Below are 57,671 nucleotides of genomic sequence, written 5' to 3'. Positions count from 1 at the left end.
TCCCAAAACCAAAAAGTACAGTAAAGTGGCAACTGTGAAAGGAACTTCATATACAAAAACAGGACTGACAACAGGAACCAGTTATACTTTTAAGGTTCGTGCCTATACAACAAAATCTGGAAAAACAGCCTATGGAAGTTATTCTAAATCAGTATCAGCAAAACCAGCTTTAGCAAAAGTCACTGGTGTGAAGGTAAAAAATTCATCTTCAAAAGCAGCGAAAGTCACATGGAAAAAAGTCAGTGGAGCCAGTGGATATGAAATTGTTCGAGCTACAAAATCCAATGGAAAATTTAAAAAAGTAAAGACAATTACTAAGGGAAGCACTGTGACATATACCAATAAAAAACTGATCAAAAAGAAAAAATATTATTATAAAGTCAGAGCCTACCGTAAAGTTGGAAAGAAGAAAGTATACAGTAGCTATTCCAGTAAAGTGAAAGTAACAATTAAAAAATAAAGCCAAAAGAACAAATCCATTGGTTGATATAATCAATGGATTTGTTATGTCAGGAGAATTATGAGAAATAAAATATTTGCAGGTATAATAAGTGGAATTCTAGCATGCATGATTTTTTTATATGGAATTCTTTCTTTTACAGGGCATTTGGTATCTGCCAATGAAAAAATTCTTTCCAGTGGTACTTATTCCGTTGATGGAATATTAAGAAGTGCCACATCTAATCAGGCATCTATGGGAAATGCAGCTATTGCAAAACCAATGCAGATTATTGCGGATGGAGATAAAATCTATCTGAGAATGGAGTGCAAGGCTTTGACAACCAGCCTGGGAACCGCTCAGTTTACCGGGTATCTGGGAGCTTTTCATTATTTTCCAGGTTGGAAAGGAGGAAGCAGTGGTTATGAGCTGCCGAAAAATGAAGCTCCAGTGGCAGCATCGGTGAAATCTTATTATAAAAATGTGTATGACAAGTATAATCATCCTCAAACAGGAACCGATGCAAAAGTGAAAGGAAAGCTGTATCCCCAATATATGACCATACCTGTAAAAGAAAGAGAAAGTGAAATCTGGATGCAGGTATACGTTCCAGTAATGGAAGAAATCAGTAAAGGAAGCGGTTTGCAATATGCAAGACTCCAGCTTGATTGGGATACATTAAAGCAAATCAGCACGGAAATACCAGAAGATATGAAAGAAGAGGAAGAAGATTCAACAGATAAAGATAGTCTTCAAAACAGCAGTACAGACAGCAGTAAAAACACCAGTACAAGCAGTAGTAAAAACACCAGTGACAAGCTGGATGTAAATGATTTAAAAGATGGAATATACTCTGTTTCTGGGCAGATGCTGAAAATAGACAAAGAAACCAGGTCCATGGCAAATGAGGCAGTTGGACATACCATTAAATTAGCAGTAAAAAAAGGAAAATATTATCTGACACTGGATTTTAAAGGTTTGGAGATTAATTCTCAGTTTGGATATTTAAGCAATTTAAAATATTTTATATCCGGATATTCTCTGGATCAATATGGAGCACCAAAAGGATCGGTAAAAGAAGTTAGCATAGATTCATATCAGAAAGATTCAGAAGGAAATCGTGTCAGGGATAGATTTGGAACAAATTATCCTGATAAAGTAACATTTCCATTAATAAAAGAAGCTTTGTCAGATGGATATGTTCCCCTTAAAGTATTTGTTCCAATTATGGAATCTATTTCTTCAGGAAGTGGAACCCAGCCTGTATTTTTGAAACTGGACTGGTCAACATTAAAATCTGTAACAGGTGAATCGGTATTCAAAGATACGGATAATACAAGGAAAGGTTTATCTTCTGGTGGTCTGGGAAGTTCTTCTTTAATTGCAGGAACAGGAAATTTAAAAGCACCGCTATCTTCTGAAACAATAATCGGGGATACTCAGGATATGTTGAAAAGCAGTGATAATTCACAAAGTATCATAGAAATTTCAGAATCAAATACTGTCAGTACAGAGGAAGGCGAGACACCAAATGCTGCATCGTCTGTCATCAGTATTTTAGTATCGTTGGCAGGAATGTTTTATAAAGGAAAAAGCAGAGGCGTGTTTTAATGGAGGAAGGTTATGAAACCAGGAAATATAGCACTAAAGTTTTTTACAGGAATTCTGGTAGTAATGTTGTTTACAGGTATGTGGACGGATGCTTCAGTGATTATTAAAGCAGCTGGCGGAAATGTGTATGTTATTTATCAGCTGGCAAAAACAAAAACTGTTCTGCTGACCTCACACCGATTGTCTAATGTAACTGGATCAGACTGTATTTATATGCTGTCAGAAGGGGAAATCAGAGAAACAGGAACCCATGAACAGCTAATGAAAATGCAGGGGAAATATCAGCATCTGTATAACAGCCAGCAGGCGTTAGAAAACTATGGAAAGGTGGCACATCTATGAAAAAAGAAAGGAAAGGAAGAAGAAGCACTATAAAGATCATGGCGCAATTGATCGGATTGGTTTATCCGCTTCTTCACATTATGCTGGCAGCGGTCATATTTGGTGTTGCAGGATATCTGTGTGCTATTTTTCTTACAATTTTTGCAGGACAGGTACTGGTAGACGGATTTGGTACAGAATCTGTGATCCGGTTATTTGGAATTATGGTTTTGGCAGCGGTTTTTCGTGGAATGCTTCATTACATTGAACAATACTGTAATCATTTTATTGCATTTAAATTGCTGGCAATTATCCGTCATAAAGTATTTGCTGCATTGAGAAAACTATGTCCGGCTAAATTAGATGGAAGAGATAAAGGAAATTTGATTTCTATTATTACTACTGATATTGAATTACTGGAAGTATTTTATGCCCACACGATTTCACCGATTGCAATTGCTTTGATTACATCTGTTATTATGGTCGTTTTCATTGGAAGTTATCATTTGCAGGCAGGATTGTTTGCGCTGGCAGCCTATTTTGCTGTGGGAGTTATTGTGCCTGTGTGGAACGGGAAGCGCGGGGGTATGAAAGGAATGGAATTTCGTACCCGATTTGGAGAATTAAATAGTTTTGTACTGGATTCTCTTAGAGGTTTAGATGAAACTATTCAATACGGACAGGGAAAAATCAGAGAATGTCAGATGACAGAACGTTCAGAAAAACTGACCAGTATGCAGAAGGATTTGAGCAAAATGGAAGGTGTACAAAGGTCATTGACAAATTTACTGATTTTGTTATGTTCTTTTGGAATGCTGTTTTTTACCTTATCTTTATATCAAAATGGGGAAATGAATATAGATGGAGTTCTGACCTGCACAATTGCCATGATGGGATCTTTCGGACCTGTAGTTGCATTGTCCAGTCTTTCTAATAATCTGAATCAGACTTTGGCAAGTGGAGAAAGGGTTCTTTCTCTATTGGAAGAAGAACCGGTCGTAGAGGAGATACCGGGAGAAGACAGGCAGCCCGAAGAATTTTGTGGTGCAGAAATAGAACATGTATCTTTTGCATATGAAAATGACCAGATTTTAAATGATTATTCTCTTACTATGGAACCTGGAAAAATTGTTGGTATTCATGGAGTGAGCGGTTCCGGGAAATCCACGTTGCTGAAGCTTTTAATGCGGTTCTGGGAAGCAGATAAAGGAAATGTTCTGGTATCAGGACAAAATGTAAAAGAAATTCCAACAAAAAATCTTAGGGATACCCAATCTTATGTGACGCAGGAAACCCATGTATTTCATGACTCTATTGCAAATAACATTGCAATCGGAAAGCCTAGAGCCTCCAGAGAGGAAATTATAGAGGCAGCAAAAAAGGCTTCGATTCATGATTTTATTGCATCTTTGCCAGAAGGTTACGACACAAAAGTAGGAGAACTGGGAGATACATTGTCTGGAGGAGAAAAGCAGAGAATTGGAATTGCAAGAGCATTTCTTCATGATGCACCAATGCTTTTGCTGGATGAACCAACCAGTAATCTGGATTCTTTGAATGAAGGAATTATCCTGAAATCTTTAGAAGAATCTTGTAAGGAAAAAACAGTTGTCTTAGTATCTCATCGAAAGTCAACCATGAGTATTGCAGATAAAGTTTTTCATATGTCTGCAGGACAAAAAAATAAATAATACATGAAAACAGCCGGCAATAAAAAATATCGCCGGCTGTTTTCTACTATATAGTTATTAAAAAAGGAAATTAGCATTAATAAAAATTACATACTCTGATGGAAAGTTCTGCTGATTACTTCTTCCTGTTGTTCTCTAGATAAACGATTGAAGTTTACAGCATATCCAGATACACGAATGGTCAGTGTCGGATATTTTTCTGGATGATCCATGGCATCAATTAATGTTTCTCTATTTAATACATTTACGTTTAAATGATGTGCACCCTGTACAAAATAACCATCCAGGATGGCTGTTAAGTTTTCTTCTTTCTGTTCCTGAGATTTTCCAAGAGCATCTGGAACAATAGAAAATGTATTGGATACCCCATCCTGACATACACTGCGGTAAGGAATTTTGGCAACAGAGTTTAAAGATGCCAGAGCACCGTTTTTATCACGTCCATGCATTGGATTTGCTCCTGGTGCTAAAGGCTCTCCTAATTTACGTCCATCTGGAGTTGTACCTGTCTTTTTGCCATACATAACATTAGAAGTAATGGTAAGCGCAGATAATGTATGGATTGCATTTCTGTATACCGGATGTTTCTTTAATTGGTCAGAGAATGTTGTAACAATGTCTACAGCTAAATCATCTGCACGTTCATCATCATTTCCGTACTTTGGAAATTCTCCTATGGTCTCAAAATCCACAGCAATACCATCTTCGTTGCGAATAGGTTTTACAGTTGCATATCTGATTGCAGATAATGAGTCTGCAGCAATAGATAATCCGGCAATACCATATGCCGCAATTCGTTCCATATGCGTATCATGAAGAGCAAACTGGCTTGCTTCATAGGCATATTTATCATGCATGTAGTGAATGATATTAACGGTATCTACATATAATTCAGCAACATATGCCAATACTTTTCTGTAGTTTTCCATTACTTTATCATAATCCAGAATCTCATCGGTAATCGGTTCAATTCCAGGGACAACTTCCGTACCATATCTCTCATCTTTTCCACCATTAATAGCATATAGAAGAGACTTGGCAAGGTTGCATCTGGCACCAAATAACTGTGTCTGTTTTCCTACTTTCATTGCTGATACACAACATGCAATAGCATAGTCGTCACCGTAAACAGGACGCATAACATCATCATTTTCATACTGAATAGAATCTGTATCAATTGAGACTTTAGAGCAGAAGCGTTTAAAGTTTTCCGGTAATTTTTCAGACCAGAGTACTGTCAGATTCGGTTCAGGTGCTGTTCCGAGATTATATAATGTGTGAAGGTAACGGAAAGAATTTTTAGTTACAAGAGGTTTTCCGTTGACTCCAACACCTCCAATGGATTCTGTTACCCATGTTGGATCTCCGCCAAATAACTCATTATATTCAGGTGTTCTTAAATGACGTACCAGACGAAGTTTAATGATAAACTGATCTACAAGTTCCTGAGCTTCGGCCTCAGTAATGATACCCTTTTGAAGATCTCTTTCAATATAGATATCAAGAAAAGTAGAAGTACGTCCAAGAGATGTTGCAGCACCGTTGTTTTCTTTGATTCCTGCAAGGTATCCCATATAAGTTGCCTGTATAGCTTCTTTTGCACTGGAGGCAGGTTTTGAAATATCAACCCCATAAGAAGCGGACATTTCCTTGATTGCTCCAAGAGCACGAATCTGTTCAGATACTTCTTCTCTTAAACGGATACGTTCCTCTGTCATCTGACCGTCCAGTTCAGCCAGATCTTTTTTCTTTTCTTCTACTAAATAATCAATTCCGTATAATGCCACCCGGCGGTAATCACCAATGATACGTCCACGGCCATATGCATCCGGAAGACCGGTTAATAATCCGGCATGTCTTGCCTTTCTGGTTCTTTCAGGGTAAGCATCAAATACTCCTTCATTATGAGTTTTACGATACTCATCAAAATGTTTGTCGATTTCCTGGTTTAATTTATAGCCGTACTGTTCCAGAGAACTTTTTGCCATTCTTTTTCCACCGTACATATTTACCATACGTTTTAAAGGTGCATCGGTCTGTAATCCGACAATAACCTCGTTTTCTTTATCAATATATCCGGGTTTGAAGTTTGTGATGCCGGAAATAATGTCTGTTTCTACATCAAGAATACCTTTTTTCATTTCTTCCAGAAGCAGTTTTTCGCATTTATCCCAGACCTTTTTTGTTTTTTCAGTAGGTCCGACTAAAAACGAATCATCTCCAGTGTATAAGGTATAGTTTTTCTGAATGAAATCTCTAACATTAATTTCTTTATTCCATTTTCCTTCTCTAAATCCATTCCATTGGCTAAGCATGATCATATCCTCCAAAATATTTTGATTGTAAATCCATTGTTTTTTCTTTATCCATTGCAGGAACTCCATCTAAAGAGTAAGGAATTCCCATAACTTCATATTTGTTTTTGCCAAGCAGGTGGTACGGCAGCAGTTCGACTTTCTCAACATTTGGTATGGTGCTGATATAAGTTTTAAGATTTTCCATATGCTCCTGGCTGTCTGTGATTCCAGGAACAACAACATGGCGAATCCAGATAGGTGTTTCGGATTTTTCCAGTGCTGATAAAAATTCCTGAAATCGATCCATGGTGCGTCCTGTCATTTGTTTGTAATCAGTTTCGCTGACATGTTTCAAATCAAGAAGCACCAGATCTGTATACTCAAGAATTTCATCGTAACTGCCCATTCCATAGCCTGCAGTATCAATACAGGTATGAATATTTTCCTGTTTACAAAGTTTCAGAGTTTCCAATAGAAAATCCGGCTGCATCAGAGGCTCTCCTCCTGAAAAAGTAACTCCGCCGGTGTTTTTGAAATAGGGTTTGAAACGAGATATTTTTTTTACAAGTGTCTCAGGATCAGTAATTTCACCACTGTTAAATTCCCATGTATCAGGATTGTGGCAAAACCGGCATCTTAAAGAACATCCTTGAAAAAATATAACCGTTCGAATCCCCGGTCCATCTACCAATCCCATGGATTCCATAGAATGGACTCTGCCAACTGTCATATTTGACCTCCTTATATAAAATAAAATTTTAAGAAACAATGCCTGGAAAATGTGTATGAAAGATACGTCTGATGTGACTTTAGATATTGCTGATAAAATAAAAAAGCCGCACCTCCAGGCAGGTTGCCCAGACGGTCGGCTTGTTAATGATCATACTTCATGTGGTTGATTCCACTGATTCCGTCAGTCATATGACCTTGTATTCATAAAATACTACAGGGGGATAGTCTTCGTCAACCCCTATTTTAAAAAAAGTAATGACAATTTATAGCATATCCTGTTCCATTTCATGATAAAAAATATCCAGATTTCCTACATAGTCTTTTTTCCATGGCTTATTTTTTCCGTAGTAATGGATGATCACAGCATTGTTTCTAACCCAGTCAAGAGATTTATCTGTAAGAACTCCAGTCATATGGTGGGTCAGTAAATATTTTTCTCCAAGATTATAGATGGAGGCATCCACAAGTTTGGTCTGGTTTCCATAAAGAGCCGTAAAAACATCCTGATCTGGAAGAAGAAGCCTCATTTTATTTTCTTTGATAAAAGAATGAATGTTATTCTGATTATGTTCCTGTCTTAACTTTTTAAGATTCATCAGCAGAACACCAGTGTTTATATAAGGAGTGTCCTCTTCTAAACTTAAGCGATGTTCATTTAGTTTACTGAAAAATTTCTGTACATGGGTGGTTGCCACAAAGATATGATTGTCAAAATCTATATGATACAACTGATCCAGCGGATTGATAATAATCATATCAGGATCCAGATAGAGAATTCTGTCAAGATTATCAGGAAGGAGTTCTGCAGCAAACAAACGGAAGTACATTTCAACGGGATAGCGCTTGGATGTTGGACAATCCTTTAGATAAGATTCAGGAAACGGAAGAAACGTCATCTGATATCCAGAAACAGAATGTGCAAGGATATCCTGGTTCTCCCATGTAAGGTTCTGGTAGATTATATAAAAATGGATCTGGGAAGATGGATTGGATTTTATAATAGAATGCAGCATGACAGTACAGGGACGTACATAGTTGTCGTTGAGAGTAAGCAAGATATTCATAAGTTGACCTCCTATAAATGATAAGATAATTTTAACATTTTTCTATAAAAAATTAATGAACTGGATATGAATAAAAACTAAAAAAAAGGGCATCTTCTAGTCATGAAGAAAAAAAAGATGTTTGCCGGAATGGCAGTGATAGGAATAATCCTGACCGCCGGTATTTGGAAATGGAATTATTCTCAGACAAAAATCAAAGAATGTCTAAGAGATAACATTATAAGATTTCATATCCGGGCAAAAAGTGATGATGAAAAGGATCAGAGAAATAAACTTTCTGTTCGAGATGCAGTCATTGCCTACATGAGCCCTTATATGGAAAATGTCAGAACAAAAGAAGAAGCAGTCAGAATCATTAAAGAAAACAGGAAAGGAATAGAAAAGACAGCTAATAAAGTATTAAGACAGTGTGGAGAAAAAGCTAAAGTGAATGTCTATCTGACCACGGAAGAATTTCCTAAGATCAATTATGGAAGTTATGAATTTCCGGAAGGAATCTATGATGCTCTGCGAATTGATATCGGAAAGGCGCAGGGACATAACTGGTGGTGTGTTATGTTTCCTGATTTATGTGTTACAAAGGATGATGAAATGGAAATTAACCAGAAAGCTAAAAAAAAGATGAAAAAACTTTTAGGAGAAAAGACAGTAAAATCTCTGGAAAATCATTCATATTTTCAATGGCTGTGGAAATAAAAAAGAACGATAAGAAAATCGTTCTTTTTTGTTACAGGAAAAATTGAAGCGTACCTGTCCGCTTTTCTATAATGGTTTTTTTGCTGAAATAAGAAGCAGCTGTTTTTTCTTATATACCCGGAATTTGGTCAGACCGGCCTGTTTGAAATAATCCAGAATCTCATAGGTTGAATGATATTTGTTCTTTTTAGAAGGAATAATATAAGACGGAATATTACAAATCAGTCGAATGAATTCAGGCAAGGCGAGTTCGCCGATATAAAGTCTTCCACCAGGTGCCAGAACACGGGCAGCTTCTTCGATAAATTTTTGAGGATTTTCAAACTTGTGGAAATCATCACATACAGTAATGATGCGGAACATATCATCATCAAAAGCAAGAAAATCGCTATATCCAGTGTCAATATGCAGTTCAGGATATGTATCATTGGCAATTCTTACGGAATCCTCAGATGAATCTGTACCATAGCCTTCTGCGTCACGCCATTGGGTTAATTCGTACAAAAATGTTCCATCTCCACATCCAACATCCAGGATGTTATCTCCATCTCTGACACATATTTTTTTAATCATTTCATTTCGTAAAGCTTTTTTCATAAGAGACTCCTTTCGTACGATAGTAAAGTATTACGTACAACTTTTCAAGACCCGCTCGCGAGTCATCTCACATCTAATATATTATTATAACAGAAAATCAGATATATGAGAATATCCTTAAAAGATATACCCACATGGTTAGGCTGATAGATGAAAGTGCAGTTGCCAGTACAACAATACTGGAAGTAAGCACATGGTCATTGCCCATTTCTTTTGCCATGACATAACAGCTGACAGTGGTTGGAGAACCAAGCATGATTAAAATGGCAATCAGACCTTCGTTTCGGAAGCCAAGATAAATGGCCACAGGAAGGAACAGAGCCGGGAGAATCCATAATTTCGTAATAGTTGCGACAATTGTAGGCTTTATTTTTGCCAGGGCTTTTCGCCCTTCAAATCCTGCACCGACACAAAGCAGTGCCAATGGACTTGCCATAACTGCCACATTGTTAATACATTTATCAATCATAACTGGAAAATCCACACTGAAAAATGAAAAAGGAAGTCCAGCCAAGATTCCTAAAATAATCGGATTTTTTGCAATATTAATAAAAGCGGATTTGATGGACCCGGTGCCTTCTTTGCTATTTTCTCCGCGAAATGTTAAAACGATAACCGAATAAATGTTATATAAAGGAACACTGCCGACGATCATTAAAGGTCCCATGGTGGAATGACCGTAAATATTTTCAATAAATGCAATTCCAAGAATGGCGGCACTTCCCCGGAAAGAAGCCTGTACAAAGGCTCCTATAATTGATTTATCCTTGATAAATATTTCTGCAAGAAGCCAGATGCCCCAGAACATCAGAGAAGTTACGATCATACAGTAGAGAAAATATTTTAGCTGAAAAACTTCACGGATAGGTGCTCCTGAAATATCACGAAAAACAAGTACAGGCAAAGCGATGTTAAAAACAAATTTGTTTGCAGTTGAAATAAATGAATCGTTAAACCAGCCTTTATTTTTTAAAAACCATCCCAAAAAGATCAGAAAGAAAATCGGAATGGTAGAATTTAAACTAAAAATAAAATCACTCATTTGTAAAAAACCTCCTCGGGGATTATAGCATAAAAAGATTCAGTGTTAAAGAATGGATATGCAAGAACTTGTTGGTAATGGACAAGAATAGAAAAGAGATTTTGTACAGAAAAGATAAATTTAATGTATAATATTAAAGTTGGGTTGACTTATAGAAAGTAACGTGGATATAATGACAGCATCAAAAGAAAAACACATTCAATAAACAAAGGAGTTTATACAGAGATAATCTGTGTGAACTCCTTTTTTTGTTTTCAGCAGGAAAGGATGGGAAGCGTTATGATGACATGGCAGATTATGATGGGAGCACAGTTGATTTCAATGGCTGTTTCAACAGCAGTAGTAGTGGTATTTATGTTAAAGAAAGAACCATTAGATAAAGAAGTAACAAAAGTATCAAAAAATGGTGTATCTGCAGACACAATGACTGCATAGATGAAAATGTTTACTGAACAGGGAGGACAAAAATGACATTACAACAAACATCAGTGATTTTTTTCATAGGATTTTTAATATTTGTAGGATTGGTAGCGTTTATATCCGGTAAGTTAGGAAACAGAACTACCAGCGGATCAGCAGACGTAGATTATTATCTTGGAGGAAGAAGTACTCCAACAGTAGTACTGGCATTTTCATATGTAACGTCATCTATCAGTGCAGCCTGTTTTATGGGAGACCCTGGTATTATGTCGACGGTAGGGTGGCCTTATTACTGGGTTGTAATTGCAGTAATTCCAGGATTAATCATTCCGGCGGTTTTGCTTATGCCTAAAATGAGAATGCAGGCTGAAAAACTGGGATCTCTTACAATTCCGGAATATCTTGGGGATCGTTATAAAAGTGAGACTTTAAGATTGATTATTGCAGGGGTTATTTCTGTTTTTTATATATTTCCTCTGGTTGCACAGTTTAAAGGAGCAGCGGTATTACTGGAATCCTTTACTGGCATTTCATTTAAGGCAGGCCTTGCAATTATTTCTGTAGTTATTGTATTTTATGTTATTGTAGGTGGTTTAAAATCAGTGGCATGGACAGATTTTGTGCAGGGATTGCCAATGCTGGTAATCAGTGTAGTGCTGGTTGTACTGTCTCTGAAAGCAGTTGGAGGGTTTAATGGTCTGGAAATGAAACTTGCAGAGATTAATCCGGATATGCTGAATATTGTACAGGCGGAAGCATCTGATGCACAAATGTCTTTATCTGGAGTCATCGGTAACTTTATGTTCTGGTGTGTGATTTTTATCAGTCAGCCATATTTATGTTCAAGATTTCTTGCAATTCCAGATATCAAGAGAAAGACTATCGGTACATTTTTAATTACAGCTTTGATTTTAAGTTCTGTTTATAATAGTTTTTATCTTTGTGGACTGACAGGACGTGTATTATTCCCAGATGTTCCAGCAGATTATTTAACAGTAACCATGGCGAAAGAAATGCTTCCTACATGGGCAGCAGCACTAATGATGATTGGTATTTTTGCAGCAATGATGTCAACAGCAACATCTGTTCTTCTGGTAGTAGGGCAGGCCATCGGGCGTGATTTTTATTCAAAGACTATTAATAAAAATGCAACACCGGAACAGGAAGTTCTGGTTACAAGAATTGCGGTTATTGTAATTGCAGCAATTTGTTTTGGATTTAATTTCGTAAATCCGCCTGAATTTTTAAGTGTTGTACTATACCTTGGATTAAGCGGAATAGGATCATGTATTGGTGTTCCATTATTTTCAGCAATTATTTCACAAAAATCTACAAAAGAGGGAGCCATTGTTTCAGCCATTGCAGGTCCGGTTTCTTACCTGGTATTTAACTATGGTATGGCAATAAACTACTGGTTCTCATGTTTGTTAGCGATTCTGGTGTCAGCTATCTTTATGATTGGAATTTCAACATATATCAATCATAGTCAGAAAACTCAGAATGGATATAAAGCTTGTGTGGATCCAGTAAAATAGCAAGAAAGGAGACAGGAAATGTCATATTATATGCATGAAATTACATGGCCGGAATTTGAAAAAAAGAAAGATTCGGTTGTTATATTACCAATTGGAGCAACAGAACAGCATGCTCAGCATTTGCCTCTTTGCACAGATGCAAAAATAGCAGAAAAGTTTTCTCATTATCTGGCAGAGCAGATAGATGGAATTATTATGCCAACATTATCTTATGGATATAAATCCAAACCACTAAGCGGTGGCGGTCCATTGTTCCCTGGAACCATTGACTTAAATGGAAAAACAGTGATTGATATGGTATATGATGTCTTGATGGAACTGGTGAAAGATGGATTTACAAAAATATTTATCATGAATGCACATTTTGAAAATGAAGCATTTGTAGTAGAAGCTATGGATCTGGTTAACAGGGACACAAAAGGGGCGGCAACTATTGTCGAATCTAACTGGTGGGATCCAATGCCGGAAGATGTGATAGATAAAGTTTTTGATGAAGTCCCGTTTCCAGGCTGGGCGTTTGAACATGCAGCTGTAACGGAAACTTCTCTGATGATGTATTTTGCACCGGAACTGGTACACTTCGAACGTGCAGTAGAAGCACCTCCTACGGTGGCATTACCTTATTTCCGTTATCCGCTGTATAAAGGCGATGTACCGGAAAGCGGAGCTTTGGCAAGCAGTGTTTCATCCAGTGCAGAACGAGGCAAGATTATTGTTGACAGTGTAATACCGGAACTGGTGAAAATTTGTAAAAAAGAATTTGATATTTAGATAGAAAATAATATACAATACTGAGTTTCATTGTTTTTGATGAGACTCAGTATTTTTCATAACTGGCATATATTTTTAAATCTTACCCGTGTGATTTGCTAAATATGTTCCTGTTGTAGCCATAATTCCAGCTATCAGATATTTCCACTGGAAAGCTTCTCCCAGAATAATACACGAAAATACCACTCCGAAAACAGGAATGAACGCATTAAATATAGCTACCTTACTGATAGGATGATTTGCAAGAAGAGAATTGTATACGCTGAAACTTATTGCTGAAATGAGTGTTAATGCAATGATCAGAACGATTCCAAGTACGGACAGATTCCACATTTTTGCAGGATAGATAAATATCCAGGTTCTACATTCATAAGTATTATTCCACCAAAACCCAGAATACACCCCATTGCTTTATATACCGTCATTCTGTCATCAGCAAAAATCATACATGAAAGAAGGATTAAAAAGAAACTTCCCATAGAGTCAATGATTGTATCTCTTGAGCTGGGAATATATCCTAAACCAATGTATGAAAATAGATAATGCAGGGATGTGTTAATAAGTGCAAATAATAACAGCCATCTCCAGATATTTTTATTTATACGACTCCTAGATACCAGCTTTTTTCCTGAAATAAGTAACACGAGTAATCCTGAGAAAAGGAAACGAATTCCAGCGAACAGGATCTTGCTGCCTAAATCATTGGCTTCAATTCCAAGTTCCCTATATCCAAGCTTAATAAACGGATATGCAAGTGCCCATAACAATGCACATAAAAGTGCAAGTACCGGCATCATTTTTTTATTTTTATATATTTCTGAACACATTTTTACATCCCCTTAAAAAAATACCAAATTTCAAGCTTCAATAATTATAACAAGAACACACAAGAAAGCAAGGCTCTGCTTTCCTATAAGCAGGATGGGACTTCTTCGTGTGGCTTTTGTACATTTTTACCGGTTATGTTATGATAGTCAAAGTAACCTTTTGCTTGAGAGAAGGAGAGCATTTATGAATTTTGCTTATGATATTCCGGATTCTTTCTGGAGCCTGTTTCGTTCGGTGAATCGGGAATCGTATATGGAAGCCTTATTGAAAATCAATGAGGAGTATGAATATAACAACTACTATTTAAGTAAAGAAGTCTGCCTTCAGGTTTTAAATGACTGGAATGAAGGGAAACGGATCTGGCTGAGTCCGGAAGAGTTTGAAACGGAAACAGATCTTTTAGAGACACCGCCCAACCGTATTTTAAATTGGCTGATTCGGACGGGCTGGCTGAAAAAACTAGAGGATTTCGGGACCTTGACAACTAATATTATTATTCCGGATTATGCAGCGGTTTTTCTAAATGCGTTTGAAGAACTGATTCATCCTTCCATGGATGAAACCAATATTTATATTCAGAATGTATATGCCACCTTGTTTTCATTTAAAAATGATCCAAGGATGAATCTCAGTATGCTGAAAACTGCCATGGTTAATACCAGAAGGCTTAACAAAGCGCTGCAGGATATGCTTCACAATATGGATCAGTTTTTTGACCGTCTATTAAAACAGAAGTATTATGGAGATATACTTTCCGAGCATCTGGAAGGCTATGTGGAAGAAATTGTTAAGAAGAAATATCATATTTTAAAAACCAATGATAACTTTTATTTGTATAAGATGGATATCAAAAAGTGCCTTAAAGAGATGCGGGAAGATTCGGTATGGCTTGAAAGAGTACAGGCAAAGGCAGAAGCTGAAGAAACAAATCAGGAAGATGTTCTGGATATGCTGGATACTATTGAACGAGGCTTTGATGATATTGAACACCGAATTTCCAATATGGATAAAGAACATTCCAAGTATATTCGTGCAACCGTGACAAGAATGAATTATATGCTGAATGGAGAATCAGATATGAAGGGATTGATGATTCAGCTGTTAAAACATTTGGAGGATGGTTCAAAGTCGGAAAAACGATTACAGGATGTTGGCAACCGGATGAATCTGTCAAGTTTTGAAATTCTCTCTGAGAAATCACTTTATAAACGAAGGAAACGAAAAGATTTTGCCAGCGGTATGGAGGCAGAAGAAGAAAATAAAGAACTTTCCAGAGAAGATGTATTGAAGATGAATAAGATACAGACGCGTTATACCAGGCAGGAAATTGAGGAATTTCTTGAACAGTATATGAAAGAAGATCATCTGGATGTGAAAGATATATCTATTGAGGATGATGAAGATTTTGAAAAGCTGATTCTGGCATATGATTACTGTACCAGAAGAGATAGCAAATATAAGGTGTTGGAAAGAGATGATAAACAGCTGGATAATGGAAGATACCGATATCCGGCATTGACATTTGTGAGGAGAAAAGCATGATATCATATTATGAACAGCTGATGGATGATGAGAAAGAACAAGTTACCCGGGTCATCCGCCTGTTGCAAAAACAGACTTATTTACTGGAAAGAAAATATGAAAAGCGTTCCGGAAGACTGATTTACAACAAAGATTATCGGATTGCGGGATACCATCAGGATTTTTTAAAAGAGTATTTTCAGATTGCGGGGATTGAATTGAAAGAAAATATCCATATGGGTATTTTGTATCTGCAGGGAGAAACTCTTCTTGGAGAAAAGATTCCAAAACTGGCAACATTATACCTGCTGATTTTAAAACTGATTTATGATGAACATATGGCGGAGGCTTCCACCAGTGTGAGTATTTATACAACTTTAGGAGAAATCCATCAAAAGATAGGAGAATTTCGTCTGTTAAAAGCTCTTCCATCCGTGACAGAAATGCGCCGTGCCATTGCACTGCTGAAAAAATACCAGATGATTGAACCGCTGGATGTACTGGAAGAACTGAGTGAAGAAACCCGGATGCTGATTTATCCATGTGTGAATGTGGTGCTTTTGGGAGATGATGTGAGAGAATTAGTTGATAGTTTTACCAAGGAGGATGAACGTGGATACGAAGATGGAGAAGAAACAGACGTTCAAAGAGTTATCGAAGATTTGTCTGAATAACTGGCATTATATTGACCGAAAAGTTTTGTCTTTAAATGAAGGGATTAACTTTTTTACCGGACATTCCGGAAGTGGGAAATCTACGGTCATTGATGCTCTTCAGATTGTTTTATATGCCAATACGGATGGACGTGGATTTTTTAATAAAGCGGCAGCAGATGATTCTGACCGCAGCCTGATTGAATATTTACGGGGAATGGTTGCCGTCGGGGATCAGGATCAGATTACTTATTTAAGAAATAAAAATTTCTCCAGTACTATTGTTCTGGAACTTACTCAGACGGATACGGAAGAGAAAGAATGTATTGGAGTTGTGTTTGATGTGGAAACTTCAACCAATGATATTTCCAGACTGTTTTTCTGGCACAAAGGTGGTATTCCTGAAAATCATTATCGAAGAGAAGAGAGGACCATGGCAATTTCGGAAGTACGTCAGTATCTTCAGAAAAATCGAAAACAAAATGAATATTATTTTGGTACCAGCAATGAACGATTCCGTCGTCAGTTATATGATATTTATCTGGGCGGCCTGGATATGGAAAAATTTCCGAGACTTTTCAAACGTGCCATCCCGTTTAAAATGAATATCAAATTAGAAGAATTTGTGAAAGAATATATTTGCATGGAGCAGGATATCCATATTGAAGATATGCAGGAAAGTGTCATGCAATATGGGAGAATGCGAAAGAGGATTGAAGATACTATAAAAGAGACGGCCAGACTTCAGAAAGTTCAGGATAGTTTTGAAATCTTTGAAGAGAAGAAAAAAGAGCAGGATTACTGCCAGTATCGGATTGATAAGTTTGAAACATTAAAACTCCGGGAAGAGCTTAATCTTTTACAGGAGAAAATCAAAGAAGGAAATAAGGATTTACAGGTTCAAAAAGAAAATGAACAGATTCTTCTTGAAAAACTGGAACAGCTATCCAGGGATTATGATGAACTGGTCGGACAGATCGCAGGTAGTGGTTATGAACAGATTATGACCAGAAAATCAGCCGTGGAGGAGTTGCTGGCTCCGCTGGAAAAGGATGTGACCAGATGGAACCAGACTGCCGGTGAATTGAAAAAATGGTGTGAGCTGGATATTACACCGAATCAGGCAATATGGGATATTGAAAAATTTGAAAAGTGTGAAATTACAGAAGAAGAGATTAGAAGGCTCCAAAGAACTTTATCTATGCTTCGAAAAGAAACAGAGGAAGAGCGTCAGGAAAATGCATCTGCCCTTCGTGCCATGAAAAAGCAGGAAAAAACCATTACGGAAGAGTTAAAAGAGCTTCGAAAAGGAAACAAGGCTTATCCCAAAGAAGTATCTGATGCAAAATATGAATTACAGACAAAATTAAGTGAACAGTGTGGTACTTTTGTAAAAGTGCATGTATTGGCAGATTTACTGGATATAAAATCAGAAATCTGGCATAAAGCGGTAGAGGGATATCTTGGTTCCAATAAATTGTCTTTGGTTATTGAGCCTGCCTATGTGCGAAAGGCAATGGATATTTATCAGAAGATGGATCAGAAAAAGTACTGGAGGATTTCTATTGTAGATACGGAATCCATTGAAAAAAGTCATCCAGAGGCAGAAAGAGGAGCTTTATCAGAAGAAGTAATAGCAAAAGAAACCTATGTACAGAAACTGATAGACTATCTTCTTGGTCATGTGATGAAATGTAATTCTGTTGAAGAACTTCGTCAGTGCCGCGTTGGTGTTACGCCGGATGGAATGCTTTATAAAAATTATCAGTTAAAGCATCTGGATCCAAAGCAGTATACGAGAAATTCTTATATTGGAGAAAACAGCCTGCGGCAGAGAATCCGTCAGTTGGAGGAGGAAAAAGAAAAACTTCTGGAACAGAAAGAACCTTTAGAAAAAGAAGTTTTACAGGCCGGATATGTTTTAAATCTGGAATATTTATCTCATCTGGCAGAAGAGTATCTGGAGTGGCAGACGGCTTTCCAGCGAGTGCGAGATAAGCAGGAGGAACTGGATGATTTACAAGAACAGCTGAATCAGCTAAAAGAAGGATCTCTGAGAGGGCTGGAGGAAGAAAAAGAACGAAACCGGCAACAGCAGGAAGCCAAAAAAGATGCATTGAATCAGCTGAGAGAATCTATCTGGTCTATGGAAAATGAGTTACGGGAATATGAACAGCAAAGTATTGATCAGAATGAGGCGCTGGTTCAAAAACAACAGGAATTTGTTCCAAATGGTGAATATGAACAGCGGTTCCAGAGAGAAATAGATGGTATGAAGAATCCGGATTATGAAAGACTTGGTAATCTGGCAGTCCGGAAGTTTTATGATGCCGGAACAAAAAAAGAAGAGAAATACCGGGAGCTGGTGGAAGTCCGCAGTGACTATCTGCGAGAATATCCAAATCGTACATTTTCTGCAATTGCGGAAGACAATCAGGATTATGAAAAACTGTACCAGCAGCTATCTTGTGATCATTTGGAAGAATACCGGGCTAGAGCTGCCACACAGGCAAAAACAGCGGTAGAACATTTTAAAGATGACTTTATTTATAAAATCCGAAGTGCGATTCGGGAGGCATATCAGCGTAGAGATGAATTAAACCGGATTATCAGCGGGCTGGATTTTGGAAAAGATAAATATCAGTTCCGAATTACCAGAAACAAAGGAGCAGATGGAAAATATTATAAGATGTTTATGGATGATTCTTTAAACATTGATCCGTTCATGCTAAATTCCTCTATGGAAAATCAGATGAATTTGTTTACCATGAATCATGAGAATCAGTATGGAGATTTGATGAATGAGTTAATTGAAATTTTCATACCTCCAGAGGGTGCAACTCCGGAAGAGCTGGATGAGGCAAAACGAAATATGGAGAAATATTCAGATTACCGTACCTATTTGTCATTTGATATGGAGCAGATTATTGATGGAGAAGAGCAGTTGACCATTGGACTTAGTAAAATGATCAAGAAAAATTCCGGAGGAGAAGGACAGAATCCACTTTATGTGGCACTTCTGGCAAGTTTTGCACAGGCATATAAAATTAATCTGTCTCCAAAAGTCCGAAGAAATCCAACCATTCGTCTGGTTGTGCTGGATGAAGCATTTTCCAAGATGGACGCTGAAAAAGTTGCAACCTGTATTGATCTGATTCGAGGACTTGGATTCCAGGCAATCATTAGCGCAACCAATGATAAGATTCAGAATTATCTTGAAAATGTAGACAAAACCTTTGTCTATGCCAATCCAAATAAAAAAAGTATTTCCATACAGGAATTTGAAAAGAAAGAGTTTGGAAAGCTGATGGGGGAAGAGTAGAAAAATGAAAAAGTCTGCAAAAGGAATGTGTTTTTTTATTATCGGGGGAGCCTGCTGGGGTTTGTCTGGGATTATGGGAAAATATTTATTCGATGCAAAAGGGTTAAATGCCATGTGGCTGGTAAATATAAGGCTGCTTTTAGGCGGATGCTTCATGTTGCTGATGGCATTTGGTTTAAGAAAACAAAGAATATTTGATGTATGGAAGGGGAAAGAAACTGCTGGAAAACAATTGATATTTAGTATTTTTGGAATGGCTGCCTGTCAGTTATCTTATTTTTTGGCAGTACAATATTCCAATCCTGGAACAGCCACGGTGCTTCAGTATATTGCTCCGGTATTAATTCTGGTGTTCTGTTTAATTGTGGAATGCAGGTTTCCAAGATTATTGGAGATTACAGTATTGGCATCAGTCATGACAGGAGTGTTTTTGCTGTCTACACATGGAAATATTCATGAAATGGTCATGACCAGACAGGCATTGTTTTGGGGCCTGATTGCAGCATTGACTTGTGCATTCTACAGTATTCAGCCGAAAAGCTTATTAGAAGAATTTGGATCATTGGAAACTGTGGGATGGGGAATGCTGATTGGCGGAATCTTTCTGATTCCATTTGTGAAAATATGGGAAGTGCCTGGAGTCTGGGACATTCAGACTTTTGCTTCAATGGCTGGTGTGATATTGATAGGAACAGTTATTGCTTTTGGGTGTTATCTTCAAGGAATTTTAATCCTTGGACCGGTGAAAGGAAGTGTCTTCGGATGTGTGGAACCATTGGTTGCAACCATATTTTCCGTATTGCTTCTGGGACAGGCCTTTGAAGGAATGGATGTACTGGGGATTGTATGTATTATTGCAGGGGTCACTGCCCTGGCGGTGTTTGGTGAGAAAAAATAAAGATATGAAACCGATAGAGATTGACAGGGTTAATTTCTGTCGGTTTTTTTAAGGAATAATGATTTAGATTTCTAATTCATGCGACTATTTTAACTAAATATTAAGTGCCAAAATCAAGTGTACTATAAGAAGAAAGGTAAGAATAACAGAACCAACTCTATGCATCTTCATCCATGTTTTTTTATGATTTTCCTTATGAATACAAGTAAGGCATACATATAAAGCACTACCAAATAAAAGGATACCTGAAATGATTGGCGCAATATGGCTCAGGCTTATTACAAGCGAAATAATTCCGTGTGCTAAGCCGGTTACAAACATTACAATAGCAAATGATCTATGTAATTTGCTAAATGTACGGTTCAGTTTTTTAATACTACTTTTTCTTGTTACGAATTTCATCAACAGCAATATACTAAAGCCAAATGAAATCCATGCTAACCAATGTGATACCATTTATTATTTCCTCATTTCCTGATTGCTACAACTTCAAATTTTGTCATGTTTTCCCTTATCGGATATCATAATTAACGGTAATGAGGATTACCGCATAAAAAGGGACCATCTGTACTTATGATTTGATATCGTTAGTATGGATGGTCCTGCTTTTTGTTTATTAGAGTTATCTGATTAATCTCCAAAGCTGATTCCAATGATTTTAGCTTCTTTAATCATCTTGCAGTCTGGATCTACATATTTCAATTTGCCTGCAACTTCTTCCAATGGAACAGGTTCTGTTTCTCCGTTTTTAATAGCAATCATATAACCATATTTTTCTTCCAGAATCAATTCTGCAGCAGCAGCCCCGACTCTGGTTGCGATGACACGGTCATATGCACAAGGAGAACCACCTCTTTGTGTATGACCTGGGACAGTAACACGAACTTCACGATCTGTTTTGCTTTCAATCTGTGCAGCCAGTTCATAGGCAATGGATGGATATTTACGTTCTGCCAGTTTCGCTTTGTACTGTTTTTTCTTCAGGGCAGCATCTTCTTTGGAAATGGCACCTTCAGCAACAGCAAGGATTGTAAAATGTTTTCCTGATTTTGCACGTTGCTCAATGACATCTACAACTTTGTCAATGTCATAAGGAATTTCAGGAAGCAGAATAATATCCGCACCACCGGCAATGCCTGCATGTAAGGTTACATGGCCAACTTTGTGTCCCATAACTTCAATGATAAATACACGGCTGTGAGAAGAGGCTGTGGTATGGATGCAGTCGATGGTATCAGTTGCAATATCAACAGCACTCTGGAAACCAAATGTCATATCAGTTCCCCAGAGATCGTTATCAATCGTCTTTGGAAGTGTGATAACATTTAATCCTTCTTCCCGAAGCATATTTGCAGATTTGTGTGTTCCGTTTCCGCCGAGAATAACAAGACAGTCCAGTTTTAATTTGTGATAGGTAGTTTTCATAGCTTCAACCTTATCCAAACCATTTTCATCAGGAATACGCATTCGTTTAAATGGCTGTCTGGATGTTCCAAGAATCGTACCACCCAGGTTAAGAATTCCTGAAAAGTCATTTGGTGTCATAAGATGGAAATTTCCATAAATTAATCCTTTGTATCCATCTTCAAATCCGTAGATTTCTAAATCGTCTCTTTTTACACTTAATCCTTTAATGACAGCGCGCATTGCTGCATTCAGTGCCTGGCAGTCACCACCGCTAGTTAATACTCCAATTCGTAACATATATTCATTCCTTTTCTTATATTTTAATGTATAATAGTATCATAATGATTTATTTTACCATAAAAAGAATAGAATATATATGGTATACGGTAAATAAAATGTGAAATGTATGTAAAGTATTCGCAAAAACCAGATGAATTTTTGGTGGAGAATTAAAATCAACGATTGACGAAACACTGGTTCTGGTGGTAATATAAATCCATGTGAAAATAGCGATGATGGAGACAGTATGTATACTGCGAACGTAAGAGCGAATCTGTGATGGTGTGAGACAGGTATTAGTAGAGTATAAGGAACATCACTCCTAAGCTGCAGGCTGAACAAAGTAAGCTGTGCCGGTATCCTCCGTTAAAGGGATAACATATCAACAGTGTATGTGAAATAGGTGGTTTAGAAGCAACAGGTGTTGTCCTATTTTAGGACAGCACCTTTTCTTTTTTCGGGAAAAGAAAAATTCTATCTTAAATTTCATTATACGAATTTTCAATATTATTAATTAAAGGAGAATTAAGAATGTACAAGAAAGTATCTTCCGATCTGAATTTTGTGGATCGTGAGAAAGAAACCGTAAAGTTCTGGAAAGAAAATCAGATCTTTGAAAAGAGTATTGAAGAACGTAAAGACGATCCGACATATACTTTTTATGACGGACCTCCAACAGCAAATGGAAAACCTCATATCGGACATGTATTAACTCGTGTTATTAAAGACATGATCCCTCGTTATCAGACAATGAAAGGGCACAAAATCATCCGTAAAGCCGGATGGGATACCCATGGTCTTCCTGTAGAACTGGAAGTTGAAAAGCTTCTTGGTTTGGACGGAAAAGAACAGATTGAAGAATATGGTCTGGAACCATTCATTAATAAATGTAAAGAAAGTGTATGGAAATACAAAGGAATGTGGGAAGACTTTTCCAGCACTGTAGGATTCTGGGCTGATATGGATGATCCATATGTAACATATGATAACAACTTTATCGAGTCTGTATGGTGGGCATTAAAGCAGATCTGGGACAAAGGTCTTTTGTATAAAGGATTTAAGATTGTTCCTTACTGTCCTCGTTGTGGAACTCCATTATCTGCACAGGAAGTTGCTCAGGGATATAAAGATGTAAAAGAACGTTCTGCAGTGGTACGTTTCAAAGTAAAAGATGAAGATGCATATTTCCTTGCGTGGACAACAACACCTTGGACATTGCCTTCTAATATCGGTCTTTGTGTAAATCCTGTGGAAACCTATGCAAAAGTAAAAGCAGCAGACGGACATGTTTATTATATGGCAGAAGCTCTGCTGGATACTGTTCTTGGCAAATTAGCAGACGAAGAAGCAGGAACTGCTGCATATGAAGTTCTGGAAACATATAAAGGACAGGATTTGGAATACAAAGAATACGAACCACTTTATGACTGTGCTGCAAAAGTAGCTGAAAAACAGCATAAAAAAGCTTTTTATGTAACCTGTGACAGTTATGTAACATTAACAGATGGTACAGGTATTGTTCATATTGCACCTGCATTTGGTGAAGACGATGCAAAAGTCGGACGTAAATATGACATGCCATTTGTACAGCTGGTAGATGAAAAAGGTGAAATGTCACCGGAAACACCTTTTGCAGGATTATTTGTTAAGAAAGCAGATCCGGAAGTATTAAAAGATCTGGATGCAAGAGGATTATTATATGATGCTCCAAAATTCGAACATAGCTACCCACATTGCTGGCGCTGTGATACTCCACTGATCTACTATGCAAGAGAATCATGGTTCATCAAGATGACAGATGTAAAAGATCAGCTGATCGCAAATAATAATACAGTAAACTGGGTACCGGAAAGTATCGGAAAAGGCCGTTTTGGAGACTGGCTGGAAAATGTACAGGACTGGGGTATTTCCCGTAACCGTTACTGGGGAACTCCATTAAATATCTGGGAATGTGAATGTGGACACCAGCATTCTATTGGTTCTATTGAAGAACTGAAGAGTATGTCTGATAACTGTCCGGATGATATTGAATTACATCGTCCATATATTGATGATGTAACTATCAAATGTCCGGTTTGCGGTAAAGAAATGCATCGTGTAGAAGAAGTTATTGACTGCTGGTTTGATTCAGGATCCATGCCATTTGCACAGTGGCACTATCCATTTGAAAATAAAGAAATTTTTGAAGATAATTTCCCTGCAAACTTTATTTCTGAAGCAGTAGACCAGACTCGTGGATGGTTCTATTCTTTAATGGCAATCTCAACATTGCTGTTTAATAAAGCTCCTTACAAGAACGTTGTAGTTCTGGGACATGTTCAGGATGAAAACGGACAGAAGATGAGTAAGTCCAAAGGAAATGCAGTAGATCCGTTTGACGCACTGGAAGAACATGGAGCAGATGCAATCCGCTGGTATTTTTATACAAACAGTGCACCTTGGCTGCCAAACCGATTCCATGCAAAGGCAGTTACAGAAGGTCAGCGTAAGTTTATGGGTACTCTGTGGAACACTTATGCATTCTATGTATTATATGCAGAAATCGACCAGTTTGATCCAACAAAACATGAACTGGATTATGACAAACTTTCTGTTATGGACAAATGGCTGTTATCAAAGATGAATTCCATGGTAAAAGCAGTGGATGATAACCTTGGTAATTACAGAATTCCAGAAGCTGCAAGAGCTCTTCAGGAATTTGTAGATGATATGAGTAACTGGTATGTAAGACGCTGTCGTGATCGTTTCTGGGCAAAAGGAATGGAACAGGATAAAGTTAATGCATATATGACATTGTACACAGCACTGGTAACTGTATGTAAAGCGGCAGCTCCGATGATTCCGTTTATGACAGAAGAAATTTATCAGAATATCGTTGTCAGCGTAGATGATTCTGCACCAGAAAGTATTCACTTATGTGATTTTCCTGTTTATAAAGAAGAACAGGTTGATACAAAACTGGAAGCAGATATGGATATGGTACTGAAAATCGTTGTTCTTGGGCGTGCATGCCGTAACAGTGCAGCTATCAAGAACCGTCAGCCGATCGGTCAGATGTATGTGAAAGCAGCAGCGGAACTTCCAGAATATTATCAGGATATTGTGCTGGATGAATTAAATGTAAAAGCTATTACATTTACAGATGATGTATCCAGCTTTACCACATACAACTTTAAACCACAGTTAAAGACTGTTGGACCTAAATATGGAAAACTGGTTGGAGGAATCCGTAATTATCTTACTAATGTAGATGGAAATGCAGCAAAGGCTGAGCTGGATTCTAAAGGAGTTCTTTCCTTTGATATTGATGGAACACCTGTGGAACTGGCAGAAGAAGATCTGCTGATCGAGATGGTAAAACAGGAAGGATTTGTTACTGAAGCAGATGGTGGAGTAACTGTTGTTCTTGATACAAATCTGACAGAAGAGCTTCTGGAAGAAGGATTTGTCCGTGAAGTAGTAAGTAAGATTCAGTCCATGAGAAAAGAAGCCGGATTTGAAGTAACAGATAAGATTACTCTTTCCTATGCCGGAAGTGAAAAGGCAGCAGAAATCATTGGCAGAAATGAAACAGCAATTGCAGGGGATGTACTTGCAACTAAGGTTGAAGCAGGAGAAGCTGCAGGATTCACAAAAGAATGGAATATTAATGGTGAAAAAGTTAATCTGGGAGTAGAAAAAAACTAGAGAAATTTTACTTATATTCAATAATAAAATAAATTGTAACAGCCTTCTGGTATGTCTTATGATATGGACAATGCCAGAAGGTTGTTTTATTATTACATAGGAAATCCCTTTAAATTTCCTATGTAATAATAAATGTTCCGCGAAAGATGCGACCAGATGTACAAAAGGAGAATCAGAATATGAGAAGAAAAGATCGGGAAATTACTGATAAAGTTAAAATAGTAAATATCATGAAAAAATGTGACTGCTGTAATCTGGCTCTTAATGGTGAAGAATTTCCCTATGTAATTCCGTTAAGTTTTGGATTCTGCCAGGAAAATGATGAATTGAAATTATATTTTCATTCTGCAAAAGAGGGAACTAAAATTGATTTTATAAAAAGGAATGAAAAGGCGGCCTTTACCATGCACACAACACATCAGTTAGAGTTGGGAGAAAAAGCCTGTGACAGCACCATGAGATATGAAAGTGTCTGTGGAAATGGAACAATTCGCTTTATTGAAGGACAGGAAAAAATTAAGGCATTAAAATGTATTATGAATCAATATGAACAAGGAAAAGAACATGTTTTTTCTGAAAAAGTACTGCCATTGACTGAGGTTATGGAATTGACAGTGGAGCATATTTCAGGAAAAGAATCAAAAGCGTAAAGATTTTTTATTGGTATATTTGTAGTGAGGGAAGAAGGAATTTTATGGAATATTATGGAACTTTGGGACCTTCCTGCTGGGAAACCGAGACATTGGAGAAAATGATTCAGGCAGGAATGACCGGGATTCGTCTGAATCTGTCTCATAGATCATTAAAAGAAAGTCGACAGGGAGTTATTCACTATCAGGAAGCTTCAAAAGAACAGGGGAAAGAACCTTGTTTAATGATTGATCTGCAGGGACCGGAACTTAGAATTGGGAATCTGCCTGCAGAGATGATCTTAGAAGAAGGAAAAGAAATAATATTAGGAGATGGACAAATCCAGATTCCGGAGATAATTCTGCCTTTTTTAAATAAAGGACAAAGAATTTTACTGGACGATGGAAAAATTCAACTGGAGGTTTTAGATTCGATAGATGAAACAAGTGTTAAATGTCATGTATTATGTGGTGGCTTTTTGACTTCCAGAAAGAGTATTGCTTTGCCAGGATGCGAAATAAACAATCCTACTCTTACGAAGCAGGATATGGATAATCTGTTTGATGCCAGGAAATTTGGAGTCACAGATGTTATGCTTCCTTTTGTACGGGGGAAAGAAGATTTGATAAATCTCAGGGAAGCGTTAAAACAGGCGGGCTGTCCAGGAGTCCGGATATTTGCCAAGATTGAAAATATGCAGGGAGTAGATCATTTAGATGAACTGATACCATATAGCGATTATATTGTTATTGCACGAGGTGATCTTGGAAATGCCATGCCGCTTTACAAGCTGCCGGCAATACAATATCAAATTGCAGAAAAGTGTAAGGTATCTGGCAGAAAATTTATGGTAGTTACTCAAATGCTGAATTCAATGATTGAGCTTCCTTATCCTACCAGAGCAGAGGTAAATGATATTTTTCAGGCTGTCATGCAGGGAGCATCTGCTGTGATGCTGACGGGAGAAACAGCAGCAGGAAAATATCCGGCAGAAGCAATGAGTATGCTGGTAAATACGGGAAGAGAAGCTGAAAGGATAGCAAAAAAAATGCCTCATGAATAATTTCATGGGCATTTTTAACTTTATCTCATAATTAAAGCAGTTCAAAATTTTCACGATCTGCCAGAATACATTTAATAATATAAGCAATTCCATCATTTGTATTGGCACGGGTACGATAAACACAGATATCCTGTATCATAGGAGCTGCATTTTCCATGGCTACAGAATGTAAACCAGGAATTGAAAGCATGGAATAGTCATTTTCACTATCACCTATGGCAACTATTTCATCTGGAGTATAACCTTTTTCTTTTGCATATTCCATCAAAGCAATTCCTTTTTGTGCATTTTTTGAGGTGATTTCAATATCAGTAGGTACAGTTGAAACCACAGCAAGCTCAGGAAGTTCCTGCTCTAAACGAGTACGCAGCTGAACCAGAGAATCCGGATTCAGGGACTGAGAAATAATTTTCAGTATGTTATGATGGGTGCCGTTTAACAGTTCTTCAGTTCCATCAACATAAATGCAGTTGTCAAGAAGCTCCTGGAAATCTGATGGTGTATATTGAAAGTCGGGATGATTGATTTGCATTGCAGGTACCATGACATCTTTTATGTATTGACGCATTTCTTCTTTAGAGAGAATGGAAAGGCGTCCATCCTGAGAAAATGGAGTCGGAACCAGATCAAAGTCACGGAAAATAGAAAAAATCTTTTTTACAGTTTCTTTTGGAATAAAGTGCTGGAATAAAATGTTACCATTCTGATCACATCCACAGGCACCATTGGTGCAGAGCATATCACATTTAAGACCAGCTTTATCAAGAATTTCCATAACATTCTGATATTCACGTCCTGTATTGATTATAAAATTAATACCATTGTTTTGCAGTTCTTTAATGGCAGAAATATTTTCCTCAGTGATCTGTCTATAGCTGTCAAGTAATGTGCCATCCATATCTGATGCAACTAATCGAATCATTTATTAAAACCTCCTTTATTGTTTGACCAAATCATTATTTATACTATCACAGATAAATTAGAAGTCAAATAAAAAAGTCATGAAATAAGGGAGTAATCTGCATGACGCCAATGCATTTCATAGAAACAGCGCTCGATTAATAATCCTTCAAGTATTACGGCAACACCATCTTGATCATTGGAAAGTGTTTGTGAAGAACAAATGTTATGAATCATTTCATCTGCGTTTGCCATGGCAACAGTCTGTCCAAGGTTAAGAGAAAGCATGGAATAATCATTTTCGCTGTCACCAATAGCAAGAATTTCGGAAGGATCAATGGAACGGTGTTTTGCATATTGCATGAGAGCGTATCCTTTTTGAGCCTTCTCCTGGCTGATTTCTAGATTAGTCTGGGCAGTGGAGGCAATATGAAGTCCAGGGAGTTTTTCAATTTCCTGTCTAAGCTGTTGGATTTTTTCTTGGTTGAGAAATGTAGTTGAAATCTTATATATAGGAGTCTCACTGCCCAGAAGAGAAAGAGCGTTATCAAAATAACGGACTCTGTCTGTCATTTGTTTAAAATCAGCGGGTGTCTTAAAGTAAACCTTATGTTCAGCCTTAGAAGCTGGAAATACCTCATTTTTATAATATTTTAGAAGTGCCTCAGGATTTTCTATCGATGTTTTTCCATAATCAGTGGAGATGTCGGCAAAGGCATGATGACGCTGAAAGATTTCCAGTATTTTTTTAGCGGTACTTTTAGGAATGGAGACAATATGAAAAGGATTGCCAAAACAGTCATAGGTACATGCACCACTGTTACATATCATGTCACAGGTGATTTTTGCCGCATCCAGTTCTTTTTTTGCACTATAATAATCTCTTCCCGTATTTACGATAAATTCAAATCCACTTTTCTGAATTTTATGGATTATATCAGCAGTTTTTTTTGTTATATAGCCATTACTATGAAGAAGAGTACCATCCATATCGGCTGCAATTAAACGAATCATTTTCATTCCTCCTATTTACTCTGAAAATATCCTAACACGGAAATAAAAAATCAGAATAAAGGAAGTGTTAAATAATAGTAATATTATAAATAAAAGAAATCCTCATGAATATTTAAGCATCCATGAGGATAGAAGAAGGTTTATTATTATATAGAAGAAATTACATGTTCTAACACAACAGCAACTCCATCTTCGGTATTATTTTTTGTGGAATATTCGCAAATATCTTTTATAATAGGGACAGCGTTGCCCATGGCAACACTTTTTACATATGGAAGAGCTAACATGGAATAATCATTTTCGCCATTGCCAATAACTAATGTGTCTTTTAAAGACAATTTTTGGTGTTTAATGTATTTTTGGAGAGCTATACCTTTTAAGGCATCCGTATGATTAACCTCAATGTGATAAGGTGATTCTCCGATAATGGCAAGGTCAGGAAAAGATATTTCTAGATCCTGTTTTAAATGACGAAGTTTCCATATGTCATTGGAATGAGAAACAACTTTAACGATTTCGGGATTCTCTTTTAGCAGAAGCTCGCCGTTGTCATAGAAAAGAGTCTCTTCTATTAATGTATCATATTGTTCCTGGGTTATTTCAAAATCTTTGGTTTCCATCAGTAATCCAGGAATCTTTTCTCCTGTCAAATATGTTTCGTAAGCCTGTTTTGAGGCTAAAATACAACGTCCGCGGGTGCTGTATATTTCATAAAAAATACGGTTTTTTCCAAATAGACGCAAAAGCGGTGGCAGCGTCTCTGCAGGAATATATGAAGCTTTGTTCTGCTTACCGGTTTGATTGAAAAAACAGGAACCGCCAGAGCAGATCATATCACATTGAATATCGGCAGCATCTAGAATTGGTTTTACATCATCATATTCTCGTTCCGTATTTAAAAGGAAACCGATTCCTGCTTTTTGAAGTTGTTTTAATGCAGATACTGTCCTTGGAGAAATTTGTTTTTGGTTATTTAGTAATGTATCATCCAGGTCAGAAACGATTAATTCAATCATTTTTATATCCTCCTTTTGCTCATGGTATCATAAATTGTACAAAAAATATAGAGGAAAGTACCTTGAGGGAGAACATTCATTTGTGTATAATAAAAAGATACGATATATAAGGAGTAAACTGTATGGCAAAGGTGTCAAAAAGGATTACAAAGGCAAGAGTGCAGAAAATATGTGATATTTTAAATGAGACATATTCTATGGAGTACAAGTGTTATTTGAATTATGAAACTCCCTGGCAGCTTTTATTTGCCACGATCTTAAGTGCGCAATGCACTGATGAAAGAGTCAATCAGGTTACAAAGGAGCTTTTTGTTAAATATCCGGATCTTCAGGCATTTGCAGACGCAGATCTTCGTCAGATGGAGAAGGATATATATTCTACCGGATTTTATAAAAATAAAGCAAAGAATCTGATTGCATGTGCAAAGCAGCTGTTAGAAAGACATCAGGGAGAAGTGCCGTCTGATATCCAGGAGCTGACAAGCCTTGCAGGAGTCGGACGGAAAACAGCAAATGTAATTCGTGGAAATATATTCCATGAGCCAAGTATAGTTGTTGACACACACGTGAAACGAATATCCAGATTATTATGTCTTACCCAAAATGAAGATCCGGTTAAAATAGAACATGATTTGATGAAAGTTCTGCCAAAAGAACAGTGGATTCTTTATAATATCCAGATTATTACCCATGGGCGTAATATTTGTATTGCAAGAAGACCCAAATGTGCAGAGTGTACACTGCAGTCTGTATGTCCATCCTGTGAGGTTAAGGAATGAGAGAATATGTTGCATTTGACCTGGAAACCACCGGGTTATCTCCTGAAAAGGATCAGATGATTGAAATAGGAGCCGTTAAGATTAGAGATTCCAGAATTATAGGAAAATATAACTGTATTTTATATCCTGAAGTTCCAGTCAGTGATTTTATTATTCAGCTGACAGGAATCAGCAGAGAAATGCTGGCAAAAGGGATTTCATTGAAAGAAGGTGTAGAAGGATTTCTGGAATTTAGTGAAGGTTTTCCTGTCCTGGGGCATAATCTGATGTTTGATTACAGCTTTATGAAGATTGCAGCAAAATCTTTTTCCAGATCTTTTGAAAGAGATGGTGTGGATACACTTGCTGTAGCGAGAAAACTTTTGAAACAGCTTAAGAACAAGAAGCTGGAGACCTTATGTGAACATTATCACTATGTGAATGAGGCTGCTCACAGAGCCTATGATGATGCTCTTGCAACAGCTGTGGTCTTTGAACAGATGAAAAAAGAATTTCCGGAAGAAAAAGAAGTATTTAATCCAAAGCAGCTTCAGTATCGGGTAAAAAAAGAACGTCCGATTACGGAAAAGCAAAAACGGTACTTGAAGGAACTAATGAAATATCATACAATAAGGGACACTGTTAATATTGATATGATGTCGCAAAGTGAGGCGTCACGAAAAATTGATAGCATTATTTTAAATTATGGAGTGATGAGAAAATGAAGAAACAAAAAATGATAATTACGGTTATTGCGCTTCTGCTGATTGCGGTTATGGTAGTAACGACAGTTGCTGGAGCATTAATGATGTAAGTATCTATAATTAGAAGGGGAATGAGAATTAAAATGAAAAAGAGAATAGGACTAATAGCAGGCGGAATTATTATTCTGGTTCTTGGAGTCATGTTATATCTTAATATGACAGTAAAAGGAGCAGTAACTGAAGGACGTATTATTGATGGCGTTGAGTGTGACGGTGTCAATCTTGGAGGAATGACAAAAGAGGAGGCTCAGAAAGCAGTAGAAAATCATATTAAAAAACTTCATAAAGAAAAGATTACATTATATATAGATGATGAAGAAACAGAAGCTTCTATTGAACAGCTGGGAGCTATTCCTGATTCAGAAAAAACGGCAGAAGAGGCATATGCTCTTGGAAGAAGTGGAAATATTTTTCATAAATATTCAATAGTAAAAGAAGATAAGCATATGGTCGGTGTGTATCGGAATTATGATAAAGCTGTTTTTGAGAAGAAACTGACAAAGATTACAAAAAACATTATTACAGCACCCAAAAATGCCACAGTCAAAAGAAAAAATGGTAAATTTATAGTTCAGAAAGAAAAAACAGGATATACACTGAAAATGGATGCTACTTTCAAGAATTTTAAGAAGGCTATTGAAAGTAACAAAACGAAAGCAAAGCTGGAAGTATCCAAGAAAAAAGCAAAATATACATCTGAAGATCTGAAGAAAATCAAGGATGTTATGGGAACTTATACAACTGAGTATGGTTCTTCTCCATATGGACGTAAAGTCAATGTGGCAAATGGAGCCAGCAAGATTAATGGAAAAGTAATATATCCAGGGGAAACGTTTTCTGTATATGAGACTGTGTCTCCGTTTACAGCAGAAAATGGATATGCTTTAGCAGGATCTTATGAAAACGGACAGACTGTTCAGACATATGGTGGAGGAATCTGTCAGGTTTCAACAACTTTATATAATGCGGTGATCCGTGCAGAGCTTAAAATTAAAGAACGTCATCCTCATTCTATGACAGTTCATTATGTTCCACGTTCTGCAGATGCAGCAATTGCAGGGACTTATAAGGATATGAAATTTGAAAATCAGAATGATTTTCCTGTTTATATTGAAGGACATGCAAACGGATCAACGATTACTTTTACAGTATATGGAATCAAGGAAGATCCGGACCGTACGGTAGAATTTGTTTCAGAGACAACTTCTGTAAAAGAAAGTACAGGAGAAAAAATCATACAAGATCCTACTCTGGAAAAAGGACAAAAGATTCTTGAACAGTCAGGACATACCGGATATACTGCCAGATTATGGAAAATCGTTAAGATAAACGGAAAACAGAAATCAAAGAAAGTCTTTAATACATCTTCTTATATGGCAACACCTGCCACTTATAGGGAAGGTACAAAACAGAAAGAAGATAAAAAGAAGAAAAAGGATCAGAAGACAACCGAGAATAAAAAAGATCAAAAGACAACTGAGAGTAAAAAGACTACAAGTGCTACAACTACAGCAGCAAAACAGGAAACAAAAAAAACCACGGAAAAACAGCAATAACGCCAGATAGCGTTATCGAATCTAGAATAGGGAGTGTGCTATGAAAATTGGTAAGTTATCAGAATCTGCCTTACAGAAAGTAGTTATAGAACAATTGCATACAAAGAGAGATGAGGTTCTGATCGGTCCGGGAATAGGAGAAGACTGTACGGCACTTAAATTAGAAAAAGACGAAGTTTTTGTGGCATCAACAGATCCGATTACAGGTGCAACCAAAGACATCGGACATCTTGCGGTTCATATAACAGCAAACGATCTGGCATCTTCAGGTGCCCAGCCGATAGGACTGATGATAACAGCATTACTCCCGTCATCCATTAAAGAGTATCAGATCAAAGAGATGATGCAGCAGGTTAATGGAGAATGTGAAAAATTATCTATGATGGTTCTGGGAGGACATACAGAGATTACAGATGTGGTAAATCAGCCTGTTTTATCTGTTACCGGAATCGGAAAAGTAAAAGAAGATCAACTGATTCTGTCTAAAGGTGCTAAACCGGGACAGGACATTGTCATTACCAAATATATCGGATTAGAAGGAACGGGAATCATTGCAGGTGAAAAGGAAGAAGAACTGGGAAAATGGTTTTCGAGAGCTTTTTTAAAGGAAGCAAAAGATTGTCTGAAGGATATTTCAGTAGTACCGGAGGGATTGATCGCCAAAGAATATGCATCATCTATGCATGATATTACGGAAGGTGGTATCTATGGTGCTTTATGGGAAATTTCCAAGGCATCTGGAGTAGGACTGGAAGTTGTCATTGAAGACATTCCGATAAAACAACATACAATTGAATTATGTGAAAGATATGATCTGAATCCGTATCAGCTGATTTCCAGCGGATCAATGCTGATTACTACAGATCATGGAAGAGAGCTCGTAGCGGCACTGGAACAAAAAGGCATCAAAGGTACGATCATCGGCCATACGACAGATTCCAGAGATAAGCTTATTTACCGACAGGGAAAAGCAAGTAATCTGGAAGCTCCAAAACAGGATGAATTATATAAAATTTATGAGGAATAATATTTTAACTCATAGAATGGAGGATATGGTATGAATACGGAACTGAGAGAATTGATTTTGAAGCTGATTGAAAAAAACAGTCGTTTGGATTTAAAAGATCTGGCGATCATGTTGGATGTTTCAGAGGAAGAAGTCGCCAATGAGATAGCGGATATGGAGAAAGAGCATATTATTTGTGGATACCATACACTGATCAATTGGGATAACACCAGCAAAGACCAGCTGACAGCCATGATTGAGGTAAAGGTGACTCCTCAGCGTGGGCAGGGATTTGATATGATCGCTGAGCGTATTTATAATTTCCCGGAAGTTAAAGCAGTATATTTAATGTCCGGAGGTTATGATTTTATGGTAATGCTGGAAGGAAAAACAATGAAGGAAATTTCCATGTTTACTTCGTCTAAATTGGCACCGCTGGAATCTGTGGTAAGTACTGTAACACATTTTGTGTTAAAGAAATATAAGGATCATGGAACAGTGCTGGAAGCTAAGAAAGTTGACGAGAGACAGGTGGTGACACCATAATGAGAGATTTTTTATCAAAACAGGTAACGGAACTGGAACCATCAGGAATCAGAAAGTTTTTTGACATTGTCAGCGAAATGCCCGATGCTATTTCTCTGGGTGTTGGGGAACCGGATTTTGATACACCATGGAGAGTCCGGGAAGAAGGAATCTATTCGCTGGAAAAAGGAAGAACATTTTATACATCTAATGCAGGGCTGAAGGAACTGCGTTTTGAAATCAGTAAATACCTACATAGAAAATATCAGATGGAATATCATCCATGCCATGAAATACTGGTAACGGTTGGTGGAAGTGAAGGGATTGATATCACAATGCGTACAATCCTGAATCCTGGAGATGAAGTGATCGTTGCACAGCCTTGCTTCGTTTCTTATGTTCCATGTATCCTTATGGCAGGAGGAGTTCCTGTTGTGGTGAATTTACAGGAAAAAGACAGGTTTAAACTGCGAAAAGAGCAGCTGGAAGAAGTTGTGACAGATAAGACCAAAGCAATTTTTATATCTTTTCCAAATAACCCGACAGGTGCGGTTATGACAAAAGAGGATCTGGAGCCAATTGCAGAATTTGCCAAAGAACACGACCTTCTGGTGATTTCTGATGAAATTTATTCTGAACTGACTTATGGAAGAAAGCATGTAAGTATTGGTTCTTTACCGGATATGAAAGAGAGAACGATTGTTATAAATGGATTTTCAAAGGCATTTGCAATGACGGGATGGAGACTTGGTTATGTAGCGGCACCAAAGGTAATCATGGAACAGATGGTAAAAGTTCATCAGTATTGTATTATGGCAGCTCCAACAACCAGTCAGTATGCAGCAATTGAGGCGTTAAGAGCATGTGATGATGAGGTAGAAGATATGCGGATAGCATATAATCAGAGACGAAGATATCTTGTTCATGCATTTGAAAAAATGGGACTGGATTGTTTCGAACCGGAAGGCGCTTTTTACATATTCCCATCCATTAAGAAATTTGGCATGACATCAGAAGAATTTGCTACCCGTCTTTTAAATGAACAGAAAGTAGCCATTGTACCAGGTTCAGCTTTTGGAAAATGTGGGGAAGGATATCTGCGGGTATCTTATGCATATTCTATTGATGAACTAAAAACAGCATTAGGAAGACTGGATACATTTATAAAAGGATTGGAGAAATAAATGCTTCATATAGTATTACATGAGCCGGAAATGCCGGCGAATACAGGAAATATTGGAAGAACCTGCGTGGCATGCGGTGCGGTCCTGCATTTAATTGAACCGCTGGGATTCCGATTAAATGAAAAAATGATAAAAAGAGCAGGATTGGACTACTGGGACAAGCTGGATGTAAGGACATACATTAATTTTGAGGAGTTTCTTGAGAAAAATCAGAATCCTAAAATTTATATGGCAACAACAAAAGCAAAGCATGTATATTCGGAACCACTGTATGAAAACGATGAAGATGTATATATTATGTTTGGAAAGGAAAGTGCAGGGATACCGGAAGAAATTCTTTTAAACTATGAGGAGACAAGTATTCGTATTCCAATGCTTCCGGATATCAGATCATTAAATCTGTCAAATTCCGCGGCAATTGTTGCATATGAAGTGTTAAGACATCAGGGATTTAAACATTTTCAGACAGAAGGACAACTGCATCATTACAAGTGGTGATTTATAAAAACATCATCTCCCGGCAACGGCTTCGGACCTGTGGTCCTGCAGATTGATTGCCCATGAGATGATGTTTTTAACATATTAGGATATATAATTATGATACTTGAAAAATCCACGGATTTACAGTAATATAAAATTTGATAAAATTGCATAAAATGCGGATGCATTGAGCATAGAATAAAGGAGAAGATTTCATGGCAAAAGAAAAGAAATTAGTCGAAGCCATTACTGCGATGGAGGATGATTTTGCACAGTGGTATACCGACGTAGTGAAGAAAGCAGAACTGGTTGAATATTCAAGTGTTAGAGGATGTATGATTTTACGTCCAAACGGATATGCCATCTGGGAGAATATTCAGAAGACTTTGGATGCAATGTTTAAAGAAACAGGTGTGGAAAATGTTGCAATGCCGATGTTTATCCCGGAAAGTCTGTTAAAAAAAGAAGAAGATCATGTAGAAGGATTTGCACCGGAAGTAGCATGGGTTACTCACGGGGGAGATAAGAAACTTCAGGAACGTCTCTGTGTAAGACCAACTTCAGAAACATTATTCTGTGATTTCTATTCTAAAATTATCCAGTCACATCGTGATCTGCCTAAATTATATAATCAATGGGTATCTGTATGCAGATGGGAAAAGACAACAAGACCATTTTTGCGTACATCTGAATTCTACTGGCAGGAAGGACATACTGCACATGCCACAGCTGAGGAAGCAGAAGAACGTACGGTACAGATGTTAAATATGTATGCAGATTTCTGTGAAAAATATCTTGCAATTCCAGTAGTAAAAGGTCAGAAGACTGAAAAAGAAAAATTTGCAGGAGCTCATGCTACTTATACAATTGAAGCACTGATGCATGATGGAAAAGCTCTTCAGTCTGGTACAAGTCATAACTTTGGAGATGGATTTGCCAAAGCGTTTGATATTCAGTATACAGACAAGGATAATAAGCTGCAGTATGTACATCAGACATCATGGGGAATGTCTACAAGAATTATCGGAGCAATCATTATGGTTCACGGAGATGATTCAGGTCTTGTACTTCCTCCAAAAATCGCACCTGTACAGACAATGATTGTTCCAATCATGCAGAAAAAAGCAGGAGTGCTGGAAAAAGCAGAAGAAATCCGTCAGAGACTGGAATCTAATTTTAAAGTTAAGGTTGATGATTCTGATAAGAGTCCTGGATGGAAATTCAGTGAACAGGAAGTTCGCGGTATTCCAACGAGAATTGAAATCGGACCAAAAGATATCGAAAAAAATCAGGCAGTTATTGTACGCCGTGATACAAGAGAAAAGACAGTTGTTTCTTTAGATGAAATCGAAACAAAACTTGCAGAAGTTCTTGAAACAATGCAGAACGATATGCTGGAAAGAGCAAAGAAACATTTAGAAGAACATACCGTAGAAGCAAGAACATGGGATGAATTTACAGCACATATTGAAAAACAGGATGGTTTTGTAAAAGCTATGTGGTGTGGAGAAACAGAATGTGAAGAGGCAATCAAAGATGAAACTGGTGCTACTACAAGATGTATGCCATTTGAACAGGAAAATCTAGGTGATGTTTGTATTCATTGTGGAAAACCTGCGAAAAAAATGGTGTATTTTGGAAAGGCATATTAAACCTTTGAAAGAAGGATGTTTATGTTAAAAATCAAGATGCCTGTCCAGGCAAAAAAAATTATAAATACTTTAGAACAATCCGGCTACGAAGCTTACATCGTAGGCGGATGTGTTCGTGATGCAGTTCTTGGAAGAAAACCAATGGACTGGGACATTACGACATCAGCATCTCCTTTAGAAATCAAGGAGATTTTTTCTTATACCATAGATACCGGAATCGAACATGGTACCGTTACGGTTATGATGGATCATCAGCCTTTTGAAGTGACAACATATCGGATCGATGGCAAATATGAAGATCATCGAAGACCAAATGAAGTACAGTTTACCAAATGTCTGAAGGAAGATCTTTTAAGAAGAGATTTTACCATAAATGCCATGGCATATAATGACAGAGAAGGTCTGGTTGATATGTATCATGGAATGGAGGATCTGAAAAAAGGGCTGATTCGTTGTGTGGGGGTTGCTTCTCAGAGATTTGATGAGGATGCTTTAAGAATTCTCAGAGCATTACGTTTTCAGGCTCAACTTGGGTTTGAGATAGAGGAAGAAACAAAAGAAGCAATTAAAAATCAGGCCAGATTCCTCAAGGATATCAGTGCGGAACGTATACAGGTTGAACTTGATAAATTACTGGTATCGAATCATCCGGAAGTGATGGTCAATGCATATGAGCTGGGGGTAACAGCTGTGATCCTGCCGGAATTTGATCGTATGATGGAAACTCCGCAAAACAATCCCCATCACAAATATAATGTAGGAATTCATACGGTGGAAAGTATGAAAAATATTCAGCCGGATCATATTTTACGGTGGACTATGTTACTCCATGATGTGGGAAAACCGGAAGCCAGGGTAGAAGATAAAGATAAAGATCGCTTTAAAATGCATCCGGTAATTGGAGAGAAAATAGCAAGAAAGATTTTGCGTCGGTTAAAATTTGATAATCAGACATTACGTCAGGTGACGAAACTGGTATTATGGCATGATCGAAGATTCGGAAGCCCTGAAGAAGTAAATCCTAAAACGGTTCGCCGCTGGGCAAGTGATCTTGGACCGGAGCTTTTTGATAAGCTTATGAAAATTCAAAAGGCCGATATTGAAGCGCAAAGTTATTTTCATAGAGATGAAAAGGAATATATTTTACAGCAGACAAAGAAATATTTTCGTCAGGCGATGGATGAGAAAAACTGTCTGTCAATAAAAGAACTTACAGTTAACGGAGGAGACCTGATGGCTGCAGGTATGCCACAGGGGAAAGAGCTTGGAGACATGCTTTCCTGGCTTTTAGATAAAGTACTGGATGATCCGTCTTTGAATACAAAAGAAACTTTAATGAAGCTTGTAGATGAAAAGAGGAAGAATCTATGATTTTAGGTATTTTATTGATTGGATGTGTATTGTATATTCTAATGATAAAACCTGGAGAAAAAAGAAAGTCCCCGGTTTTGGATGTAAAATATTTTGCGCATAGAGGATTCCATTATATAGATGGCATACCGGAGAATTCCATGGCAGCTTTTCGAAAGGCAAAGGAACTGGGATATGGAATAGAGCTGGATGTTCAGCTGACGAAAGATCATGTAATAGTAGTTCATCATGATTATGATCTGGTCAGAACCTGTGGTGTTCAGAAAAAGATCTGTGATCTGACTTATCAGGAGTTACAGAAAATTTCATTGATGGGTACAGAAGAGAGAATTCCACGTTTTATTGATGTTCTTCATGAAATAGATGGGAAGGTGCCTCTTTTGGTGGAACTGAAAATGGAAACCTTTAATACCAGATTATGCACATTAACAGCAAAGGCACTGGACGCTTACAAGGGATTATACTGTATAGAAAGTTTTCATCCATATGCAGTATACTGGTTTAAAAAGCACAGACCACAGGTTATCAGAGGTCAGTTAAGTGAGCAGTTTTTTAAAGAAAAGGAATGGAACAATATTCCAGCTTATTTTGTGGTGAAGAATCTTTTAACCAATTTCATTACAAAGCCGGATTTTATTGCCTATCATTATAAATACAAAAATTGTCTTCCGCTTAAAATCTGCAGAAAGATTTATCATGTTCCAATATACGGATGGACATTTCGCAGTGAAAAAGAGTATTTAAAAAATAAAAGAGATTTCAATGGATTTATTTTCGAACGGTTTCACATTATTCCGTAGATTATGTTATACTGTTGCTATGTTACAGGAAAAATTCTTAAAATCTGATATATGAAATGAGAAATGGAATCTAAGGAGATGAGATAATTATGAAGAAAAATGTAGTGGTTGTTTTTGGAGGGGATTCCTCTGAACATGATATATCCTGTCTTTCTGCAATGACAGTGATCCAGAATATGGATAAGGAAAAATATAATATTATTCTTGTGGGAATTACAAAGGATGGGAAATGGCTGCTTGTAGATAAACTAAAAGACATTGAGGATGGAAGCTGGAGAGAAGGAGAAGTCAGAGCATTTATTTCTCCTGATACAACAACACGTTCTCTTGTTATTCTTGCAGAGGAGACATATAAATTACAGAAAGTTGATGTGATTTTCCCGGTTCTTCATGGAATGAACGGAGAAGATGGAACCATACAGGGACTGTTTGAAATGTCCAAAATTCCTTATGTTGGATGTGGTGTTCTGGCATCTGCAGTTTCAATGGATAAGGTATATACAAAAATTATTGTTGAAAAATTAGGTGTGGATCAGGCAAAATTTGTTCACATCAGAGAGACAGATTTCGGGGAACTGGATAAGGCAATGGATCGTGTGGAAAAAGAAATCCCATATCCTGTTTTTGTTAAACCGTCTTGTGCAGGATCTTCCAAAGGGGTTTCCAAAGCAGAGAATCGTAAGGAGCTGGAGGCAGCACTTTATGAAGCTGTAAAACATGATCGTAACATTCTGGTAGAAGAGACCATCATTGGACGAGAAGTTGAATGTGCGGTTCTTGGAGATCGAAAAGAAGTGAAAGCAACCTGCGTTGGTGAAATTCTTGCAGCAGCAGATTTTTATGATTTTGATGCAAAATATAATAATGCTGAATCTAAGACAGTGATTGATCCTGATATGCCGGAAGAATCAAAGGAAAAGATTCGTAAAGATGCTGTTGAAATATTTAAGGCTGTGGATGGATTTGGATGTTCAAGAGTAGACTTTTTCCTTGAGGAATCAGGAAGAGTTGTATTTAATGAAATCAATACACTTCCAGGATTTACATCCATCAGTATGTATCCAATGCTTTGGAAAGCTTGTGGATTGGATACACCACAGTTAATTGATACACTGATTGAACAGGCAAGAACAAGATATCGTTAGAAGGAGGTATTCCAATGGATGCACCAATTGGAGTATTTGATTCAGGAGTTGGAGGACTGACTGTTGCCAGAGAAATCATGAGGCAGCTTCCGGAAGAAAGTATGATTTATTTTGGGGATACGGCGAGAGTGCCATATGGAACAAAATCCAAAGATACCATTATCCGTTACTCCAGACAGATCGTGAATTTTCTTCTGAGCAAGGGTGTTAAAGCTGTTGTGATTGCATGCAATACGGCCAGTGCCCTGGCCATAGCAGAACTGCAGCAGGAATACATAGTTCCGATAATCGGTATGGTACAGCCGGGAGCCATTGCGGCAATGCAGGCAACAAAAAATAATAATATTGGAATTATAGGAACGAATGCAACGATTAAAAGCGGACAGTACAGTAAGTGTTTACGCAAACTGAATCCTAAGGTTACAGTTGTAACAAAAGCATGTCCGTTGTTTGTACCGCTGGTGGAAGAAGGACTGATTGATGATCGTATTACAGAGGATATGGTTTCCAGATATCTGAGAGAATTCAAACAATATAAAATAGACTCTCTGATTCTTGGATGTACCCATTATCCGTTATTGATCAATCCAATACAGAATTTTGTTGGTGATCAGGTAACTCTTGTAAATCCTGCATATGAAGTAGCTAAAACATTAAAACAGGTTTTGAAAGAAAACGGATTATCTGCTTCGAAAAATCATATGGCACAATATGAGTATTATGTCAGCGACATGGCAGATCAGTTTCTTTCTTTTGCAGACCGTGTCCTGCCATGCAGAGTAGATAAGGTTCAGCCTGTTGAAATTGAAAAATATTAGAAAGTGATAACTATGACAAAAGATGTACTGATTAATATTTCCGGTCTTCAGGTGGATGTGGATTCTGATGAACCTATTGAAGTGATGACGACCGGTGCCTACTACTTGAAAAATGGAAAACATTATATCCTGTATGATGAGATTGCTGAAGATAATGAGGTTGTTAAAAATATTTTAAAAATCGGCCCGCAGACAGTAGAACTTACCAAAAAGGGCGGAAGCAGTTCACATATGGTATTTGAAAAAGGAAAAGAGAATCTTTCTTATTACGATACACCATTTGGAAGTCTTCTCCTGGGTGTAAATACCAGCAGTATTGAGTGGAAAGAACAGGAAAATCATATGAAATTAAGAGTGAATTATGATTTGACTATCAATTCAGATCATGTATCCAACTGCATTATTGATGTTAGTATTCAATCTAATCATGTTGGAGAAGCATAGGGCATAAGACCGGGGATTTCTAATTAAGAAACCTCCGGTTTTTGATTACATAGGAAATTCTTTTCAATTTCCTATGTAATCAAAACACTCCGCGAAAGATGCGGACTGATACACAAGGGGATAATTGCTTGCGCAATAGCATCTGGCACGCAAAGCGATGCTTTGTTATTTAAGGGAGAATTGTTTTATGAAAAAATGGAAAAATCTAATGATAGCAGTTTTTATTCTGCTTACAGCAACATTGGTGTCTCATTTCTTTTTTTATCAGACCAGTCATTCAGGAAATGTACCCATTATATATGTTCTTGCAACATTTTTGATTTCACGATATACAGACGGATATTTCTGGGGGATTATATCTTCTTTTATCAGTGTTTTACTGATAAACTGGCGTTTTACATATCCGTATTTTCGATTGAATTTTCTTATAGAGGATTATCCCTTGACTTTTATTGGAATATTAATCATATCCATTATTACCAATATGACCACAAGCAGTCTAAATACACAAAAGGAAGAGGCAATAGAAAGAGAAAAACAGCTTGCAAAATTAAATGAGTACAATCAGGAAATTAATGAACTGAGACTTGAAAAGGAAAAAGAGAAAATGAGATCTGATCTTCTCCGATCTATTTCTCATGATCTAAGAACACCTCTTACAGGGATGATAGGTGCCAGCTCTACTTATCTGGAGGCAAAGGATTATTTAGATGAGGAGGCAAAAGATCAGCTGATTCTGGGAATACAGGAGGATGCAAACTGGCTGTTAAATATAGTTGAAAATCTTCTAAGCATTACAAGAATTCAAAATGATGGAAGTGATAATGTTGCCTGCGTAAAAAAAACACCGGAACCGCTGGAAGAGGTGGTATCAGAAGCAGTCATCCGATTTCAGAAAAGATATCCTGACAGCACAATCCAGGTGAAAATACCAGAAGAATTTCTGATGGTTCCAATGGATCCTACACTGATAGAACAGGTTATAATCAACCTTTTGGAAAATGCATGGGTACATTCTGGAGAATTTAAGCCCATTGATTTTTATATTCGACAAGAAGACAATAATGTAGTATTTTATATAAAAGATTATGGAAAAGGGATAGAAGAAGATCGGCTGGATACTATTTTTGATGGATGCGGAGGAATAAGTGAAAACGAAAGCCGTAAAGGTATGGGGGTAGGACTTAGCATCTGTAAAACAATCATACTGGCTCATCAGGGCTCGATTCATGCAAGAAATCATGAAAAAGGAGCACTATTCTATTTTAGTCTCCCATTGGAAGAAGAAAAAAGAAAATAGGAGGATTTGATACATGGCAGAGGTGAAGCTGACAGCATTAATTGTTGAAGATGAAGAAAATATTGGGAATTTTATGTCAGCCATATTAAAGGCTAATGGTTTTAAAACCATTCTATGTACTACAGGAGATCAGGGAATACAATGTGCAGAATCCTATTGTCCGGATATAATTTTATTGGATCTAGGGCTGCCGGATATGGATGGAGCAAAAGTTTTAGAAGCAGTACGACAATGGTCTGTAACACCGATTGTTGTTATTTCTGCAAGAAATCAGGAATCTGAGAAAGTAAGGGCACTGGATATGGGAGCAGATGACTATATAACCAAGCCTTTTGGAAATCAGGAGCTTCTGGCAAGAATCAGAACAGCTTTACGTCATCGTCAGCAGCCTATGGAGGCAGGAACCACTACACCTGTATATTGTGCAAAAGAATTAAAAATTGATTTTGATAAAAGAAGAGTATTTTTAAAAGATGAGGAAATCAGACTGACGCAGATAGAATATAAGCTGGTGTCTCTTTTAGCGGAAAATGCAGGGAGAGTTATCACTTATGAGTTTATTATTAAAAATATATGGGGACCTCATGCAGATAATAATAATCAGATCTTAAGAGTAAATATGGCAAATATCCGAAGGAAAATTGAAGAAAACCCTGCTGTTCCGCAGTATATTTATACAGAGGTGGGAGTAGGATATCGTATGCTCGAAAACGAATTATTTAGTCAGATGATAAAATAAGAAATTGAGATAAAGATGAAAAATTTAAAAGGTGGGAAATTATGTTAAATCAGTTTTCTAGAACAGAATTATTATATGGAAAAGCAGCCATGGAGAGATTAGAGAATTCCAGAGTTGCTGTATTTGGAGTCGGCGGAGTTGGAGGATATACTGTAGAAGCATTGGCAAGAAGTGGTGTTGGAGCAATAGACCTGATTGATGATGACAAAGTATGTTTAACCAATTTAAACCGCCAGATTATTGCTACAAGATCAACAATAGGAAAATATAAGGTAGATGTGGCGAAAGAACGTATTTTAGATATTAATCCTAAATGTGCTGTGAACGTATACAAATGCTTTTATCTTCCGGAGACAAAGGATCAGTTTGATTTTAAAGATTATTCTTATGTTGTTGACTGTATTGACACAGTCACTGGAAAGATTCAGCTGGTTATGCAGGCAAAAGAGGCAGGGACTCCGATTATCAGCAGCATGGGTGCAGGAAATAAAGTACATCCTGAAATGTTTGAAGTGGCGGATATTTATAAAACCTCTGTGTGTCCTCTTGCAAGGGTTATGCGTAGAGAACTGAAGAAGCGAGGAGTGAAGGATTTAAAAGTCGTCTATTCCAGAGAAAAAGCCAGAAGACCAATAAATGATATGGCAATTAGCTGTAGAGAAAACTGCATCTGTCCACCAGGAGCACAACATAAATGTACAGACCGCAGAGATATTCCAGGCTCCACAGCATTTGTCCCGTCAGTGGCAGGACTAATTATAGCTGGAGAAATTATCAATGACCTAACAGAAGATGTATTACCAGAGGAATTAAGATCATAAAAATAAGAGGCTGTGCTTCAAAAGCATAGCCTCAATTTTATGATGTCTTTTTGTTATATATGTATAAATAATAAAATATTAAAGCACAAACACTGCCTAAGATGATTCCTGCCAGTACATCTGTTGGAAAATGCACATATAGATACATCCGGCTGAATGCAATGGCAACTGCGAGAAGATAAGCAGGCAAAGCAAAACGACGGTTAAGTAAAGTAAGGAATAAGGCTGCACAAAAAGAAGATGCCGTGTGTCCAGATGGGAAGGAATATCCGGACGGAGCAGGAATGATTAAATCAAAGGACTGCTGTATAAAAGGTCTTGGTCGTGCAATGAGAGGTTTGATAATCTGTTCACCTAAAAGATTTCCGGTCAGCATGGCAAGAAGAATAAAAATACCAGCCTTCCGGTATCTTTTAGTAAAAAGCAATAAGACACAGATGAAAATCCATATCAATCCACCGTTTCCCAGCATTGTAATATGGGAAAAAATAAAATCAAGAAAGTCGCATCTCATGTGAGTCTGAATCCAGTTCAATATCATAAAATCCATAAATTCACCTTCTATTTATCCTAAAATCTGCAAAATAATCTGTTTCATTATATCATAATTTGAAGTAACATGATATAATACTTTTCTATGAATACAAATAGAGGGATGAGAAAAATGGGTAAAGTAACATTAGTTTCAAATCATATGGGAATCGATACTTATCTGGAACTGCGGAAAGCAGTGGGATTTAAGCCGCTTTCAAGGACACAGGCAAAGAAAGCGCTGGATCATAGCCTTTATATTGTCTGTGCTTACATAGATGCACAAATTGTCGGAATGGGACGTCTAGTAGGTGATGGTGCAGTTATCTGCTATATTCAGGATTTAATGATTCATCCGGATTTTCAGCATTATGGAATAGGAAGTGTAATTATTGAAGATTTAATCCAGTATGTGGAAAATTTATGTGAAGAGGGAACAGAAATTATGCTGGATCTGATGTGCGCCGTGGGAAGAGAACCCTTTTACCAGAAACATGGATTTATTTCCAGGCCAACCAAAGAGCTGGGACCTGGAATGATTCGATATATCAGATCGTAGTTTTGATATTAAGGAGGAATATGGATGAATGAGAAAAAGTATGATCCCTACACAGGATATGAAATTCATGAGGATCAGGAAAATAAACAAGGACTGAATCAGGACAGTATAGTCATTGGTGACGCTAAAGAAACATATCATAAAGAAGAAACAGCAGATGGCCAGTCCAATGGTATTGCACTGGCTTCGATGATTCTTGGAATTATAGCCGTGCTTTTGATGCTTACATGCTGCTGTTCACCAATTGCAATTTTTTTGGGAATTGCAGCTATCGTCTGTTATGCAGTATCACCTAAAGTATCCGGAGTAAGAGATAAAAAAGCAAAGGCAGGTCTGATCTGTGGTATTGTTTCGATTATCGGAACGATTCTTCTGATTCTCCTATTTATTTTTAATATCTTTTTAAATAACGATTTTCAGAAATCATTTGAAAAAGAATTTAATGATTCATATGAAGAACAGGTAGAAGATTATGATGATACTTTTTAAGATAGTAAGACTGATGCCTTGCTTTTTTAAAGAAGTAACGCATCTTTACTGTCCCGCCTGTGGTGGAACCAGGGCGGTAATCGCACTGATGCATCTGGACGTAAAAAGAGCTTTGTTTTGTAATCCGACCGTAGTATATGGAGCTGTGATAGTTTTATGGTGTATTATCTGGATTGCAGCCAGACAGCTGTTTCAAATAAAAATTAAAATATTAAAGCCGGGATTATGGATGTTAATAACTGGAATTATAATATTTCTGGGGTTTGCCCTGATTAGAAATATGGCGGTTTATCAATTTGGATATGATTATCTGGGTGATTTAATTTAAAAAGGGAAGAGAATCTATTATTATAGGATCTCTTCCCTTTTTCCTGTTATATCAGATGAGGGATGACTCCCGCCTCTGTAGGCGGTGAGCAACAATTATGTATCAGTGGCGGGTTTCAATCCCCCATCTGATATACGCTCCGCGAGGATGCGCAGGAATTCGGATTGGAAGTATGTCTGCTATGCAGACCCGAATTCCGCGCCAAGACTCGCGAGCGAGTCTTGAATATTACACAAGGATGACTTCAGTAAGTTCACTGAGGGTTTTAAACGTTTCTGCCGGAAGATTCCGATCAGTGATGAAATAATCGATATCCTTCCAATTGGCATACTGTACAAGAGAACAGACATGTGCCTTTGAACTGTCTGATATAACAACAACTACCTTGGATTGTGGAATAATGGACTGTTTAATCTGGGCATCTGTAAATTCAGTGACAGCAGGACCATTATGCCCCTCAAAACCACTGGTTCCGAGGAAAGCGATATCTACTTTGATGCTGTTGATCAGATTGGTTGTCTGGAAACCTTCTGTGGACATATTATTTGGATTTAGCTGTCCGCCGGTTAAAATGGTAACATTGTTTCCGTTGTTAAGAAAGTAGGTTGTGTTGATAGAATTAGTGACAATGGTGTATCCGGTTTTCTGACTTAGCAATTGTGCCATGCACTGCATTGTGCTTCCTGCATCCAGATAAATGACGGCTTTTTCAGGTATCAGCTCCAGAGCTTTTTCGCATAAGGCAAGTTTAAGATTCCGGTTTTCATCAGTTCTTGCTTCAATAGGAACAGGGATTAAGCTGGAAACCAGAGTTGCACCACCATGGCTTCGTTCTATGGCACCGATTTCCTGAAGATGGGTCAGATCTCTGCGAATAGTCTCTTTTGTGACGTCAAATTTTTCTGCCAGTTCTCCAATTTTGGCACTGCCGGTGCTGTTAATATATTCGATGATTTCATTTTGTCGTTCTTTGGCAAGTAGTTTTCCCATAAATGCTCCTCCTGCGGATTTTTTTCTTGATAATAGTTTAATAGAAAAACAGACACAAGTCAAATTAAAACAACAGAAACAAAAATAAAACCAAAATTAAATAAAATTATTATTGACACAATCACATAAAACAAATATAATCAAAACACAAACAAAAATAAACGGACACAAAAACAAACATAAACAAAAAGAAGTTGTGATAAAAGAGAAAGAGGTATTGCAATGAAAGAATGGAAAAAATATTTATTCACAGTAAATGGATTTGAAATGGAGACTATATATAATCAGGAAACCATTGAGAATGTTTTTCTTCCATTACTGCAGAAACTGACAAAGATACAAAAGGAGAAAGATTCCAGAATCGTAGTATTTTTAGCGGCACCACCGGCAGTAGGCAAGACAACTTTATGTCAGTTTCTGGAATATTTATCACAGAAAGAAGATGTGACAGAAGTTCAGGCACTGGGACTGGATGGATTTCATTATCACTCAGATTATATTAATTCTCATGATGCAGTTGTGTTTGGAAAGACAGTACCGATGAAAACGGTGAAAGGATGTCCTGAAACTTATGATACGGACAAACTCCAGGAGAAAGTGAAAAGTATTAAAACACAGAATATTTTATGGCCGATTTATGATAGAAACATTCATGATGTGGTGGAAGATGTAATAGAGGTTACAAAGGATATTATTTTAATTGAAGGAAACTGGCTTTTATTAAGTGAGGAACCATGGAAATCCATTAAGGATGTGGCAGATTATACAATCCTGATTCGTTCAAAAGAAGAAACATTAAAGAATAGACTGATTGGAAGAAAAATGAAAGGTGGACTTTCAAGGGAAGATGCCGAAGCATGGTACTATAATACAGACAGTGTAAATGTAAAAAGAGTTTTAGAAGATTCATTACCAGGGGACCTTATGTTAAAGGTTGAAGATGATGGGGATTATGTTTTACTGTAGCAGCAGTATGGTAAATTGTAGAATGACAACACATGTTTGAATGGGAGGTAAAGAGCATGAAATCAACAGCAGCAGTTCTTGCAGGAAAAAATCAGGTGTATGTAAAAGAAGTGGATCTGCCGGAAATCGGAGAGGAAGAACTTTTAGTAAAAGTTGTGTCCAATAGTATCTGTTTATCTACATACAAAGCAGCATTACGTGGTGGGGAACATAAGAGAGTACCAGATGACGTCAGTCCGGAACATCCAACGATTACAGGACATGAATTTGGCGGATATATTGTTAAAGTTGGAGAAAAATTAAAAGATCAGTTTAAAGAAGGAGACAAGTTTGTATTACAGCCTGCAATGGGACTGGAAAGCGGATATTCTGCCGGATACAGCTATGAATATTATGGGGGAAATGCAACATATTGTATTATTCCAAAAGTTTCGATTGATCTTGGATGTGTTCTTCCATATAAGGGAACTTATTTTGCAAATGCATCTCTTGCAGAACCAATGTCTTGTATCATTGGTGCGTTCCATGCAACTTATCATACAACTCCTTATGTTTATGAACATCAGATGGGATTAAAGGATGGTGGAAGCGTAGCACTTCTGGGATGTGCAGGACCTATGGGACTGGGTGCAATTGATTATGCTGTGCATGGATCATACAATTCAAAGAGAGTTGTTGTAACAGATATTAACGAAGAAAGACTGGAACGTGCAAAATCACTGATTACACCAGAAGATGCAGCAGAAAACGGTGTAGAACTGATTTATGTAAATACTGCAGACAATGATAATGCAGTAGAGGATCTAAAAGCTTTAAACGACGGAAAAGGTTATGATGAAGTATTCGTATTTGCACCGGTTATTCCATTAATTGAAATGGGAGATGATCTGCTTGGAAATGACGGATGTCTGAACTTCTTTGCAGGACCTACAGTAAATGATTTTAAAGCAAAATATAATTTCTATAATGTACATTATGAAAGCACACATATCTGTGGAACTTCTGGAGGAGCTCCAGCTGATATGATTGAATCTCTGGAATTATCTGAAGCAGGAAAAATCAATCCATCTTATATGATCACACATATTGGAGGAATTAATGCAGCACCAGAGACAATTTTGAATCTTCCTAAAATCCCGGGAGGAAAGAAACTGATTTACCCTCACATTAATCTGGAATTAACAGCAATTGAAGATTTTGAAAAACTTGGAAAAGATAATCCAATGTTTGCACGTTTGGCAGAAATCTGTCAGGCAAATAATAATGTATGGTGTGAAGAAGCAGAAAAATATCTGCTGGAGACTCTGGCACCAGAAGAATAGGACAGGACTCTTGCAACCCTGAGGTAAATAGAGTATAATAAATACGATGTGAAATAATTAACGAATTATATGGAGGACAAACTATGTTAGTATCAGCAAAAGAAATGTTAAACAAGGCAAAAGCTGGACATTATGCAGTTGGACAGTTTAATATCAACGACCTTGAATGGACAAAAGCTATTTTATTGGCAGCAGAAGAAACAAGATCTCCTGTAATCTTAGGTGTATCTGAAGGTGCTGGAAAATATATGACAGGATACAAAACTGTTGTAGGAATGGTTAACGGAATGTTAGAAGAATTAAACATTTCTGTACCAGTTGCACTTCATCTGGATCACGGTTCTTATGAAGGATGCTACAAATGTATCGAAGCAGGATTCTCTTCTGTTATGTTTGACGGTTCTCATTATCCAATTGAAGAAAACGTTGAAAAAACAAAAGAACTTGTAAAAGTAACAAAAGGAAAAGGATTATCTATCGAAGCTGAAGTTGGTTCTATCGGTGGAGAAGAAGATGGAGTTATCGGTAAAGGTGAATGTGCAGATCCTGAAGAATGTAAAGCAGTTGCAGATTTAGGTGTAACAATGCTTGCAGCAGGAATCGGTAATATCCATGGAAAATACCCAGAAAACTGGGAAGGATTAAGCTTTGAAACATTAGATGCTATCCAGAAGTTAACAGGAGATATGCCATTAGTATTACATGGTGGTACAGGTATCCCTGATGATATGATCAAAAAAGCAATCTCTCTTGGAGTAGCTAAGATTAATGTTAATACAGAATGCCAGATCGCATTTGCTGAAGCTACACGTAAATATATCGAAGCAGGAAAAGACCTGGAAGGAAAAGGTTTTGACCCTCGTAAATTATTAGCTCCAGGAGCAGAAGCAATCAAAGATATGGTTATCACAAAGATTAAATTATTCGGATCTGACGGAAAAGCAGACGAATAAGATCTGACCATGATATAACGACAAACACCTCTGTGAATTCTCTCCGCAGAGGTGTTTTTTTTATTACATAGGAAATTCCTTTGAATTTCCTATGTAATAAAAAACGCTCCGCGCGGATGTGCACGATGTGCAAAGGAAAGCAGTTAAAACTGCTGCACATCGGCACGCAAAGCGGAGCAAGTCCCTCATGATTGAGGGATACAGGGAGTTGATAGCGGACTTGTCCGCTTTGTTCTAGAAAAAATATATGGAGGAAACTATGGAAGAACAATATCATATTGCCATATGTGACGATGAGGAGTTCTGGAGAGAAAAAATAAAAACCTTTTGTATGGAAACTTCAGAAAAACTGCAGATAAATTTAAAAATTTTTCTATTTAAAACAGGAGAAGAATTAATTCAGTCTGATCAGGTCTTCCAAGTACTGTTTCTGGATGTAGAATTGGGAAATATAGATGGATTTGAAATTGGATTGGTTTGGAAAAAACAAAAAAGACCGGGAAGGATCATTTATATAACCAGCCATGATGAATGGGTACAGCAAGCATTTAAAGTTCAGGCATTTCGGTATTTATACAAGGATTCTGACATGGAAGCCGGATTTCAGGAGGCTTTGACAGAAGCACTGCGGGAATACCGGGAAGAAAATGATTTTTTAGTTTTTTCAGGAAAGAAAGAATACTTTATTAAGATAAAAGATATTCAGTATATTGAATCTTTAGGAGATGAGATGGCACTTCATCTGGAAAAAGATTATATTATTGTAAAAGAAACATTAAAGGAAATAAATAAGCGGCTGGATCAAAGATTTTATCAATGTCACAAAAGTTATATCGTAAATATGCAGAATATTTTAAAGTTGGAAAATGACAAAGTTTATCTAAAACATGGAGAAACGGTAGCGGTTTCTGTAAGACGCCGGAAAGAAATGAAAAAACAATATTTTCAGTTCATTAAGAGTCAGGCAGAATATTTATGAGAGGTATGAGAGGAAAGATGAAATGATTATGAAATGTACATATTGGATGATAATTTATCTTGTGGAATGTCTGAAAATGATAGTTTGTCTTCGGGGGATCATTGGAATTAATTTAACAAAAGGAAAAAATAACTATATCATGATAGGAATTGGAATGGGACTTAGCTTTGTGGCAGCATGGTGTTTTCCTCAACAGATTGACCCTATTGTTATCCTTTTGCTTTTTATAACCAATGTAGTCATATTTGGTAAAGTCATCTATGGATTTCTGGCAGTGTTTTCTGTGGGAATATTTGATGCCGTTTTATCCTACGCGATCATCATCATCTTTCAGCTGGATTTTGACAAGATGTATGTAAGCGAACTTTTTTCTAATGTGGAAGAAGCAGTGAGCCTCTGTCTGCTTGTGGTTATTGCATTATGCAGGCAACGGGTCAGAAAGGAAAATGATCCATATCAATTTCAGGATTTGTTATATATGGTCATTATTTTAATAGGAATCATTCTATGTGTAAATCCTCTTGTCACAGCAGGATTACGAAATTGGGATTCCATGAAAATCAGGATATGGTTTTTGTTGGGCATTATCTTATTGGAACTTGGCATTTTGGGGCTGATTTTTAAAATGCTGAACGAACGCAGTCAGAGAGAAGTGTATGAAAATGAGCTGCAGTGGAACCAGAAGTTCTTAGACGAGCAGAAACAATACTACAAAATGTTGTTACAGAAAGAAGAACATACAAAAAAATTCCGTCATGATATGAACAGTCGGCTTCGGTGTATATATGAATTTCTTACACAGGGTCAATATGACAGAGTACAGCAAAATCTGGAAGAATTATTAGGAGAAATCCAGGGAAAGGAAAAAATAGTACATACCGGAAATGAAGTGGCAGATATTGTCATTAATGATTGGATAGCGGATAAAGATGTAGTATTTCACTGGAAAGGACTGATACCGGGAGAGCTTGTTTTGAAAGATAGTGAAATCTGTATTTTGTTTTCGAATCTGGTGAAAAATGCGGAAGAAGCAGTGAGGAATCTTACCCAAAAAGATATCTGGATCCTGGTTAAAGTTATGAATCATAATCTGGTTATCATTGAGGAAAATCCAAAGGATCCGGAACAAGGAATCGTTCAGACAAAGAAACATTTACAAACAAGTAAGCGTGACGAAAAGAATCATGGATTTGGAAGCAGGAATATACAGGAAATTATAGAAAAATATCATGGAGATATACAATATGAAGATAAAGGGAATCTGTTCAGGGTTGAGATCGTACTACCTGATATAAAAAAATGAAACGTTCATCAGGAAAAATAAACGTTCATCGCAAGTTGGTTGAATGTTTTGCATAAGAGGATTATGATGCTTTTAGAGGGGGAAAGGACATGGAATACATAATTATGTTGTGCAAATGGCCTTGGTGGGTATAAAAGGCAGAATAATAAGGGTAGAAGATTTGAGATACATGGTAGAAAATGATATATTTTCTAAAAAGAATGTCAAGTTCATCTTGACATTCTTTTTTTTCTAAACTATAGTATTCCTAGATAGGAACACGAGGTGAAACGATGGATAATGTGGAATGTCTGATGGAGTTTGGACTGACAAGACATGAGGCCAGTTTGTATGTTCTTCTTACATTAGAAGGAAATCTCAATGGATATGAAGCCGCTAAATTAAGTGGTATTTCAAGATCAAATACTTATAATGCACTGGCAGGGCTGGTGGATAAAGGTGCTGCCCGTATGCAGGAAGAAGATACTGTAAAATATACACCGGTTCCGGTAGAGGAGTTTTGTAACAATAAGATTCGTCATATGGAGAACCGAAAAAAAGTACTGATTACAGAGATGCCTTCCAAAAGAGAGAACAAAGGAGGGTATTTAACGATCAGAGGTGAAGAACATATCTGTGACAAGATCATTGATATGCTGTCTCATGCCAAAGAACGTGCTTATGTATCCATATATAATGAACGATTGGAATCTTTTCGTGTATATCTGGAAAAAATGACAGCACAGGGTAAGAAAGTGGTAATCATAACCAATGAACCTTTTGAATTGACAGGAGCTACCGTTTATCTGACAGAATGCAGGAAAGAACAGATTCGTTTGATCACAGATTCCAATGATGTACTGACGGGCGAAATCACCAATCAATATGAGGCAACTTGTCTTTATTCCAGCAATAACAATCTTGTTGAAGTATTTAAAGATGCTTTAGCAAATGAAATAGAATTATTAAAAATGAAAGGAAACAATTGACATGGCAAAGAAACCATTTGTAACAAAAGAACAATTAGATGAAATCGTAAAAAAATATCCGACACCATTTCATTTATATGATGAAAAAGGAATCCGTGAAACTGCAAGAGGATTATATAAAGCATTTTCATGGAATAAAGGATTTAAAGAATATTTTGCAGTAAAGGCAACACCAAATCCAACGATTTTAAAAATCTTAAAGGAAGAAGGTTGCGGAACAGACTGCTCTTCTTTAACAGAACTGATGATGTCTGATAAATGTGGTTTTTCAGGGGATGAAATCATGTTCTCATCCAATGATACTCCTGCTGAAGAATTTAAACTGGCAAAACAGCTGGGAGCTACGATTAACTTAGATGATATTACACATATTGATTTCTTAAAAGAAACTGCTGGAATTCCGGAAAAGATTTCCTGCCGTTTCAATCCAGGCGGATATTTTTCACTGGGAACAGATATTATGGACAACCCTGGTGATGCTAAATATGGAATGACAACAGAGCAGATGTTTGAAGCATTTACAAGATTAAAAGAACTGGGAGTAAAAGAATTTGGTATCCATTCTTTCCTGGCAAGCAATACAGTAACAAACGAGTATTATCCAACTCTGGCAAAACAGCTGTTTGAACTGGCTGTTGAACTGAAAGAAAAAGTAGGAGTTCATATTGGATTTATTAACCTTTCCGGTGGTGTTGGAGTTCCTTATCTTCCGGATCAGGAAGGAAATGATATTGCAGTTATCGGAGAAGGTGTGCACAAAGCATTTGATGAGATCTTAGTACCTGCAGGAATGGGAGATGTAAAAATCTTTACAGAACTGGGACGTTATATGCTGGCACCGAATGGACATCTGGTAACCAAAGCAATTCATGAAAAACATACACACAAAGAATATATCGGTGTAGACGCATGTGCAGTAAACTTAATGCGTCCTGCCATGTATGGAGCTTACCATCACATTACGGTTATGGGAAAAGAAGATCAGCCATGTGATCACATGTATGATGTAACAGGTTCTCTTTGTGAAAATAATGATAAATTCGCCATTGACCGTAAACTTCCAAAAATCGATATGGGAGATTTGCTGGTAATTCATGACACAGGAGCTCATGGATTTGCCATGGGATATAACTATAATGGAAAATTAAAATCTGCTGAAATTTTATTAAAAGAAGATGGAACAACAGAAATGATTCGTCGTGCTGAAACTCCAGAAGATTATTTTGCTACCATTAAAGGCTTTAATTTCTAAAACATAAATTGCTTTGACTGCCGTATTTTTTATACGGCAGTTTTTGTTACTTGGGAAATCCTTTTGGATTTCCTATGTAACAAAAAACACTTTGCGTAAGATGCGACCAGATGCACGTTGAAGCGGACTTGTCCGCTTCGTTTTTATCAAACGACCTAGCAAAAATACTCCCACTTCAAGCCCGTAGCGGGATAAGTGGTGAGATGAATTGCCGAAGCCGTGCCCTAGTAGAAAATAGAGCCGGAATTTCCGGCTCATACGCCTACCCTCGTCCAATCCCACATCGCACCATTTCACGCTGCATTGCTCGTGTTGCTGGCGCTTGGGTTTTGGCTGAATCAATTAAATTATCAACAGATTTCGAGCCTATTGTATTCCTCTCTTTCATTTTGGGCTATTTCATAAAAAGCTTTTGCCAACTCAAACTCATTTTCGCAATCCCACCCTATCCACTACGCACTCTTCAAGTTCGTCTCAATGATAATCAATATACAATTATACCTCGAACGGCAATAAAAACGTATAGTATCTGGTTGAAATTTTCAAAAAATTCCCTTATAATAAAATCAGTCTTAAATGTAGAAAGGGCTAGATACCAATGGAATTACAAACAAATAACCATTCAGTCTTTGCATTGCACTATCATCTGGTGATGGTAGTCAAATACCGCAGGCGTGTACTGGATGACACTATCTCTGACAGACTGAGAGAAATCTTTGAAAACGTGGCCGGTAACTATCACATTACCGTGGAAGAATGGAATCATGACATTGATCATGTCCATGTATTGTTCCAGGCACACCCAAAGAGTGAATTATCCAAATTCATCAACGCCTACAAGTCTGCCAGTAGCCGTCTCATCAAGAAAGAATATCCGGCCATCCGGAAGAAACTCTGGAAGGAAATGTTCTGGAGCCGTTCTTTCTGCTTGTTGACCACAGGCGGTGTCACCATGGATGTCATTCGGCAGTACATCGAGGATCAAGGAGAGAAAGAGTAAGTATGAAAGGAAAGAAAAAGGACAAACACTATCTTTGTGTAAAACAGCAATTGAAACGTCTGACGAAGGAAGAATACCTCATCCTTCGTGAACTTTGTCATGCTGCAAAAAACCTCTACAACGAGGGCTTATACAGTGTTCGTCAGCATTTCTTCCAGACGGAAGAATATCTTCCTTACGCCAAAAACTATCATCTCCTTAAAAACAGCGAAAACTATAAGCTGTTAAACAGTA

56 protein-coding genes, 1 pseudogene and 1 riboswitch (1 of these 58 running past the window's edge) are annotated in these 57,671 nt (G+C 37.3%); of the genes and pseudogenes, 43 read left to right on the top strand and 14 right to left on the bottom strand.

Going from position 1 to position 57,671, the window contains the following annotated elements:
- The 4 genes in view from KTB61_RS13020 to KTB61_RS07070 are tightly spaced (at most 60 nt apart) and all read left to right on the top strand, a layout consistent with a single transcriptional unit that may run on beyond the window.
- Positions 1-460: the 3' end of a fibronectin type III domain-containing protein gene (locus KTB61_RS13020; RefSeq protein ID WP_230973660.1), read on the top strand. The gene continues 1,268 nt to the left of window position 1, outside the view; 460 of the gene's 1,728 nt are visible here — the last part of the coding sequence; its start codon lies off the left edge, out of view; it ends in the stop codon at positions 458-460.
- Between the two features lie 60 nt (positions 461-520).
- The gene (locus KTB61_RS07080; RefSeq protein ID WP_216697114.1) at positions 521-2,050 is read left to right on the top strand and encodes an NEAT domain-containing protein; all 1,530 of its coding nucleotides are present in this window, start codon (positions 521-523) and stop codon (positions 2,048-2,050) included.
- Positions 2,051-2,062: 12 nt separating this feature from the next.
- Positions 2,063-2,392 (top strand): hypothetical protein, encoded by a 330-nt coding sequence (locus KTB61_RS07075; protein ID WP_216697113.1) that lies wholly within the window; start codon positions 2,063-2,065, stop codon positions 2,390-2,392.
- Positions 2,389-4,062 (top strand): amino acid ABC transporter ATP-binding/permease protein, encoded by a 1,674-nt coding sequence (locus KTB61_RS07070; protein WP_216697112.1) that lies wholly within the window; start codon positions 2,389-2,391, stop codon positions 4,060-4,062. Before KTB61_RS07075 ends, KTB61_RS07070 begins: the two co-directional genes overlap by 4 nt.
- Positions 4,063-4,148: 86 nt before the next feature.
- Here KTB61_RS07070 and pflB read toward each other — a convergent pair whose 3' ends face one another.
- The 3 genes from pflB to KTB61_RS07055 form a co-directional block, all read right to left on the bottom strand.
- A complete protein-coding gene (gene pflB, locus KTB61_RS07065) occupies positions 4,149-6,377 on the bottom strand; it encodes a formate C-acetyltransferase (RefSeq protein WP_216697111.1) in 2,229 nt (742 codons plus the stop codon).
- On the bottom strand, positions 6,370-7,089 hold the full coding sequence (gene pflA, locus KTB61_RS07060) for a pyruvate formate-lyase-activating protein (protein WP_216697110.1): 720 nt from the start codon (positions 7,087-7,089) through the stop codon (positions 6,370-6,372). The genes pflB and pflA overlap by 8 nt, the downstream gene beginning before the upstream one ends.
- Before the next feature lie 118 nt (positions 7,090-7,207).
- Positions 7,208-7,290: riboswitch (ZMP/ZTP riboswitch) on the bottom strand.
- Positions 7,291-7,354: 64 nt separating this feature from the next.
- A complete protein-coding gene (locus KTB61_RS07055) occupies positions 7,355-8,155 on the bottom strand; it encodes a glycosyltransferase family 8 protein (RefSeq protein ID WP_075759815.1) in 801 nt (266 codons plus the stop codon).
- A gap of 102 nt (positions 8,156-8,257) precedes the next feature.
- Here KTB61_RS07055 and spoIIR point away from each other — a divergent pair, with 102 nt between their 5' ends.
- Positions 8,258-8,851, top strand: a complete 594-nt coding sequence (gene spoIIR / locus KTB61_RS07050) for a stage II sporulation protein R (RefSeq protein ID WP_216697109.1) — start codon at positions 8,258-8,260, stop codon at positions 8,849-8,851.
- Positions 8,852-8,917: 66 nt separating this feature from the next.
- On the opposite strand, the gene KTB61_RS07045 is transcribed toward spoIIR, so the two are convergent.
- Positions 8,918-9,448: a class I SAM-dependent methyltransferase gene (locus KTB61_RS07045; RefSeq protein WP_216697108.1), complete on the bottom strand. Its 531-nt coding sequence runs from the start codon at positions 9,446-9,448 to the stop codon at positions 8,918-8,920.
- A gap of 97 nt (positions 9,449-9,545) precedes the next feature.
- A complete protein-coding gene (locus tag KTB61_RS07040) occupies positions 9,546-10,490 on the bottom strand; it encodes an AEC family transporter (protein WP_075759818.1) in 945 nt (314 codons plus the stop codon).
- Positions 10,491-10,757: 267 nt separating this feature from the next.
- On the opposite strand from KTB61_RS07040, the gene KTB61_RS07035 reads away from it, so the two are divergent.
- From KTB61_RS07035 to KTB61_RS07025, 3 genes are read left to right on the top strand one after another with little or no spacing between them, the layout of a single operon-like run.
- Positions 10,758-10,925 carry a hypothetical protein gene (locus KTB61_RS07035; protein ID WP_158024885.1) on the top strand — a complete coding sequence of 56 codons (168 nt, stop codon included), beginning with the start codon at positions 10,758-10,760 and terminating at the stop codon, positions 10,923-10,925.
- A gap of 32 nt (positions 10,926-10,957) precedes the next feature.
- Positions 10,958-12,445 carry a sodium:solute symporter family transporter gene (locus KTB61_RS07030; RefSeq protein ID WP_075759819.1) on the top strand — a complete coding sequence of 496 codons (1,488 nt, stop codon included), beginning with the start codon at positions 10,958-10,960 and terminating at the stop codon, positions 12,443-12,445.
- Positions 12,446-12,463: 18 nt separating this feature from the next.
- Complete coding sequence (locus KTB61_RS07025; protein ID WP_143249382.1) at positions 12,464-13,216, top strand: creatininase; 753 nt, start codon at positions 12,464-12,466, stop codon at positions 13,214-13,216.
- Between the two features lie 75 nt (positions 13,217-13,291).
- Here KTB61_RS07025 and KTB61_RS13410 read toward each other — a convergent pair whose 3' ends face one another.
- Positions 13,292-13,549 carry an EamA family transporter gene (locus KTB61_RS13410; protein WP_075759820.1) on the bottom strand — a complete coding sequence of 86 codons (258 nt, stop codon included), beginning with the start codon at positions 13,547-13,549 and terminating at the stop codon, positions 13,292-13,294.
- The gene (locus KTB61_RS07015; protein ID WP_075759821.1) at positions 13,516-14,043 is read right to left on the bottom strand and encodes a DMT family transporter; all 528 of its coding nucleotides are present in this window, start codon (positions 14,041-14,043) and stop codon (positions 13,516-13,518) included. The genes KTB61_RS13410 and KTB61_RS07015 overlap by 34 nt, the downstream gene beginning before the upstream one ends.
- Before the next feature lie 184 nt (positions 14,044-14,227).
- Between KTB61_RS07015 and KTB61_RS07010 the strand changes: the two genes are divergently transcribed.
- Genes KTB61_RS07010 through KTB61_RS06995 form a run of 4 tightly spaced genes read left to right on the top strand, consistent with a single transcriptional unit; the run spans position 14,228 to position 20,438 of the window.
- Positions 14,228-15,586 carry a Wadjet anti-phage system protein JetA family protein gene (locus KTB61_RS07010; protein WP_216697107.1) on the top strand — a complete coding sequence of 453 codons (1,359 nt, stop codon included), beginning with the start codon at positions 14,228-14,230 and terminating at the stop codon, positions 15,584-15,586.
- Positions 15,583-16,239 carry a DUF4194 domain-containing protein gene (locus KTB61_RS07005; protein WP_075759823.1) on the top strand — a complete coding sequence of 219 codons (657 nt, stop codon included), beginning with the start codon at positions 15,583-15,585 and terminating at the stop codon, positions 16,237-16,239. The genes KTB61_RS07010 and KTB61_RS07005 overlap by 4 nt, the downstream gene beginning before the upstream one ends.
- Positions 16,190-19,540 carry an ATP-binding protein gene (locus KTB61_RS07000; RefSeq protein ID WP_216697187.1) on the top strand — a complete coding sequence of 1,117 codons (3,351 nt, stop codon included), beginning with the start codon at positions 16,190-16,192 and terminating at the stop codon, positions 19,538-19,540. Before KTB61_RS07005 ends, KTB61_RS07000 begins: the two co-directional genes overlap by 50 nt.
- 4 nt (positions 19,541-19,544) lie before the next feature.
- On the top strand, positions 19,545-20,438 hold the full coding sequence (locus KTB61_RS06995; RefSeq protein WP_216697106.1) for a DMT family transporter: 894 nt from the start codon (positions 19,545-19,547) through the stop codon (positions 20,436-20,438).
- Positions 20,439-20,531: 93 nt separating this feature from the next.
- On the opposite strand, the gene KTB61_RS06990 is transcribed toward KTB61_RS06995, so the two are convergent.
- Both KTB61_RS06990 and KTB61_RS06985 read right to left on the bottom strand, forming a co-directional pair.
- Positions 20,532-20,894, bottom strand: a complete 363-nt coding sequence (locus KTB61_RS06990; protein ID WP_216697105.1) for a hypothetical protein — start codon at positions 20,892-20,894, stop codon at positions 20,532-20,534.
- Between the two features lie 174 nt (positions 20,895-21,068).
- A complete protein-coding gene (locus tag KTB61_RS06985; protein ID WP_075759826.1) occupies positions 21,069-22,142 on the bottom strand; it encodes a 6-phosphofructokinase in 1,074 nt (357 codons plus the stop codon).
- Between the two features lie 513 nt (positions 22,143-22,655).
- Here KTB61_RS06985 and ileS point away from each other — a divergent pair.
- From ileS to pyk, 3 genes are all read left to right on the top strand, one after another.
- Complete coding sequence (gene ileS / locus KTB61_RS06980; RefSeq protein ID WP_216697104.1) at positions 22,656-25,811, top strand: isoleucine--tRNA ligase; 3,156 nt, start codon at positions 22,656-22,658, stop codon at positions 25,809-25,811.
- A gap of 179 nt (positions 25,812-25,990) precedes the next feature.
- Positions 25,991-26,461, top strand: coding sequence for a pyridoxamine 5'-phosphate oxidase family protein (locus tag KTB61_RS06975; RefSeq protein ID WP_075759828.1), 471 nt, complete (start codon positions 25,991-25,993; stop codon positions 26,459-26,461).
- 44 nt (positions 26,462-26,505) lie between these two features.
- Positions 26,506-27,504 (top strand): pyruvate kinase, encoded by a 999-nt coding sequence (gene pyk, locus KTB61_RS06970; protein ID WP_075759829.1) that lies wholly within the window; start codon positions 26,506-26,508, stop codon positions 27,502-27,504.
- A gap of 31 nt (positions 27,505-27,535) precedes the next feature.
- Here the strand turns inward: pyk and KTB61_RS06965 are convergent, their stop codons facing one another.
- The 3 genes from KTB61_RS06965 to KTB61_RS06955 all read right to left on the bottom strand — a co-directional run bounded on the left by KTB61_RS06965 (position 27,536) and on the right by KTB61_RS06955 (position 30,434).
- Positions 27,536-28,426, bottom strand: coding sequence for a Cof-type HAD-IIB family hydrolase (locus tag KTB61_RS06965; RefSeq protein ID WP_075759830.1), 891 nt, complete (start codon positions 28,424-28,426; stop codon positions 27,536-27,538).
- Between the two features lie 77 nt (positions 28,427-28,503).
- A complete protein-coding gene (locus tag KTB61_RS06960; protein ID WP_216697103.1) occupies positions 28,504-29,418 on the bottom strand; it encodes a Cof-type HAD-IIB family hydrolase in 915 nt (304 codons plus the stop codon).
- Between the two features lie 146 nt (positions 29,419-29,564).
- Entirely contained in the window at positions 29,565-30,434 is an 870-nt protein-coding gene (locus tag KTB61_RS06955) for a Cof-type HAD-IIB family hydrolase (RefSeq protein WP_216697102.1), read from the bottom strand.
- 122 nt (positions 30,435-30,556) lie between these two features.
- Here KTB61_RS06955 and nth point away from each other — a divergent pair, with 122 nt between their 5' ends.
- The 16 genes from nth (at position 30,557) to KTB61_RS06875 (ending at position 45,797) form a co-directional block, all read left to right on the top strand.
- On the top strand, positions 30,557-31,213 hold the full coding sequence (nth, locus tag KTB61_RS06950; RefSeq protein WP_216697101.1) for an endonuclease III: 657 nt from the start codon (positions 30,557-30,559) through the stop codon (positions 31,211-31,213).
- Positions 31,210-31,917 carry a 3'-5' exonuclease gene (locus KTB61_RS06945; RefSeq protein WP_075759834.1) on the top strand — a complete coding sequence of 236 codons (708 nt, stop codon included), beginning with the start codon at positions 31,210-31,212 and terminating at the stop codon, positions 31,915-31,917. The genes nth and KTB61_RS06945 overlap by 4 nt, the downstream gene beginning before the upstream one ends.
- A 122-nt stretch (positions 31,918-32,039) precedes the next feature.
- The gene (locus KTB61_RS06940; RefSeq protein ID WP_075759835.1) at positions 32,040-33,512 is read left to right on the top strand and encodes a VanW family protein; all 1,473 of its coding nucleotides are present in this window, start codon (positions 32,040-32,042) and stop codon (positions 33,510-33,512) included.
- Positions 33,513-33,552: 40 nt separating this feature from the next.
- On the top strand, positions 33,553-34,539 hold the full coding sequence (locus KTB61_RS06935; RefSeq protein ID WP_216697100.1) for an AIR synthase family protein: 987 nt from the start codon (positions 33,553-33,555) through the stop codon (positions 34,537-34,539).
- Between the two features lie 42 nt (positions 34,540-34,581).
- On the top strand, positions 34,582-35,064 hold the full coding sequence (locus tag KTB61_RS06930; RefSeq protein WP_075760569.1) for an Lrp/AsnC family transcriptional regulator: 483 nt from the start codon (positions 34,582-34,584) through the stop codon (positions 35,062-35,064).
- Positions 35,064-36,227, top strand: coding sequence for an aminotransferase class I/II-fold pyridoxal phosphate-dependent enzyme (locus KTB61_RS06925; protein ID WP_216697099.1), 1,164 nt, complete (start codon positions 35,064-35,066; stop codon positions 36,225-36,227). Before KTB61_RS06930 ends, KTB61_RS06925 begins: the two co-directional genes overlap by 1 nt.
- Positions 36,228-36,725: a tRNA (cytidine(34)-2'-O)-methyltransferase gene (locus KTB61_RS06920; protein ID WP_075759838.1), complete on the top strand. Its 498-nt coding sequence runs from the start codon at positions 36,228-36,230 to the stop codon at positions 36,723-36,725.
- Positions 36,726-36,922: 197 nt separating this feature from the next.
- Positions 36,923-38,359: a proline--tRNA ligase gene (gene proS / locus KTB61_RS06915; protein WP_075759839.1), complete on the top strand. Its 1,437-nt coding sequence runs from the start codon at positions 36,923-36,925 to the stop codon at positions 38,357-38,359.
- Positions 38,360-38,380: 21 nt separating this feature from the next.
- On the top strand, positions 38,381-39,730 hold the full coding sequence (locus KTB61_RS06910; RefSeq protein WP_216697098.1) for a CCA tRNA nucleotidyltransferase: 1,350 nt from the start codon (positions 38,381-38,383) through the stop codon (positions 39,728-39,730).
- Positions 39,727-40,530 (top strand): glycerophosphodiester phosphodiesterase family protein, encoded by an 804-nt coding sequence (locus KTB61_RS06905; RefSeq protein ID WP_075759841.1) that lies wholly within the window; start codon positions 39,727-39,729, stop codon positions 40,528-40,530. The genes KTB61_RS06910 and KTB61_RS06905 overlap by 4 nt, the downstream gene beginning before the upstream one ends.
- An 89-nt stretch (positions 40,531-40,619) precedes the next feature.
- The gene (locus KTB61_RS06900; RefSeq protein ID WP_075759842.1) at positions 40,620-41,675 is read left to right on the top strand and encodes a D-alanine--D-alanine ligase family protein; all 1,056 of its coding nucleotides are present in this window, start codon (positions 40,620-40,622) and stop codon (positions 41,673-41,675) included.
- 14 nt (positions 41,676-41,689) lie between these two features.
- Entirely contained in the window at positions 41,690-42,493 is an 804-nt protein-coding gene (gene murI / locus KTB61_RS06895; RefSeq protein ID WP_075759843.1) for a glutamate racemase, read from the top strand.
- Between the two features lie 12 nt (positions 42,494-42,505).
- Positions 42,506-42,937 carry a DUF1934 domain-containing protein gene (locus tag KTB61_RS06890; protein WP_216697097.1) on the top strand — a complete coding sequence of 144 codons (432 nt, stop codon included), beginning with the start codon at positions 42,506-42,508 and terminating at the stop codon, positions 42,935-42,937.
- A 187-nt stretch (positions 42,938-43,124) separates the two neighbouring features.
- Entirely contained in the window at positions 43,125-44,237 is a 1,113-nt protein-coding gene (locus KTB61_RS06885) for a sensor histidine kinase (RefSeq protein WP_075759845.1), read from the top strand.
- A 13-nt stretch (positions 44,238-44,250) separates the two neighbouring features.
- A complete protein-coding gene (locus KTB61_RS06880; RefSeq protein ID WP_216697096.1) occupies positions 44,251-44,976 on the top strand; it encodes a response regulator in 726 nt (241 codons plus the stop codon).
- 41 nt (positions 44,977-45,017) lie between these two features.
- The gene (locus KTB61_RS06875; RefSeq protein WP_216697095.1) at positions 45,018-45,797 is read left to right on the top strand and encodes a tRNA threonylcarbamoyladenosine dehydratase; all 780 of its coding nucleotides are present in this window, start codon (positions 45,018-45,020) and stop codon (positions 45,795-45,797) included.
- Positions 45,798-45,834: 37 nt separating this feature from the next.
- Here KTB61_RS06875 and KTB61_RS06870 read toward each other — a convergent pair whose 3' ends face one another.
- On the bottom strand, positions 45,835-46,347 hold the full coding sequence (locus KTB61_RS06870) for a phosphatase PAP2 family protein (protein WP_075759848.1): 513 nt from the start codon (positions 46,345-46,347) through the stop codon (positions 45,835-45,837).
- A gap of 114 nt (positions 46,348-46,461) precedes the next feature.
- Between KTB61_RS06870 and KTB61_RS06865 the strand changes: the two genes are divergently transcribed.
- Genes KTB61_RS06865 through KTB61_RS06855 form a run of 3 tightly spaced genes read left to right on the top strand, consistent with a single transcriptional unit; the run spans position 46,462 to position 47,704 of the window.
- Positions 46,462-46,887 (top strand): GNAT family N-acetyltransferase, encoded by a 426-nt coding sequence (locus tag KTB61_RS06865; protein WP_075759849.1) that lies wholly within the window; start codon positions 46,462-46,464, stop codon positions 46,885-46,887.
- A 24-nt stretch (positions 46,888-46,911) separates the two neighbouring features.
- Positions 46,912-47,376: a DUF4190 domain-containing protein gene (locus tag KTB61_RS06860; protein WP_075759850.1), complete on the top strand. Its 465-nt coding sequence runs from the start codon at positions 46,912-46,914 to the stop codon at positions 47,374-47,376.
- Positions 47,360-47,704 (top strand): DUF2752 domain-containing protein, encoded by a 345-nt coding sequence (locus tag KTB61_RS06855; RefSeq protein ID WP_075759851.1) that lies wholly within the window; start codon positions 47,360-47,362, stop codon positions 47,702-47,704. The genes KTB61_RS06860 and KTB61_RS06855 overlap by 17 nt, the downstream gene beginning before the upstream one ends.
- A gap of 228 nt (positions 47,705-47,932) precedes the next feature.
- Here KTB61_RS06855 and KTB61_RS06850 read toward each other — a convergent pair whose 3' ends face one another.
- Positions 47,933-48,694, bottom strand: a complete 762-nt coding sequence (locus KTB61_RS06850; RefSeq protein WP_075759852.1) for a DeoR/GlpR family DNA-binding transcription regulator — start codon at positions 48,692-48,694, stop codon at positions 47,933-47,935.
- A gap of 222 nt (positions 48,695-48,916) precedes the next feature.
- Between KTB61_RS06850 and KTB61_RS06845 the strand changes: the two genes are divergently transcribed.
- The 9 genes and pseudogenes from KTB61_RS06845 to KTB61_RS06805 all read left to right on the top strand — a co-directional run.
- On the top strand, positions 48,917-49,660 hold the full coding sequence (locus KTB61_RS06845) for a nucleoside/nucleotide kinase family protein (protein WP_216697094.1): 744 nt from the start codon (positions 48,917-48,919) through the stop codon (positions 49,658-49,660).
- A gap of 56 nt (positions 49,661-49,716) precedes the next feature.
- A complete protein-coding gene (locus KTB61_RS06840; protein WP_075759854.1) occupies positions 49,717-50,982 on the top strand; it encodes a zinc-binding dehydrogenase in 1,266 nt (421 codons plus the stop codon).
- An 83-nt stretch (positions 50,983-51,065) separates the two neighbouring features.
- Positions 51,066-51,935, top strand: coding sequence for a class II fructose-1,6-bisphosphate aldolase (gene fba, locus KTB61_RS06835; protein WP_216697093.1), 870 nt, complete (start codon positions 51,066-51,068; stop codon positions 51,933-51,935).
- Between the two features lie 259 nt (positions 51,936-52,194).
- Positions 52,195-52,914 (top strand): LytR/AlgR family response regulator transcription factor, encoded by a 720-nt coding sequence (locus KTB61_RS06830; protein ID WP_216697092.1) that lies wholly within the window; start codon positions 52,195-52,197, stop codon positions 52,912-52,914.
- A gap of 28 nt (positions 52,915-52,942) precedes the next feature.
- Positions 52,943-54,217, top strand: coding sequence for a GHKL domain-containing protein (locus KTB61_RS06825; RefSeq protein ID WP_216697091.1), 1,275 nt, complete (start codon positions 52,943-52,945; stop codon positions 54,215-54,217).
- Positions 54,218-54,489: 272 nt separating this feature from the next.
- A complete protein-coding gene (locus KTB61_RS06820) occupies positions 54,490-55,185 on the top strand; it encodes a TrmB family transcriptional regulator (RefSeq protein ID WP_075759857.1) in 696 nt (231 codons plus the stop codon).
- 1 nt (position 55,186) lies between these two features.
- Positions 55,187-56,437 (top strand): diaminopimelate decarboxylase, encoded by a 1,251-nt coding sequence (locus KTB61_RS06815; RefSeq protein ID WP_075759858.1) that lies wholly within the window; start codon positions 55,187-55,189, stop codon positions 56,435-56,437.
- A 598-nt stretch (positions 56,438-57,035) separates the two neighbouring features.
- A complete protein-coding gene (gene tnpA / locus KTB61_RS06810) occupies positions 57,036-57,437 on the top strand; it encodes an IS200/IS605 family transposase (RefSeq protein WP_075759427.1) in 402 nt (133 codons plus the stop codon).
- 2 nt (positions 57,438-57,439) lie between these two features.
- Positions 57,440-57,671, top strand: a pseudogene (locus KTB61_RS06805) (hypothetical protein); the annotation flags it as partial.

Origin of the sequence: Anaerostipes faecalis (genome assembly GCF_018982945.1) — a bacterium.
In the GTDB taxonomy this organism is placed as follows: domain Bacteria; phylum Bacillota; class Clostridia; order Lachnospirales; family Lachnospiraceae; genus Anaerostipes; species Anaerostipes faecalis.
Note: the sequence above shows the minus strand (reverse complement) of the source record. Positions and strands in the feature narration are given on the sequence as shown.

What these genes read in the sequence shown, in the direction of transcription:
- KTB61_RS06965 (WP_075759830.1), bottom strand. Translation starts at nt 28,426, where the DNA reads ATGATTCGATTAGTTGCATCAGATATGGATGGCACATTACTTGACAGC.
- KTB61_RS06830 (WP_216697092.1), top strand. Translation starts at nt 52,195, where the DNA reads ATGGAAGAACAATATCATATTGCCATATGTGACGATGAGGAGTTCTGG.
- KTB61_RS06975 (WP_075759828.1), top strand. Translation starts at nt 25,991, where the DNA reads ATGAGAAGAAAAGATCGGGAAATTACTGATAAAGTTAAAATAGTAAAT.
- KTB61_RS07025 (WP_143249382.1), top strand. Translation starts at nt 12,464, where the DNA reads ATGTCATATTATATGCATGAAATTACATGGCCGGAATTTGAAAAAAAG.
- KTB61_RS07045 (WP_216697108.1), bottom strand. Translation starts at nt 9,448, where the DNA reads ATGAAAAAAGCTTTACGAAATGAAATGATTAAAAAAATATGTGTCAGA.
- KTB61_RS07010 (WP_216697107.1), top strand. Translation starts at nt 14,228, where the DNA reads ATGAATTTTGCTTATGATATTCCGGATTCTTTCTGGAGCCTGTTTCGT.
- KTB61_RS06840 (WP_075759854.1), top strand. Translation starts at nt 49,717, where the DNA reads ATGAAATCAACAGCAGCAGTTCTTGCAGGAAAAAATCAGGTGTATGTA.
- murI (WP_075759843.1), top strand. Translation starts at nt 41,690, where the DNA reads ATGGATGCACCAATTGGAGTATTTGATTCAGGAGTTGGAGGACTGACT.
- proS (WP_075759839.1), top strand. Translation starts at nt 36,923, where the DNA reads ATGGCAAAAGAAAAGAAATTAGTCGAAGCCATTACTGCGATGGAGGAT.
- KTB61_RS07035 (WP_158024885.1), top strand. Translation starts at nt 10,758, where the DNA reads ATGGGAAGCGTTATGATGACATGGCAGATTATGATGGGAGCACAGTTG.
- KTB61_RS07040 (WP_075759818.1), bottom strand. Translation starts at nt 10,490, where the DNA reads ATGAGTGATTTTATTTTTAGTTTAAATTCTACCATTCCGATTTTCTTT.
- KTB61_RS06935 (WP_216697100.1), top strand. Translation starts at nt 33,553, where the DNA reads ATGAAAATTGGTAAGTTATCAGAATCTGCCTTACAGAAAGTAGTTATA.
- KTB61_RS06880 (WP_216697096.1), top strand. Translation starts at nt 44,251, where the DNA reads ATGGCAGAGGTGAAGCTGACAGCATTAATTGTTGAAGATGAAGAAAAT.
- KTB61_RS13410 (WP_075759820.1), bottom strand. Translation starts at nt 13,549, where the DNA reads ATGTGGAATCTGTCCGTACTTGGAATCGTTCTGATCATTGCATTAACA.
- KTB61_RS06945 (WP_075759834.1), top strand. Translation starts at nt 31,210, where the DNA reads ATGAGAGAATATGTTGCATTTGACCTGGAAACCACCGGGTTATCTCCT.
- KTB61_RS06820 (WP_075759857.1), top strand. Translation starts at nt 54,490, where the DNA reads ATGGATAATGTGGAATGTCTGATGGAGTTTGGACTGACAAGACATGAG.
- KTB61_RS07075 (WP_216697113.1), top strand. Translation starts at nt 2,063, where the DNA reads ATGAAACCAGGAAATATAGCACTAAAGTTTTTTACAGGAATTCTGGTA.
- KTB61_RS06990 (WP_216697105.1), bottom strand. Translation starts at nt 20,894, where the DNA reads ATGGTATCACATTGGTTAGCATGGATTTCATTTGGCTTTAGTATATTG.
- spoIIR (WP_216697109.1), top strand. Translation starts at nt 8,258, where the DNA reads ATGAAGAAAAAAAAGATGTTTGCCGGAATGGCAGTGATAGGAATAATC.
- KTB61_RS06890 (WP_216697097.1), top strand. Translation starts at nt 42,506, where the DNA reads ATGACAAAAGATGTACTGATTAATATTTCCGGTCTTCAGGTGGATGTG.
- KTB61_RS06910 (WP_216697098.1), top strand. Translation starts at nt 38,381, where the DNA reads ATGTTAAAAATCAAGATGCCTGTCCAGGCAAAAAAAATTATAAATACT.
- KTB61_RS06885 (WP_075759845.1), top strand. Translation starts at nt 43,125, where the DNA reads ATGAAAAAATGGAAAAATCTAATGATAGCAGTTTTTATTCTGCTTACA.
- KTB61_RS06985 (WP_075759826.1), bottom strand. Translation starts at nt 22,142, where the DNA reads ATGTTACGAATTGGAGTATTAACTAGCGGTGGTGACTGCCAGGCACTG.
- KTB61_RS07005 (WP_075759823.1), top strand. Translation starts at nt 15,583, where the DNA reads ATGATATCATATTATGAACAGCTGATGGATGATGAGAAAGAACAAGTT.
- pflB (WP_216697111.1), bottom strand. Translation starts at nt 6,377, where the DNA reads ATGCTTAGCCAATGGAATGGATTTAGAGAAGGAAAATGGAATAAAGAA.
- KTB61_RS06860 (WP_075759850.1), top strand. Translation starts at nt 46,912, where the DNA reads ATGAATGAGAAAAAGTATGATCCCTACACAGGATATGAAATTCATGAG.
- KTB61_RS06850 (WP_075759852.1), bottom strand. Translation starts at nt 48,694, where the DNA reads ATGGGAAAACTACTTGCCAAAGAACGACAAAATGAAATCATCGAATAT.
- KTB61_RS06845 (WP_216697094.1), top strand. Translation starts at nt 48,917, where the DNA reads ATGAAAGAATGGAAAAAATATTTATTCACAGTAAATGGATTTGAAATG.
- KTB61_RS06940 (WP_075759835.1), top strand. Translation starts at nt 32,040, where the DNA reads ATGAAAAAGAGAATAGGACTAATAGCAGGCGGAATTATTATTCTGGTT.
- KTB61_RS06905 (WP_075759841.1), top strand. Translation starts at nt 39,727, where the DNA reads ATGATTTTAGGTATTTTATTGATTGGATGTGTATTGTATATTCTAATG.
- KTB61_RS06925 (WP_216697099.1), top strand. Translation starts at nt 35,064, where the DNA reads ATGAGAGATTTTTTATCAAAACAGGTAACGGAACTGGAACCATCAGGA.
- pflA (WP_216697110.1), bottom strand. Translation starts at nt 7,089, where the DNA reads ATGACAGTTGGCAGAGTCCATTCTATGGAATCCATGGGATTGGTAGAT.
- KTB61_RS06995 (WP_216697106.1), top strand. Translation starts at nt 19,545, where the DNA reads ATGAAAAAGTCTGCAAAAGGAATGTGTTTTTTTATTATCGGGGGAGCC.
- KTB61_RS06825 (WP_216697091.1), top strand. Translation starts at nt 52,943, where the DNA reads ATGAAATGTACATATTGGATGATAATTTATCTTGTGGAATGTCTGAAA.
- KTB61_RS07000 (WP_216697187.1), top strand. Translation starts at nt 16,190, where the DNA reads ATGGAGAAGAAACAGACGTTCAAAGAGTTATCGAAGATTTGTCTGAAT.
- KTB61_RS06815 (WP_075759858.1), top strand. Translation starts at nt 55,187, where the DNA reads ATGGCAAAGAAACCATTTGTAACAAAAGAACAATTAGATGAAATCGTA.
- KTB61_RS06865 (WP_075759849.1), top strand. Translation starts at nt 46,462, where the DNA reads ATGGGTAAAGTAACATTAGTTTCAAATCATATGGGAATCGATACTTAT.
- pyk (WP_075759829.1), top strand. Translation starts at nt 26,506, where the DNA reads ATGGAATATTATGGAACTTTGGGACCTTCCTGCTGGGAAACCGAGACA.
- KTB61_RS07070 (WP_216697112.1), top strand. Translation starts at nt 2,389, where the DNA reads ATGAAAAAAGAAAGGAAAGGAAGAAGAAGCACTATAAAGATCATGGCG.
- ileS (WP_216697104.1), top strand. Translation starts at nt 22,656, where the DNA reads ATGTACAAGAAAGTATCTTCCGATCTGAATTTTGTGGATCGTGAGAAA.
- KTB61_RS06875 (WP_216697095.1), top strand. Translation starts at nt 45,018, where the DNA reads ATGTTAAATCAGTTTTCTAGAACAGAATTATTATATGGAAAAGCAGCC.
- KTB61_RS06960 (WP_216697103.1), bottom strand. Translation starts at nt 29,418, where the DNA reads ATGATTCGTTTAATTGCAGCCGATATGGATGGTACTCTTCTTCATAGT.
- KTB61_RS07015 (WP_075759821.1), bottom strand. Translation starts at nt 14,043, where the DNA reads ATGTGTTCAGAAATATATAAAAATAAAAAAATGATGCCGGTACTTGCA.
- KTB61_RS06955 (WP_216697102.1), bottom strand. Translation starts at nt 30,434, where the DNA reads ATGATTGAATTAATCGTTTCTGACCTGGATGATACATTACTAAATAAC.
- KTB61_RS06920 (WP_075759838.1), top strand. Translation starts at nt 36,228, where the DNA reads ATGCTTCATATAGTATTACATGAGCCGGAAATGCCGGCGAATACAGGA.
- KTB61_RS06900 (WP_075759842.1), top strand. Translation starts at nt 40,620, where the DNA reads ATGAAGAAAAATGTAGTGGTTGTTTTTGGAGGGGATTCCTCTGAACAT.
- KTB61_RS06870 (WP_075759848.1), bottom strand. Translation starts at nt 46,347, where the DNA reads ATGGATTTTATGATATTGAACTGGATTCAGACTCACATGAGATGCGAC.
- fba (WP_216697093.1), top strand. Translation starts at nt 51,066, where the DNA reads ATGTTAGTATCAGCAAAAGAAATGTTAAACAAGGCAAAAGCTGGACAT.
- KTB61_RS06855 (WP_075759851.1), top strand. Translation starts at nt 47,360, where the DNA reads ATGATGATACTTTTTAAGATAGTAAGACTGATGCCTTGCTTTTTTAAA.
- KTB61_RS07030 (WP_075759819.1), top strand. Translation starts at nt 10,958, where the DNA reads ATGACATTACAACAAACATCAGTGATTTTTTTCATAGGATTTTTAATA.
- KTB61_RS07055 (WP_075759815.1), bottom strand. Translation starts at nt 8,155, where the DNA reads ATGAATATCTTGCTTACTCTCAACGACAACTATGTACGTCCCTGTACT.
- tnpA (WP_075759427.1), top strand. Translation starts at nt 57,036, where the DNA reads ATGGAATTACAAACAAATAACCATTCAGTCTTTGCATTGCACTATCAT.
- nth (WP_216697101.1), top strand. Translation starts at nt 30,557, where the DNA reads ATGGCAAAGGTGTCAAAAAGGATTACAAAGGCAAGAGTGCAGAAAATA.
- KTB61_RS07080 (WP_216697114.1), top strand. Translation starts at nt 521, where the DNA reads ATGAGAAATAAAATATTTGCAGGTATAATAAGTGGAATTCTAGCATGC.